This window comes from Sphingopyxis sp. GW821-FHT12F08, assembly GCF_058806755.1.
Genome location: NZ_JBXAQA010000002.1, coordinates 338,931 through 396,601, shown reverse-complemented (window position 1 = coordinate 396,601; position 57,671 = coordinate 338,931). Strand labels below are relative to the sequence as shown.

The following is a 57,671-nucleotide window of genomic DNA, read 5'->3' as shown; positions in this document are numbered from 1 at the left end:
TGACCGCCTCGTCGAGGTCGGCGTCGGCGAGGACGATCAGCGGCGCCTTGCCGCCGAGTTCGAGCAGGCAGGGTTTCAGATGGTCGGCGGCGCGCCGCGCAATGATCTTGCCGACCGCGGTCGATCCGGTGAAGTTGATCCGCTTGACCTCGGGCGCATCGATCAGCGCGCCGACGACCTCGCCGGCATCGGCGGGCGCGTTGGTGACGATATTGACGACCCCGTCGGGAAAGCCCGCCTCGGCAAAGGCTTCGACGATCAGTTCATGCGTGCGCGGGCAGCTTTCGCTGGCCTTCAGGATCACGCTGTTGCCGCAGGCGAGCGGGACGGCGATGGCGCGCACGCCGAGGATGATCGGCGCGTTCCATGGCGCGATGCCGAGGATGACGCCGACCGGCTCCTTGAGCGCCATGGCGAGGCAGCCGGGCTTGTCCGACGGGATCACTTCGCCCGCGATCTGGGTGGTCAGCGCCGCCGCCTCGCGCACCATCGACGCGGCGAGACCAAGGTTGAACAGCGCCCAGCCTTTCGTGGCGCCGATCTCGCCCATCATCGCCTCGACGAATGCGTCGGCGCGTGCCTCGAGCGCGGCCGCGGCCTTCATCAACACGGCGCGGCGGGCGTTGGGGCCCATCGCGGCCCAGGCGGGAAAGGCGGCCGCGGCGCGCGCGGCGATGGCCGGAATATCGGACGGCTGCATCGCCGTCGCGGTCGATGCAATGTTCCCCGTCAGCGGGTTGATTCGCTCGAATTCCATCCGATCCTCTCCTTGATTGCTATACCCTATAACGATGCAGATTGCTATGAGCAATAGCATTTGCTAGGCAGCGATCATGCAGGATCCACTTTCCGCCTTGCCCGGCTATCTATTGCGGCGCGCATCGGCTTCGGCGCTGGCGGATCTGAACCAGCGGCTGGCTGAGATCGACGTCAATCATACCGACGTATCCTTGCTGATCCTGATCGGCGCGAACCCCGGCGTCACGCAGAGCGACGCTGCGCGCATGCTGGGAATCCAGCGCGCCAACATGGTCGGCTTGATCGCCCGGATCGAAGGACGGGGGTGGCTGCTGCGCGAGCGGGTCGACGGGCGGTCGCAGGCGCTGTCGCTGTCGCCTGCCGGGGATCGGATGCTGGAGCGGGCATGGGCGATCGTACGCGCCTTCGAGGCGAAGCTGGTCGAGCGTGTGCCGGTGGAACTCCAGCCTCATCTGGTACCGATCTTGCGCCATCTTTGGGGCGAGCGCGGCTAGGTTGTATCGACATTCAGCCCATGGCGGCCTGCAAATGGCGATTTCCCGTGCTTCCGGTGCTCACGTACAGAAGTACGCTGCGCTCCGGGTCACGAAAAATCACCATTTTCGACTCACCCTGAACTGAATGTCGATACAACCTAGGGTCCGACCTGATCCGTGGCGGCTGGGGTTTTGCGGTACGGCCATCCCGCGATCAATGCGTCGAGGCTTTTCAGCGCAATCGAATCGAGGTCGAACAATTCCGCGAGCAGGCGGGCGTAAGGCACATGGGCGAAGGTCGACCATCCGGTCATCAGCGCCTGGACGGCGGACTGCAACTGCACCGCCTCGTCGGGCGGCAGGTCCAGCCCTTCCAGCCGGGTGCGAATCAGCGCGGCGGTGCGTTCGAACTGGGTCTCGTCGATTTCCGTGGTCGCGATCAGGCGACTGAAATCGCGCACTTCATATTGGGTTTGCCACAGGATCAGGCCAAAGCTTCGCATCCAGCTGCGCCAATCCGGCTCGGCGGGAACCGCGCCGATGACCCGGCCGAACACCGCCTCCATCATGCCGCCGAGCAGCGCATTTTTATCGGGTACGTGCCAGTAAAGCGACGGCGCCTGCACCCCCAGCCGCTTCGCCAGCCGGCGCAGGCTCAGCCCGTCCACCCCCTCTTCCTGCAACAACAGCAGGGCCTCGGCGATGATCAGGTCGCGGCTCAGTTTTCGGTCTTCCATCATACTCCCATTGACCAATTCGCGGCGCTTGTCTAACACTGTAATCTTACAGTGTTAGACTGATGGACAGGGAGAGGGTCGTGGAGATACGCCGGTTGGACGTGCCGCCATGCATGGTAGGCGAGGGGCCGGTGTGGGACGTGGCCTTGCAGGCGCTGTTCTGGATCGACATCCTGGGCCGCAAGGTTCACCGGCTCGACCCGGCGAGCGGTGTGGTGCGCAGCTGGGACGTGCCCGACATCATCGGGTCGATGGCGGTCGCGGCCGACGGGCATGCCATTGTGGCGCTGGCCGGCGGCGTTCATCGACTCGATTTCGACAGCGGCGAATGCACCCCGCTCGCGACCAGCCCCGACCTCGACGACCAGGTCCAGCTTGCCGACGGCAAGGTCGACCGTCGCGGACGCTTCGTCGTCGGATCGAGCGACCGCGGGATGAAGGAAGCGCGCGGCAAGCTGTATGCGCTCGACCCCGGCGCTGCGGCATTGCGCGCGATCGACGACGACATCTTTCTGTCCAACGGACCGTGCTGGTCGCCCGACGACAGGATATTTTACCACGCCGACAGCATCCGCAAGCTGATCTATGCCTATGATTATGACGTTGCGGCGGGCACCGTGTCGAACCGCCGCGCTTTTGCGAGCACCGAGGACCTCGGCGGCATACCCGATGGCGCGACGGTCGATGCCGACGGCCATGTGTGGAGCGCGATCTGCGAAGGCGGCAAGCTCGTCCGGTTTGCCCCTGACGGCCGTATCGACCGGCTGATCGACATGCCGGTAAAGCTGCCGGGAAGCGTGATGTTCGGCGGCCCGAACCTGGACCTTCTGTATGTGCCGTCGCTCAGCCCGGCCTTTCTCGGCCGCCCGGCCGAACCGCTCGACGGCTCGACCTTCGTCATCGAGGGGCTGGGCATCCGCGGCCTTGCGGAACCGCGGTTCGGCGCATGAAGGGGCCGATGCCGCTGCTCTTGGTGATGGTGTTCCTCAACATCGCCGGGTTCAGCCTGATCCTGCCGCTCCTGCCCTTCTACGGCCGGGCGTTCGAGGTCTCGCCCTTCGCTATCGCCTGCCTGTTCGCCGCCTATTCCTTCGGCAGCATGTTCGGCGAGATTTTCTGGGGGCGGCGTTCGGATGCCATTGGCCGCAAGCCGGTGCTGGTGCTGACCACCGCGTGCGCGGCGCTCAGCTATGTCGCTTTCGCCTTTGCACCCAGTCTCGCCGCCGCCCTGCTGATCCGCATCGTCAGCGGTTTTTTCAGCGGCACTTTCGGTGTTGTGCAGGGGGTGATCGCCGACATCACGCCACCGCAGGAACGGGCGCGGAACATGGGCTATTTCGGGGCGGCCTTCAATCTTGGCTTTGCGACCGGCCCGGCGATCGGCGGGTTGCTGGCGGGCGACGGCGGCGGGCTGGGGGCGTTTCACCCACCGATATTCGCCGCGGCGATGCTGGCGGCCTGCGCATCGGCCTGGGCCTTTTTCGCGCTGCCCGAGACGCGGCCCGTCGCGGCGAGCGTCCGTGCCGCGCCCGGCTATGGCGAGGCGATCGCCTTTGTCCGCGGCCAGCCGCTCCTGTGGCGCCTGTTCCTGATCGCTTTCTGCGGCATCGCGGCCTTTGCCTCGATGGAGGCGGTGTTCGGATTGTGGAGCGCGCGGAATTTCGGCTGGACCGCGCATCAGGTCGGGCTGACCTTCCTCGCGGTCGGCGGTGCCGGGCTGACGGTGCAGGCGCTGATGATCGGCCCGCTGGTCGCGCGTTTCGGCGAAGCGCGAGTGATCGCCGGCGGATTGGCCTTGCTGATTGCGGCGATGCTGCTCATCCCGCTGCTGCGGCATCCGGCTGCGTCGGTCGCGCTGATGGCGCTGCTGATGGCCGGCCACAGCCTGGCATTCCCCAACGCCGGTGCGCTGGTGTCGCGCCGGACGCCCGCCGACCGCCAGGGGAGCGTCATGGGCCTGAACATGGCGTCGAACGCGGCATCGCGCATCGTCGCGCCGCCGCTGTTCGGTCTGCTGTACACGCTCGGGTCCGATTGGCCCTATTATCTGGGCGCCCTGATGATCGCGGCGATGCTGCCGGTCGCCTGGGGCGTGGTGCGCATCACACGGCAGGAGGCCAGCATATGACGGGTTTCGATCCCGGCGCCTGGCGCGCCTTTGCCGCTGCGATCGGCAGCCAGTGGGTGATGACGCGCGACGACGACCGCCTCGCCTATAGCGACCATTTCGCGGCCGACGAGGAAGCCCATCGGCCGGCGGGCGCGATCGCCCCGGCCAATGCCGAGGAAGTGCGCGAACTCGTCCGCATCGCCAATCGTTACCGCGTGCCGCTGTGGCCGATCAGCCGCGGCAAGAATTTCGGCTATGGCGGGCCCGCGCCGGTACTGAAGGGCACGGTGGTGCTCGACCTGTCGCGGATGAAGGCGATCGAGTTCGACGCCGAAAACGGCACTGTGCTGGTCGAACCGGGCGTCGGCTTTTTCGACCTCTACGATTATCTGCAGGCGAACAAGCTGCCCTATTGGATGTCGGTTCCCGGTAACAGCTGGGGCTCGGTCGCCGGCAACGCGCTCGACCGCGGCGTCGGCTATACCAGCTATGGCGACCATGCGGCGCGCATCTGCGGGCTGGAGGTGGTGCTGCCCGACGGCGATCTGGTGCGCACCGGGATGGGGGCGCTTGCGGGATCGAAGACCTGGAACCTGTATCGCAACGGCTTCGGTCCGGGCTGGGATACGATGTTCTGCCAGTCGAATTTCGGCATCGTCACCAAATTGGGTCTCTGGCTGATGCCCGAACCCGAAGCGGTGGCGGGCTATGACTATGAATTCGACAAGCCCGACGATCTCGGCTGGGCGATCGACACGATCATGCCGCTGCGGCGCCAAGGGCTGATCCAGCAATCGCCGAGCATCGGTAACTGGCTGCGCTCGGCGGCGGTGATGACGACGCGCGATCAGTGGACCAAGGACAAGGGGCCGCTGGACGAACGCGTCGTCGCGGCGATCCGCGACAAGTTCAGGATCGGCTGGTGGAGCGTGCAGGTTCGCTTCTATGGCCACCTCGACGTCGTCGAGGCTTCGATGAAAATACTCGACCGCGCTTTCGACAAAAAGCCGATCCAGTCGAAAAGGCCGGCGCTGTGGAAGCGCGGCGATCCGTCCGAAGGATCGCCGGTGACCGGCGTCCCGGTGACCTTTCCGCTCGCCAACGCCAACTGGCATGGCGGGCGCGGCGGGCATATCGGCTATTCGCCGGTGCTGCCGCCGCGCGGCGACCTGGCGATGGACCAGTTCAGGCGGACCTACGCGCTCTATCGCAAGTTCGGCATGGATTATCACGCCAGCTTCGCGATGAGCGAGCGCAGCCTCGTCAACGTCAACCAGCTGCTCTACGACAAGGATAATCCCGACATGATGGGCCGCGTCGACGCGATGTTCCGGGCGCTGGTCGCCGATGCGAGCGCGCACCAATATGGCGAATATCGCACCCATATCGACTATATGGACCTTGTCGCCGACAGCTATGACTTCAACGACCATGCGCTGCGCCGGCTGAATATGCGGGTCAAGGACGCGCTCGACCCCAACGGCATCCTTGCGCCGGGCAAGAGCGGCATCTGGCCGAAGGGGGTGCGGCCGTGAGCGGGGCAGGGCGCTTTGCCGGCAAGACCGCCCTCGTCACCGGCGCGGCGAGCGGCATCGGACTCGCGACCGCGCAGGCATTCGGCAGGGAAGGCGCGAACGTCGTTCTCGCCGACCGTAACCTTGCGGGTGTCGAAGCCGCCGCAGCCGCGATGGCGAGCGCGGGCTGGGTGGCGAGCGCGGTCGGCGCCGATGTGGCAAGCTTCGCCGACTGCACCGGCATGGTCGCGCATGCCGTCGACCGCTTCGGCGGGCTCGACATCGCGGTCAACAATGCCGGGATCCCGTCCGCCATCGGCGGCCGCTTCGACGAAGTGGCGATCGACGACTGGCGGCGGATCATCGACGTCAATCTGTCGGGCGTGTTTCTGGCGATGAAAGCCGAGGTTCTGGCGCTGCGCGCGCGCGGCGGCGGCGCGATCGTCAACACGGCGTCGGTCGCGTCGATCGTCGCGGCAAAGGGCATGCCGGCCTATGTCGCCGCGAAACATGGCGTCGCGGGGCTGACGAAGGCCGCCGCGCTCGACCTGATCGACGAGGATATTCGCGTCAACGCCGTTTGCCCCGGCATGGTCGGCACCGCCATGCTGCAACCGTTGCTCGACGATCCGGCCCTGGCCGCGCATCTTGCCGCCTCCGCCCCGATCGGACGCGTCGCGTGTGCCGACGAAATCGCCGCCGCCATTCTGTTCCTCGCATCGGATGCGGGCAGTTATTGCGTCGGCACGCTGCTGACGCTCGACGGGGGAGTGACATTGTCATGAAATGGGCGGTTCCGCTGGCGCTCGCGGCTCTGCTGGCAGCCTGTTCGTCGGACGAAAGGCAATCCCGACAGGGCGGTGACGAGAAGGTGGCCAATCCCTTCCGCGGGATGATTCAGGACCGGACGGCCACGTCGCCCGATGCCGCGCTGTTCGTCGAGAAATGCGGCATGTGCCATCGCCAGTCGGGGATGGGCACTGTCATCCTGGCGCGCCGGATGGATCCGGCGTTGGCGATGCTCGAAACCCGCGACGACTTGACCGCCGATTATGTGACGACCGCCGCGCGCCAGGGGATCGGCAATATGCCGCGGATCGGCCGCGGCGAAGTCAGCGACGAACAGCTTGCGCGCATCGCAGACTATCTGGCCAAGGCCGCTTCGGGCCAGACCATTCCCTGAACATCAGGTTATGAGCGGCAGGCGAACGGTGAAGACCGCACCGCCCGTTGGAGCATTGATGGCTTCGATGACCCCGCCGAGCGACTCGACGTTCGACTGAACGATCGCAAGACCCAGCCCATGGCCGATACCTGCGCGTGGTTCCAGATCGGGATTTGCGCCGCGACGGAGCGGCTCGAACAGTCGCGAAACGATGGCCGGGTCGATACCGGGACCATGATCGCGAACGGCCAGTTCGGCGATGTCGCCCGCGCGGCGCAGCGATATTTCCGCCCCGCCGCCATGGCGCTGCGCATTGACGATCAGATTGTCCACGACGCGCATGAGGTCGACCTGATTGGCCGTCACGACCAGTGGCTCGACCGTAAGAATATGGACGGGCGCCTCATTCCTGTCGAGCGATGCGACCCGCTCGGCAACCAGCATGTCGAGCGCTACGGGCTCGATACTGCGATCGTGCCCCCTCGCAAATTCCAGCGCGGCGGCGATCAGCTTCTGCATCTCCGCAATGTCGGCGTGGGCATCCTCGCGTACCGGCTCGGATAACGCCTCGATACGAAAGGCGAGCCGGGTGAGGGGCGTTCCAAGGTCATGGGCGATACCGACCAGCAGCTCGGCGCGGTTCGTGACGAGCGCGGCATGCCGCCGCCGCATTCCGGCGATCGCTGCGGCAAGCTCGCGCACTTCGATGGGTGAAGCGGGGTCGGCGCGAAAAGCCGGGCCGTCGATGCCCGTCTCCCGGGCGTCGGCCGCGAGCTGCCGCAGCGGGCGCGTGATCGAGCGAACGATGAACAGGCAGACGCCGAACAATATGGCGCCGGCCAGCACCAGCCAGCCGAATGTCGTCACATGCCAGCGCGTTATCAGCGGCGGCGGCGGCAGTAGCGCGATGCGCCAGCCGTCGCCGCTGCGAACCGCGAGCGAGAAACGGTCGCGTAGCTCGCTGGGGATGCCGCCTGCCTCGCGCGGCCCCGGTGCAAAGGCCGAGGTGCAGAACCGGACGTCGCCCTCGGCCAGGCCGAGCCGCAGGGCGAGTGCCGCGGCGGCGGCGGCATCGCAGCGCTCGCCTGCGTCCGGCGACGGCAAGGCTCGGGCGTCCATAAAACGAACATCGCGCATTCCCGGCCCGACGGGCGCGCCCGGATTGTCGAGCACGGCAAGCACATCGGCGGTCTGCACCGGCGGGCGGAAAGGCGGCGGGCTGTAGAAGGTCACCGCGATGGACACGAACCCCATGATCAGGATCGCCGCCAGCACCAGACCCGAAAGGTGGAACAGGATGGTCCGGCGCGCGCGCATTTCTAGTCCGCCGGCTGTGCGGGAACTGCAAGCTGATAGCCTTCGCCGCGCACCGTACGGATAAGGTCGCGGCCGCCGCGATCGCCAAGCTTGCGGCGCAGGCGGCTGATGATCGCGTCGATCGAACGGTCGAACACGTCGGTTTCTTCTCCCGCCGTCGCCGCGATCAGCCGGTCGCGGTCGGCGAGCCGGCCGCGCTGCTCGACGAGCGCGAGCAGGAGCCGGAATTCGCCGGTCGTGAGCGCGACCTCGCCGCCGTCCGGTGCGGTCAAATGCCATTGCGCCGCGTCCAGCCGCCAGTCGCCGAACACCCACACTGCGCCGCGATCCTTCTGCGTGTCGCGAACCTTGCTGCGGCGCACGAGCGCGCGAATGCGCGCGAGCAGCTCGCGCGGGTTGAAGGGCTTGGCGAGATAATCGTCGGCGCCAAGTTCGATGCCGACGATCCGATCGACGTCATTGCCGAGCACCGACACGAGGATGACCGGTGGCCGGTCGGCGACCGGCAGTTTGCCGAGCGCGGTCAGCCCGTCCTCGCCCGCCATCATCACGTCGAGGACGATGGCGTCGAAATGGCCGGACTTGAGCTGGGCGTATAGGTCGGCGGCGCCTGCGCCGGTCGCGACCTCGATTCCGTGCGCGGACAGAAATTCGGCGGTGAGCGAGCGGATCGCCGCATCGTCGTCGACGATCAGGACGCGTGTGGTCTGGTCCAAGCCCTCGTCTCCGCCGCTTTTCGCTTCATTCCCGCCCTGCCTATCAGAAGGGCAGGGAGGAATGAAGCGCTCGCGGGGGACGAGAGCGGACGGCTCAGGTGGCAAGGCCCACTGTCGCCGTTGCGGTGTAGCCGTTGGTGACATCGCCGGCCATCGCCATCGTCATCACCGTCATCTGCGCCGAGCTGTTGTCGCCGAACACATTGTCGCTCGCGATCGAGGTCGACCGATAATTGGCCTGGCTCGTCGTGTAGCCGGTGGCATTCGCGTAGACGACCGTGCAGGCATCGGCCGACAGCGCGAATTGCGAGATCAGCCGCGCAAAGCGGCCCCCCGTCGCGTTGGCGGCGTTGGTAAAGACCTCGAAATGAATGTGCGGATAGCGACCCGCGTAGCAGCCGGGGAAGATGGTGGTGAAAGTGACCTGGCCGTTGGTATCGGTGATTTGTAGCCCCCGCAAATAGCTTTCGCTCGGCAGGTCATAGAGTGAATATTGGCCGGCTCGATCGCAATGCCAAAGATAGATGGCATAGCCCGCCAGTGGCGCGCAGCTGTTGTTCGAATCAAGCAGCGTGATGGTGAAAGTCACCGGAACGCCGGGTGCCGTGGTCGTTGAACCGATAAAGCTCGACCGGATATCGCTGCGCGTAATTCCGGTGACCGTGAGCACGTTCGAACTGACCCCGGGCGACGTATTGGTGCCGTCGGCGGGATAGGGGCCGTTGGTTTCGGTGGCATAGGTGGTGCAGGTCGACGTCGGCGTGGGGGTCGGTGTCGGCGTCGGCGTCGGTGTGGGCGTCGGTGTCGGCGTGACGGTGACGGGCGTCGTCGTCGTGCCGCTGTCGGCGCTGCCGCCGCCGCAGCCCGCGACGAGCGCGGCGCCGCCGGCCGTGAACATCAGCCCCAGGGCGCGGCGCCGGCCGAGGCGAAGCTTCTCGAGCGCCTCCATATCCTCGGCGAAGCCGCCGTCGATGTCATGAGGGTCGGTAGGCGAAAAAGCAGTCGTTTGCGGGCGCATGGGGGAGCCTCTAGCTGTTGAACTCGCCCGCCTGATATTCCGGCGATCTTGCGCGCAAATCTCACAACATTGCCGCAATGTGACGGGCCGCGCGATTTCGAGCGCGCAGAAATTCTCCTTGCGCCGGGGTCGGGACAGCCGAATGCCGAAGGCCGCGTACCGAAGACGGGTCGCCGGATCAGGGTCGTGGCCGCCGATGTCTGGGCCGAGAACAGCTTGGGACAGTGCGGCAGGTCGCCGTCATCCAGGGCACGATGATCCCCGTGTAACGGCACGCCTGACCGCTGCCGGCGTTGCTACCCGTTCCGGATCCGGAACGAATGCATCACGCTTTTGATGCCTTCCATATCTCGACTTTTCCCGCATTGCCGTCCACGCGAACCCAGTCTCCGGTTTCGATGAGGTCAAGCGGATCGCGGTCGAGATCCGTGATGCTCGGCACGCGCATCACGACCGCGCCGAGCGCTACCTTGGTGGTCGTCACGTTGAACAGCATCGCTTTTGGCGCCACCCCGGCAAGCCGGGCCATGTGGAAGATCGACGACCAGCCCGACGAGCCTTTTGCCCCCGGGAATACAAGAATCTTGCCGGCAAAGCTTTGACCCTTCAACTCGTGACGGCTTTCGATGATGGTGCCGGTCATCGCGTGCACGCCGCCCCAGCCCGAGATGGTCTCGCGCGTGACCAGCGCTTCGCCCTCCGCCACGCCGCCGACCACGGCGCGGCCGGTCAGGACGATGTCGGGTTTCGCAAGCGTGTCGACGCTCATTGCAGCCGTCCCTTCCACTTTGCCGTGCAGGCGGCGTCGATGCACTCCTCGGTCGTCCCGTACCAGCCTTCGATTCCCATCATGGCGGGGAGGTAATGGACCTGCTTGGCGCTATCGAGGGCGGCCACTTTCGTGCCGGGCGGGATCGCCTGGCTGATCGCCGAACAGGTGTCGGTCATCAGATAGGCGCCGGCGTCCTGCAATATCTTCGTATAGCCATTGGCGTCGGCGGTCGCTTTGACCGCCCGGCTGGTGAAGACCCAGAGCGCGCTGTTGGCGTGGACGTTGCGTCCCTCGATCAGATGGGCGGCATGGGCGATCTGCTCGATCGAATAATGCGGGCAGCCGAGCATGACATAGTCGACATCCTCGCTCTGTCCCACGCTGTTCAGCGTCTCGTAGATGCGCCTCCGGGCCGCCGCGTCATAGACGAAGGTTTCGCCTTTCGCCGCGCCGCCAAAGGCGCGCTCCACGCTGGAAGCTTCCGGGGTGATGCCGACCATATGGTACATTTCCACCCCGCCCGAGGAGGCGGCGGCGGCCCCGAAATGCTTGTGACGGATCAGGCTCGGCTTTGCGATCGACCCGGCGATCACCGGAATCGTATCCTGGACCACATCCCCGACGAAATAGCCGAGCATGCCCCAATCGAACACATCCTCGATCGGCACCTCGACCTTCACGCTGTGCTGGCCAAGGCGATAGTCGTCGCGATGGAAGCCCCAATCGGGGATGCGCTTGGCCAGCATCGCGGCGCTGGTCGATTCACGGCCTTCGCAGTTCGTGCGCCCGCCGATCACCGAATTGCAGAACACCACGGCCGAGCTTTCCATCCACGCGCAATGCTCGCCCATCACCGGCACATTGCCCGCGATATAGGGCGTGCAGGTCTTGAGAATCTGGATGCCGTGCGCCGCGGTCTCGCGTTCGTCGGACATGAAATTATCATGCGCCTCCTGCGTCATGCCCTGTTCGGCCCAAAGCTCCGGATCCATGCCGCCCTGCAGATGGCAGGAATAGGCGTTCATCCGCGGCACATCGACCACCTCGTCGGCGTCGAGATCGAATCTGGAGAACACCGCACGATAGTCCCCGCCATCGTCCTTATAGTAATTTTTGAGCCACGGAGGCGCCGATCCCGGCACGCCCGCAACATTGTTGGTCTCGACGAAACGCTCGGCGCCCAGCGCGTCGGCGTAGCGGGTCAGCAGTTCCATCGCCTTGGCCACCGCGGCACCCTGTTCGCCGTCAAGCATCGCCTGCTCTTCGCGGGTCAGCGTTACCATGGGGAATGTTCCTTATTTGATAGAAAGCTACATATCATGTTGGAATCCGGTTCTTGCAAGCCGGCGCATCAGCGCATTTCGTCGAGGCGGCGCAATATCTGCGACATGACCCCGATCGTGATTTCCAGCTTGTCGGGATCGATGTCGTGGAGAAGCTCGGTACGCAGGCCGTTGGTCACGCTCATGATTTCGCGGATCACCTTTTTGCCCTTTGACGTAACCTTGTTGACGGTAACACGGCGATCGGCTTCGCTTTGCTGGCGTTCGATGAGGCCGTCCTGCGCCAGCGTATCGAGCATGCGCACCATCGTCGGCCCTTCGACGCTGATCAGGCGCGCGAGTTCGCCCTGCGTCAGCTCGTCGCCGGAAAACGCGACAAGGAACAGCGTTTCCCAGCGCGCCATCGTCTGGCCCAGGCCTTTGACGCGGTCGTTGGCAATCTTTCGCCAGCGCCGCGCCGCGACGACGATTGCCCGCGTGGTGCGGAAATAGATATCGTCGTCGGTGCCTTCTTCGAACTGGCTGTGATAGCTGATCAGGTGACGTTCGGCCTCGTCGAGGGGATAGCCGCCAAATGGCGCGGTCGCGCGGCGCGCCTGTTCGGCCGGCACCTCGCGCTCGGGCGCGGCTTTGGGGCCGCGCTTCTGCTCGGATCGCGGGCCGTTGCGTCCCTTCGCGCTCATGCAGCTATCGCCCGGCGATGACAATTCTTTCCCCGCATATCCAATTCATAGCGCCCATCCCGTTCGGAAGACAAGGCGGAGGCGTGGGGCGCGTCAGGCATCAAGATCGGTCAGCACGGCGCCCGACGCCATCGATTGTACGTCGCGGCGATAGATGCCGAGATAGCCGTCCGCGGGAACGGGGTAGACGTTGCCCGGCGCCGACCGGCGTGCGAGCTCGTCGATCGGTACATCGAGATCCAGCCGGCGCTGTGCCACATCGATCACGATCCTGTCCCCGTCTCGTACCTTGCCGATGGGACCACCCGCCGCACCTTCGGGCGAGACTTCGGCTATCGTCAGCCCCTTGAGGCACAGCCCCGAAAGCTGGCCGTCGGTAACGAACGCGACATCCTTCGCAAGGCCCGCCGCATCGATCGCGAACAGCACGATCGACGCGCCGCCGCCCATCGCCGGCCCGCCCTTCAATCCCTGGCCGTGCAGCACCAGCACGTCGCCCTTTTTCAGCTCGCCGTCGGCGATCGCCTTCATCGCCGACGCGGTGTCGGCGAACACGCGCGCGGTGCCATCGAAGGATTCGGGGCGCGATCCGTCGCGTATGCCGAGCTTGACCACGGAACTTTCCGGGGACAGCGAGCCCTTGAGGATGGCGATGGAGGGACCGTCGGAGATCGGATTGTCGAGCGGACGGATGATGTCCGCGTCCGCCACCGCGACATCGGCCAGGTCTTCACCCAGCGTCTTGCCGGTGCAGGTGATCACTCTGGTATCGATGAGCGGGGCCAATTGCTTCAGCATCGCGCGTGCGCCGCCGGCGTCCTCGAACTTTTCGATGCGGACCGGGCCATTGGGACGAACCGCCGCAAGGGTCGGTATCTTTTGCCCCATTTCTTCCCAGATCGCGAAGATGTCGAAGCCGGTCTTCCCCTCGGTCGCGGTCGCCTGCAGATGCTTGATCGCGTTGATCGATCCCGAGACGCCCAGCACCATGGCCGCGGCGTTCCGGAACGCGCCTTCGGTCATGACCCGTCGCGGCGTCAGCCCTTCGCCGACCATTTCGACGATGCGCGCGCCCGCCGCGCGGGCGGCGGCGAACATCTTGTCGCTATTGGCGCGAACCGGCGCGGACCCCGGCATGCACATGCCCAGCGCCTCGACCACGCAATGCATGGTATTCGCCGTCGCCATGCCCGCGCACACGCCGGGGCCGCGGATCGCCTGTTCGGCCATCGCGTCCATGCTGTGCTTGCCCGGTTTGCCCAGCGCGGCGCCGACGCCGCCCGAAAAGAGATCCTCGATATCGACATGGTCGTCGCCGATCATCCCCGACGCCTGATACCCGCCGATCACTAGCAGGGTCGGGATATCGAGCCGCATGGCCGCCATCAGATGGCCGGGCGGCGTCTTGTCGCACGACGTCAGGCACACCATGCCGTCGAGCATCGCGGCTTCGACCTGCGCCTCGATGTCGTTGGTGACCAGGTCGCGGGCGGCAAGAATATAGCTGCCCGATTTGCCGGCGCCGGTGATGAAATCCGAAGGCGCGGTGGTCCGCACCTCGAACGGAATGCCGCCCGCGGCGCGGATCGCTTCCTTCACCACCTTGGCCACACCGTCGAGATGCGAGAAGCAGATCGCGAGTTCGGAGGATGAATTCACCACGGCGATTTTGGGCTTGAGCATGTCCGCCTCGGTCAGGCCGAGCGCGCGCCAATGGGCGCGGCGAACAGGGGAATTGAAGGCAAGGCTGCGGAGGGTCATGAAAATACTTTCCTGGTTAAGATGCCGGAACCGCGCTCGGGACCGGAAGGTCGGGGACAGCCGATCCGCGGCGGCGGACGATCAGGCCGATCCCGATGGCGCACGCTGCCAGCACCGCCGGGCAGATCGCCAGGATCGCGTAGCTGCGTACGATCGGCAAGCCGCTGGACAGAACGAAGGCGCCAATGATCGGGCCGGAGATGCCGCCGATCTTCGCTATCGATGTCGCCCAGCCGGCGCCGTTCGCGCGGATGGCGCTCGGATAATAGATCCCCGCGATCGAGAGGATGCCGAAATGCGCGCCGCCCACGAAACTGGTCGCGATCAGCGAGATGACGAGGAATATATTCTGCGACATCGGCACCAGCCCGACCAGCAGCAGGACGGGAAACGCCAGCAACGGATAGACCGCCACCGCAAACGGCCCATTCTTGTCCGTGAAGCGCATCAGCAGCAGCCCGAAGACGGCGCCCAGAATGCCGCCGAAGGACGATACATAGGCGGCCGTCGATCGATCGAAATTCAGGTCCTCATAGACGATCGGACCCCAGTTCGCCTTGAAATAGACCGCGAGCGTACTGGCGATATAAGCGAGCCAAAGGAGCGGCGTCAGCCATTTGAGATCGCCCAGGAACAGCTTGTTCACGCTGAACTCGCCCTTCACCTTGATCTCGTCGCTTACGGTAAAATCATCTGCCGCGGTTGCACCCAGCGCGGGATCGACCTTGTTGAGCGTCGATGCAATGAGGTCGGGCTTTATGCCCTTGCTCGCAAGGAAACGCACCGACTCCGGCAAGCCCCAAAGCAATGCGACCGCGCACAGCAGCGTGCCCACGCCGCCGAAAATGAAGACCGCTTCCCAGCCATATTGGGGCGCCAGCCAGACGGTCACCGGGCCCGCCAGCGCCGTGCCAAGGCTGTAGCCGACCATGATGATCGTCACCACGGTCGAGCGCATCCGGTTGGGGACATATTCGATGTTCAAGGCCCAGGCGAGCGGCAACATCCCGCCGATCGCAAAGCCGTCGAGAAAGCGTAGCACGAGCAGCGCTGCATAGCTTTGCGCGAAGGCGGTTGCCGTCGTCAGGACACCGAAGGCGAACGCCGCGGCGATGATCGTCCGCCGCCGCCCGATCCGGTCCCCGATATAGGCGAAGGCGAAGCCCCCCAGCATCATGCCGAACAGCCCGGAGGAAAAGACATTGCCGAGCATGATCTTGTCGAGGCCCAGCTCGTCGCGCATGTAGGGCGCCGTGAAGCTGATCATCATCATGTCGAAGCCGTCGAACACGGTGATGAGCCATGAGAGGATGATCAGCTTATAGTTGAACGGCCCCAGCTTGCGCCCGTCGATGAACGTTGCGATGTCGATGGTGCGCGGGGCGCTCGCCATGATCCTAACCCTCCAGATTGTGCCTCAGGCGGTTCTTGAGTGCCGCCATGTCGATCTGATGCACGCTGCCCGATCCGGCAAGCGTCAAGGCATGCGCGGCGGCCGCGCCCATCGCGATGCACGGTCCCATGACGCGGACCGATGAAAGCGCGGTCGAGTCCGCGTCGATGCAGCGTCCCACCGCAACCAGATTGTCGGCGCCCGCCACCGTGAGCGACCCCAGCGGCACGGTATGGACATGGTCCGGCCCGAACACCTCCCAGACATAGCCCTCCTGGTTGTGATGCTGCTCCAGCGGCCACGAGCATCGCGCGATCGCATCGTCGAATTTCTTCGCCCCACGCACTTCTTCGGTGGTCAGATGGTGCGTGCCGACGATCCAGCGCGTCTGGCGAATGCCGGGCAGACCATAGGCGCGGATCTTTGCCGTGCCGAACGCTTCGGGAAATTCATTCTGGAGGAAGACGAGCGTGCGGTCCGCCTGTTCCTTGCCGTCGATCTGCTTGGCGGCGGCGTCGAACGGATCGAGCGGGGTTTCGATATGCGTCATATTGACCATCGCGACATTGCGGCCAGGGAATGTCGCGGCGAAACCGTCGCGCCGCATCATGCCGTATTTCTCGCCCTTTTCCGCAATGCGGGCGGCCATCGTGTCCCAATCGGGCTTCTTGCTGTCGTCGAAATCCTCGATAATCAGCATCTGCGACCCATAGATCTGCCCGGTCTTCTGGACACGGCAATCGAGCCCCGCCTGCCAGGTGATCGCGGCGTCGCCCGACGCGTCGATAAAGCCGTTGGCGGTGATCCGCACATCGCCATGGCGCGTGGCGATATCGAGCGATGCGACGCGGCGTCCCTCCATATTCACGGCGCGGATGATCGCCCCGGTCAGCGGCCGGACGCCGGCTTTCAGGATTGCATTCTCCATCCACCGGCCGAGCGCGACTTCGTTGTACATGACGGTCTTCATCACCCCGCCCGCGATGACATGCGCGTCGCCGGTGGCGCCGAGATCATGGATGATGTCATCGGCTATGCCGTGCGTAAGCTGGGTTCCATCGGGTCCGGGCGTGAAGAGCCCGCAAAACATGCCGATGATCGAATTGACCGCCTGGCCGCCGAGCGAGGGAAGGCCGTCGACCAGGATCACGCTGTTGCCGGCGCGCGCCGCTTCGATCGCGGCGGACGCCCCCGATGCGCCGGACCCGACGACACAGATATCGCACGAGCGCTCCAGGACCGGCGGCTGGTCCTTGCGCGAAACGATGCGTGTTTCCGGGTCGAAGGGGCGGTCGAGCATGAACTATCCTTATATTAACTGGAAAAATGGGCCGCGCCCGTTCGCGGGCACGGCCCAGGGGAGGCCATCAGAAATTCAGTCGCACGCCGGCCTTGAAGGTCTGGCCGACCGGGTTGAAGATGACGTTGTTGCCGGTGCCGTTCGCACCGGGAACCCGCGGCGGATCGACATCGAAGATATTGTCCGCACCGGCATAGAAGGTGAAGACATCGTTCGCCTTGTACGTCGCGAGCAGATCGACATAGGTCTTGGACGGAACCCGGTTCGTGTTCGAACTGTTGGGCAAGGTGATGGCATAGCCATCCTGCTCCGCGCCGATGAACGCCGCGTTGTAGAAGCCGGAATCGATGTAGCGGACGTGTCCGGTAAGCGAGAAGCTGTCGTTATATTTCCATGTTGCCAGCAGATCGACCGTCCAGTCCGGAATGCCTGGCGGCGTCCCGGCGCGAAGCCCCGTCTGGCCGGCGCGCTGGGTGGGGCCGATCGCGTCCACCGTGATCAGGTCTTTCACATAGGACACCAGAATGCGGGTATCGAGTTCGCCCAGTCCGCCCAATGGCTGGCGGTAGCTCAATTCGGCATCGACGCCCCGGCTGATCAGCTTGTTCACATTCTGGAAGGTATCGACGATGTTGATGATCGGATTGTTGCCGACATTGCCGTCGCCGTCGGTATTGGCCGGATCGCGCGTGATCAGCGAGCAGCTGAGCGTGTCCCCCTGGAAACAGCGGGTGACGATATTCTGCTGTCCCAGCGTGCTGATCGCGTCCTCGATCTTGATGTCATAATAGTCGATCGAGGCGCGGAAGCGGCCGAGAAAGCCGCCGCGCGGCTGCAGCACCACGCCGACGGTGAAAGTATCGGCCTTTTCCGGGACAAGACTGCCGTTGGACCCGAGCGTGATCGGGGCTACGGCCTGGAGACCGCCCCGCGCGGGATCGGTCAGGATTCCCTGCACGCGGAGCGTGGGGCCGAACAGTTCGGATACGTTGGGTGCGCGAATGTCGCGCGAACGCGTGGCGCGAAAGCGGATGAATTCCGCGGGTGCCCAGACGCCGCCGACCTTCCAGGTTGTGACATTGACCGTCGAACTCGGCTGGAAGTCGCTCGATCGCTTATAATGTGTCCGGCGCACCGCGCCGCTCAGACCCAGCTCGTGGAAGAACGGCGTGTCCCTGAGCAACGGGATTTCGGTTTCGGCATATCCCTCGGTCACATCGATCTTGCCGGAGATGAAGGAGCCGTTGCCCGAGAAGAACTGGTTGGCGAGCGAAAGGGGATCGGCCACGCCGTTGACCTTGTCGCTCCGGAATTCGCCGCCGACCGCAACCGCCACGGGGCCGCCGGGCAAATCGAACAGCTCGCCCCGCACGTTGGCGGCCAGCACATGCTCGGTCGTCTTGTTGGTCTGGAAACCATTTTCCGTGACATAATCGCGCGCCGCCGCAAAGGTCGGGCCATTGGCATAGCCGAACGGGTTGAGCGGAACGCAGGCCGCATCGTCGTTGGTGGTGACGGCGTCGGCATTGACACGGCACACGATCTGCCCCGCGCTGTTGCGCACCGCGTCCACGGCTTTCAGCACGCGCGCCGCGATGCTGCCATTGGTCGTATCGCTGCGGAACTTGTTGAGGCCGAACTGATAATAGGCGTCGAAGTCCCAACCACCGCCGATGTCATATTCGACCGACGCGACCGCGCGATAGACATTGTTCCGGATGCGGATGTCCGCCTGGCCGACATCGTCGAAGCCCTTGCCCAGCGTGAAGGATGCCAGGCCGCTCGCGGCAAGCAGCGTCGGAATGTCCAGCGTCGGATCGGCCGACCGGGGCAGGAACGCATTGTCCGCCATGATGGTGATCGCGGTGTTGCGATAGGCGACGCCGCGATGGCGACCGGTGAGATGACCGTAGCTGGCGTTCAGGCCGATCTTGAGGTCGTCGCTCGGCTCCCAGCTGAGGTTCGCCATCGTCGAATAGCGCTCGGTCGGCGAGACGATGTACAAGCCCTTGAAATAGATGTTTTCGCCATCGCCGTTGCTCTCTCCGCCGACCTGGTAGAGATTGTTCGCCATGGTTCCGAACTGGAAGCGGCGGGGCGTGCCGTCATTGTTGAACGTGATACCGTCGATCGGGCGGAGAGCGGGCAATAGTCGACCGGCATAGGCCGCATTCGGCGGCGTGGTGACGCCGTTATAATTGGCCGTCCATGGAATGACGTTCGAGAGGATGTTGTTCGCCGGAAGACTCGTCAGGCCCGGGTTGCGACCCCAGTTCAGCCATTCTTCCCGGCACCAGTCACGCTCCGGACAGCCGCCGACGCCGCGGCTTTTTTCATATTCGCCGCCGATGACGAGGTTGGCGTTGCCGCCAAGCTCGAAGCCCGCGGCCGCACCGAACTGCGTCGTGGAATTGTCGCCATATTTCGAAATTCCTTGCTGGGCGGTCACGCGAAAGCCCTCGAGTTTTTCGTTGAGGATCAGGTTGACCACGCCCGCAACGGCATCGGAGCCATAGACCGCGGACGCGCCGCCGGTGACGACCTCGGCGCGCGACAGCAGGATGGACGGGATCATGTTGGTGTCGACGGTCGATTGGGTGGTCGAAGGCACGAAGCGCTTGCCGTCGACCAACGTGAGCGTGCGAACCGAGCCGAGCCCGCGCAAGTCGAGGATGCGGCCCCCGACATAACCCGCGGCGGCGCTGAGGCCGGACGACGCCGGCGTCTGGGTGGCCCGGAAGGAGGGAAGCTCGTTGAGCGCGTCGCCGATATTGCTCGACCCTCGCGCCTCCAATCGGTCGGCGCCGATCACCGACACCGGCGTCGGCGCGTTGAATCCCGTCGCAAGTCGCGACCCGGTCACCACGATGGCCGCGTCTTCCTCCGCGGTGCCGTCATCCTGCGGCTCCGCCGTTGCGGGTGCAGCCTCCTGCGCCCAGGCTGGAATGGCCCAAAACGACGCGACAAATGCTGCCCCCAAAGCGACCCGACTCGCGCCCTGGCCCATGGCCGATCGACCGAAATTCCCCACTTTCATCCTTCTCTCTCCCATTTGGACGATCTCATGCCGCCAATTAGTAGTAAGGTATCTATATCTGATTTTATATAGAAAGCTACCATTTATTCGGCGCACCGGATAATCTATGGAATTGGCTCACAACATATGGAAAAATAAGTGAATTTCTAACGGCCTCCCCTGATCGCTCGACGCCGATCCGAAAATTCGCTTCTCGCGCAGGCAGTCCGGTGCAGGCGGAACTCTTTCCCCGCTGCTGCGCTATCCCGGGCGATGGAACTCAACGCGCCGATACTGGTCCACTGGATCGACCTCGACCTGCTGTCGCGGCTCGGGGTCGCGGCGGTGCTGGGGCTGCTGCTCGGGCTCGACCGCGAGGTGCGCGGGAATGCGGCGGGGTTTCGCACCCACGGGCTGATCTGCTTCTCGGCCGCGGCGATGACGGTGTCGATCATTTCGCTTTATGGGCAGATCGGCGGCGACCGGTCGGATCCTTTGCGCATCTTCGAGGCGACGGGCGCCTTCATCGGGATCATCGGCGCGGGGCTGATCGTGTTCAGCAAGGGCGAGGTCAAGAACCTCACCACCGCGGCGCATCTGTGGCTCGCCGCGGTGATCGGCATCGCGTGCGGCGCGGCGCAATGGCCGCTGGTCGCGATCGCGAGCGTCATCAGCGTCGTGATGCTGACCGTGCTGGGCTTCGTCGAAAGCTTCTGGGAACGCCGGCGCAAACCCGACGACGAGTGAAGCGGCTCAGGCGTCGTTCGCCGCGGCCAGCTTCGCCGCGCGGATATCTTTCTTCAACACCTTGCCGACCTTCGAGCGCGGCAGGTCGGGCCAGATTTCGAGCTCCTTGGGCGCCTTGACGCTGCCGATCGCGGCCTTGACCGACGCGATGATGTCGGCGGGGTCGGCGTCCTGCCCGGCGCGCAGCTGGACCACCGCGCAGACGCGCTCGCCCCATTTGTCGTCGGGCAGGCCGAACACCGCGCCATCCTGCACCGCGGGATGCGCGAGCAGCGCCGCCTCGACCTCGGCCGAATAGACATTGAAGCCGCCGGTGATGATCATGTCCTTCGCGCGGTCGACGATGAACAGGAAATTGTCGGGGTCGAGATAGCCGATGTCGCCGGTGCGGTGCCAGCCGTTCGCCGTGGCTTCCGCTGTCGCCGCCGGGTTCTTGTAATAGCCGTCCATGACGAGGCTGCCCTTGACGACGATCTCGCCGCGCTCGCCCGGCGGCAGTTCGCGGCCTTCGCCGTCGAGGATTGCGACGCGGACGAGCGGCCCCGGTCTGCCCGCCGAGGACAGGCGATGCCGCGCGACCGACCCGTCGGGGTTCAGATGATCCTTGGGCGCCATCATCGAGATCATCATCGGCGCCTCGGTCTGGCCGAAGAGCTGCGCCATCACCGGGCCGAGCTTGCCGATCGCCTCTTCGAGCCGCGCGGGGGAGATCGGTGCGGCGCCGTACCAGAAGCAGTGCATCGCCGAGAGATCGGTCGCGGGCAGCGCCGGGTGGTCGAGCAGCATGTAGATGAGCGTCGGCGGCAGGAATGTATGCGTCGCGCGGTGGCGCGAGGCGAGCGCGAGGAACTCGCCGATGTCGGGATAGGGCATGATCACCACCTCGCCGCCATGCGCCATGATCGGGAAGGTGAGCACGCCTGCCGCATGGGTCAGCGGGGCCATCGCGAGATAGACGGGGCGGCCCGCGAACGGATAGCCCATCAAGGTCAGCGCGGTCATCGCCTCGAGATTGCGGTTCGTCAGCATCACGCCCTTGGGGTGACCGGTGGTGCCGCCGGTGCCGGGCAGCATTGCGAGATCGCTGACCGAGGCTGCGGCGAAGGGGGAATCGTCGACGTCCGCGAGCCATTTGTCGAGCGACGGCGCGAACGGCTGATCGGCATCAAGGCAGACGAGCAGGGTCAGCTTGGGCAATTGTCCGCGCAACTCGTCGACGAGGTCGGCGAACTTGCTGTGGAAGATCAGCGCCGTGCAGTCGAAATTGTCGAGCACATAGGCGTTCTCCGCCGCCTCGTTGCGCGGGTTGATCGGGCACCAGACCGCGGCGGCGCGCGAGATGGCGAAGACGCAGGCGAAGGCGGTGGGATCATTGCCCGACAGGATTGCGACATGCTGGCCCGGCAGGATGCCCGATGCGTGGAGCCCGCGCGCGACGCGGTGTGTGAGCGCCTGCACCTCGGCGTAGGACAGGCTCTGCCCGTCCATCGTCAGGCAGGGGGCGTGAGCGCCCAGCGACGCCCCCTTGTCGAGCCAATCGACCAGCCGCATCGCGCGCGCCTCCTCAGTCGTTGACCGTGACGATCGGTTTCAGCACCAGCCCGAACTGGCGCAGCGTGCCGAGAATCTCGCGGTGCCCGAAGGCCTGGCATGCCGAGGCGAAGCCGGTGCGGCGCGGCGCTTGTTGCAGCAAATTCGCCGCCGCCCACGCCTGCATCAGCCCCGTCTGCTTGTAGTTGCAATTGCCGTGGATCAGCACATGAACGCGGCCCAGCGGGCCCGAGGCATAGACCGAGTCGATGCTGGTGTTGAGCCGCGGATTTTCGCGCGGCGGCATGTCGCCCTGGACCGATTCCGCCATCTTGGCGAGCGCGGCTTCCTGCTCCTTGAACGGCAGCGGCTTGATGTCGGTGTCGATCATCTTGGTCATCGCGACGACATTGTCCATCACCTCGCGCGCGAACACCCCGCCATAGACCTTGACCGTCGACACGCGCGGATCAGCCTTGAACCAGATCGGGTGCGAGGTGCCGCCCCACGGCAGCGTCAGCGCGGTGGCGTGCTGGCCGGGGACCTGGCATTCGGTCGTCGTCAGCGTCGGCCACTGTACATATTGATTATTCTCGAGATAATACCAGTCGGCCTTCAGGATGGTGAAGATCGTCTGGACCGAAGCATAGGTCGGGAAACCCTTCCACAGCACCAGCATGTCGAGCGTGTCGAGCCCGGGCATCGTCTCGAGCGCAATATTCGCGGCGATCTCGCCGGTCGTGTACATCTGCGCGACGCAGGGGGAGAGCAGCAGGCCCTTCTTCGCGAAGGCGTCGCCCCATTTTTCCTGCGCCAGCAGCATCCAGTCCTGCTCGCCGGTGGTGTCGAGATAATGGCAGCCCGCGGCGAGGCTGGCCTCGACCGTCTCGGGGCCATATTTGATGAAGGGGCCGACCATGTTGCACACCACGCGCGCGCCCTTGAACAGCTCCGTCAGCGCCGCGACGCTATGTTCGACCTCGGCGACCTCATAGTCGGCGGTCTCGATCCCGGGGACCTTGTCCATCACCTCCTGCACGCGCTTCGCATCGCGCCCCGCGGCGACGAACGGAATCCCCAGCTCGCGCAGATATTCGCAGACGAGGCGCCCGGTGTAGCCCGACGCGCCATAGACGATGACCGGTTTCTTGCTCATATCCCTCTTCCCTTATTGCTGGAGTGTCGGTCAGACCGCGGTATAGCCCCCATCGACGATCAACTCGCTGCCGCACATATACGCCGCGTCGTCGCTGGCGAGGAACAGCAGCGGGCGGGCGATTTCGCGCGTCGTCGCCATGCGCCCGAACGGAATCGCGCCGACCGTCGCCGCGGCGAAATCGCCCGCGGCGTCGCCAAGGCTGCCGACCGCATCGGCGACCAGCTTGGTCTCGCAATAGCCCGGATGCAGCGAATTGATCCGCACCGGCCAGCCCTTGCGCGCGCAATCGACCGCAACCGCCTTGGTCAGCATCGCGACCCCGGCCTTGCTGGCGTTGTAGGCGGGGAACAAGGGCTCGGCGACGTTGGCGGCGATCGACGCGACGTTGACGATCACGCCGCCCCTGTCCTTCATCGCGTTGATTCCGGCGCGGGTGCCGAGGAACACGCTCTCCAGATTGACCGCCATCAGCCGTTGCCATTCGGCCAGGCTGGTGTCGACGACCGATTTCAGGAAGCCCATGCCGGCATTGTTGACGAGAATGTCGAGCCAGCCGTCGCGTGCGACGATGTCGGCGATCAGCGCGTCCCACGCGGCTTCGTCGGATACGTCTTGCTGCCGCGCCTCGGCCTTATGCCCTTCGGCGCGGATCGCGGCGGCGGCACCTTCCGCTTCGTCGCTGTCGATATCGGTGATCGTCACCGACGCGCCCTCGCGCGCAAATTCCTGCGCCGCGGCGAGCCCGATGCCGCGCGCAGCGCCGGTGATCAGCACGTTCTTTCCCGTAAAACGCATCATCGCATGTTCCTTGGTAAAATAGGGGTGGGACCGGCGAGCGGGAGGAGGATTGCCCGCCGGCCCCCGGGGGTGACCCATCAGAACTTCGCGGTGAGCTCGACCCCATAGGTCCGCGGCGTGCCGCGGTTCAGATAGTCGAGCCCGAAGATGTCGATGTTGAGGCCGTAGCTGTAGTAGAATTTATTGGTCAGATTCCTGGCCCATAGGCTGGCGGCATAATTGCCATGCTCGAAGGTCAGGCGGCTGTTGACCAGCCAATAGCCCGGGTTGCCGCAGGTGATCGCGGGACCCGCGGGGCGGACATTGCCGGGGGCGCCGGCGCGATCGCAGGGGTTCTGGCCATAGTCGCCGAACGGGTCGAAATAATATTTGCCGGTGTAGGCGGCGTCGCCGCGCAAGGTCAGCTTGCTGTCGTTCTTGTCGAAGATATCCCAGTCGAACCCGGCCGAGAAGGTCGTGCGCGGCGCGTTGGGGAAGGGATTGCCGTTGACGTTGCGCGTCGGGCTCGACGGATCGGTCGGGTCGATCACATTGCCTTTGTATTTGCTGCGCAAGAGGCTCATCGACGCGTCGAAGCGCAGCCAGTCGGCCGCCTGCACCGTCAGCTCGGCCTCGCCGCCATAGAGGCGCCCGTTGGCGCTGCGGGTGAAAGTCGTCGCGCCGATGACCTGCGTCACCTGGTGGTTCTTGTAGTCATAATAGAAGCCCGCGAGGTTGAGCTGCACGCGCCGGTCGAGGAACCGCATCTTGAGCCCGCCTTCATAGGCGTTGATCTGCTCGGGCTGGATATAATAGACCTGATTGGTCCCCTGATAGGCAAGCCCGTTGAAGCTGCCGCTGCGATAACCGCGGCTGTAGTTGAGATAGCCCATGATATCGTCGGCGAAGTCGTAGCTGATGTTGACGCGGCCGGTCAGGCGGTTCGCCTTCTCATTCTGTTCGAGCGCCGGGGCGTTCGGATCATAGGGGAAGGTATAGGGGATGGTGCTCGCGCGGATCGTACCGCCAAGGTCGTAGAGCACGGTGCGGCCGTTCTGATATTTGACCTTGTCCATCGTGTAGCGCAGCCCGATGCTGACGGTCAGCGCATCGGTGAGGTCATAGCTGCCGTCGAAATAGATCGCCGCCGACGGCCGCTTGATCGTGTAACTCTGCTCGCCGCTGATCGGGCCAAAGGGCGGGGCGCCCGCCGCGCGGCACGCCGCCGAGATCGCGCCGCCGAAACCGCCGCCGCCCGAATTATTGACCTGGATATCGGTGAGCAGCGCGATCAGCGAGCGCGCGTCGAGGAAGCCGTTGGGGTTGCCCGTCGGCACCGCGGAGCAATTGGCGGGGTTGGTGGGATCCAATGCGGGATTAACCGCGAAAGCCGGCACTAAGGCGGCGGCCTGCGGCGCCGACACGGGGGCGTTGAAGAAAGAGGTCGGAACGCCCGCGCCGAGCAGGATCGGTTTCAGCACCCCGAAAAAATCGATCTCGTTGCGCGTGTCGATCTTGTCGACGCCATAATAGAGGCCGGCGACGAGGTTGAGCCGGTCGCCCTTGTAATTGAGCCGCAGGTCCTGATTGAAATTCTTGCTCACCGAATTGTAGCGCAGCGCGCAGACGCTGTTCGGCGATCCGTCGCAATCGAAGGGCGAGTTGCGATATTTGCCGCCGTCGTAGCCGGTGATCGAGGTGAGCGAGAGCGTGTCGCTGAGCTCGACCGCGATGTTGAGCGCGACCCCGCGCGACGAGGTGAAATAGCGTCCACCGGTATCGGCGGCGACCTCGTTCTTGCCGAGCGGCGCGCCGCCGTTCTGCGCCGGATCGAAGCGCGAATAGCCCAGCACGTCGCGGTCGCCGGCAAGCTGGCCCAGCGCATAGGGGTTGGGCGCCAGCGGATTGTCGCGCGCGAAATAGCCCTTCAGGTTGATGTCGACCGTGTCCGACGGTTTCCAGCGCAGCGAGACGCGCCCGGCGATGGTGTTGGTGGTGCCAACGTCGCGGTTCTGCACCGGGTTGAACTGCCAGCCGTCGCCCTTGGCGACGGTGCCAGCGACGCGGATACCCAGCTTGTCGGGAACCAGCGTCGCCTCGAGCGCGCCCTCGACGGTCTTGGTGTCGTAATTGGCGTAGCCGACGGTCAGCGTGCCGTTGCTCGCGCCGAGTTCGGGTTTATTGCTGAAGAAGCTGATCGCGCCGCCGGTGGTGTTGCGGCCGTAAAGCGTGCCCTGCGGCCCGCGCAGCACTTCGACGCGTTCGAGGTCATAGAGTTGCTGGCCGTGGCTGGCGCGGAAGCTCTGATAGACTTCGTCGACATAGACCCCGACCGGCGACGCGGTCGAAGCGGAAAACTCGTTCGCCACCGACACGCCGCGCAGCGAGAAGTTCGGCTGGGTGCGGCCATAGGGCGTGGTGATCTGAAGGCTGGGGACAAAGCCCTGCAGGTCGGAGGTTTCGGTGACCCCGCGGGATTCGAGCTCCTCGCCCGCGAGCGCCGAGACCGCGACGGGGACGTCCTGCAGGTTCTGTGCGCGCTTCTGCGCGGTGACGACGATCTCGGCGATGCCGCCGCCGTCGGAAACGCCACCGGCTTCGTCGGCCGGCGCCGATGCGTCCTGCGCAAGTGCGGGGGCGTGCCATCCGATCAGCATGGTGGTGGACAGGCAGGTCGCCAGAAAAGCCTTGTTGGTCATATCGTCTCTCCCACGGCTTGCGGCCCGTACGTTGCGAGGCCGTCGATGAAGGAGAAGCTATGGCGGACCCGGGCAGGGCGACAGGTCGGGCGGCGGGGGGAATGATGGGGGGGATGCTTGCCGCAGGCGGCGCATGGCTATAGCCATGGGGGACAGATGGAGGGCGACGCATGACCATCCAACCGGGATCGAGGACCGAGGCCAAGGCGCATCTTCGCGTCGTGACCGACCGCGGCGCGGCGACGCGCGTGCCGCCCAAATATCGCCCACCGCGTTTCCCCTCCGATCTTGTCGGTCTCGACCACGCCGCCGAATGGCTGGGCCGGCTGGCGCAGCGCGAGCTCGCGCTGGTGCAGGCGCCCGCGGGTTATGGCAAGACCGCCTTCTGCGCCGCGTTGTTCGCCGAAGCGCAGGCCGCGGGCTGGCGCGCGGGCTGGGTCTCGTTCGATGCCGAAGACGATGGCCAAGCGGCCACGGCGCATATCGCGAACGCAATCGGGCTGGCGTGCGGCGAGGCGTCGGATTCCGGCCACTTCGACGTGCCGGTTTCGGAGGAGGCGGCGAAACTCGCCGAAGCGATCGACCGCGACGACCGGCCGCTGCTGCTCGTTCTCGACGATGTCGATCGGCTTGCCGGCCTGGATGCGACGGCGCTGCTCGGCGCCTTGTTGTGTCACCCGCCTGCCCGTCTGCACCTCGTCCTTGTCGGGCATAGCGCGCGCGCCGTTCCCCTCGACGCGGTCGAGCGGCGCGGCATGGCGCTGCGGATCGACCGGACCGACCTCGCACTGGACGATGCGGCGGGGCATGCCTTCCTGTTCGCCGCGGGCGCGGCGCCCGACGCGCACAGTGCCGCTGCACTCCAAACGCTGCTCGAAGGCTGGCCCGCCGGCTTCAGGCTCGCGGCGCAGCGCCCCGGGGTGCTGGCGGCGCCCGACTTCGATGGCCTCGTCGCACGGATCGATGCGCATCTGGCGCCCCTGGTCGACGGACTTCCCGATCCGGTTCGCCTGTTCCTGCAGCGCTGCGCAGTTGCGCCGCGGCTCGATGCCGACCTTGGCCGTCTGCTCAGCGGCGACGAAAAAAGCCGCACCCTGCTCCGCGATCTGGCGGCAGGGGGTTTGTTCGTCGAAGCCGAAGAGAATGGGACCTGGTATCGCGTGCATCCGGCATTTCGTGCCATATTGCGGCGGCGCCTCGATCGCGCGGAGCCCGGGCGGGCGGCGCAACTGCACCGTGCCGCCGCGCGTCATTACGCGGCGGCGGGATTGGCCGTCGAGGCGATCGATCAAGCGCTGGCGGCGGCCGATTTCGAGCAAGCGGGCGCGCTCGTAGCCGACGTGGTCCTGCCGATGATCGAACGCGGCCTCACCGATCAGGCCGGCCACTGGATCGCGGCACTGCCGTCCGGCAATATCGCCGCAGTCCCCGAACTCGGCCGCGCGCAGGCTTGGCTCGCGGTACTCGGCGGGCATGCCGATGCCGATATCCCGGCTGGCGGGAGCGACGCCGCGGCGCTCGACCTGCTCCACCGCGCCTATGCCGCCGACCGGCTCGACGAAGCGATCGAGGCCTGTGACCAGATGCTCGCCTCGCCGGGTGATCTTTCGGACTTCGCCGCCGCGATGCTGCGCGGGACGCTGGCGCATGGCGCGCTCAAACGCGGGCTGTTCGGGCTGGTCCACGACGCGGTGCGGCCGCTGCTGCTGCGCGGGCGGGGACGGCCGCTCGACCTGCCGCTTGCGCTCGCGATCACCTCGAAGGCGGCCGCCGCGCGGGCGCAGGGACAGCTCGGCGAGGCCGAACGCCTGCTGCGCGACGCCGCGCAGACGGCCTCGGAACCCGGGCTCGCCGCGGCGCTGGTCGACGCGGCGCTCGCGCGCTGCTGCTACGAACGCGAGGATTTCGACGCCGCGGCGCTGCTGGCGGCGGGCGCGCTGCCGCTGCTCGAGCGCGCCTGTTTCCAGGATGCGCTGCTCAAAGCCTATCTCGTCGCGATCCGCGTCGCGGCGGGTGCCGGACAGGCCGACCGCGCCGCGGCACTCATCGACCGCGCCGAACTCACGGCCTTCGATCGCGGCTGGGCGCCGCTGAAGGCGCTGTGCGTCGTCGAGCGCACACGGCTGCGATTGCCGCAGACGATCGATCCCGAGGCCGTGCTCGCGACCGCCGACGAGGAAGCGGCGGTGCTCGATCCGCTGTCGGCGCCGGGCCGCGCCTTCGCGCTGCTCGCCGAAATGCGCGCCTATGAAGCGATCGCCGCCGGCGACCGCCCGCGGCTGACGCGCGTCGCGGCGCTGCTGCTCCAGCTCGCGTCGAGCGCCGACGATGCCGAACTGCGCACCGCGGCGACGCTGTTCAACATCCTGCCTCAGCTCAGCGGGCGCTGCGACAAGATGGTCGAGCTCGAGACGGTACGTTTCCTCAACCACGCCGCCAGCGTCGGTTTCCGGCGCACGATCGTCGACGTGCTCGACGTGACAGGGGTGCGCGCGGTGCAGAATTTCTGCAGCGAGGCGTACAGCTCGGACTGTTTCCTCGCGCTGCTGCGGCTCGCCGATCCGGCGCGGCACGACCCCGCGCTCGCGGGCACCAACGTCCCCGCGCCGGGCGAGGCCTTCTCCTTCCTGACCGATCGCGAGATCGAGATACTGAGCGCCCTCAACGCCGGCGAATCGAACAAGGAAATCGCCCGCACGCTGCAACTCGCGCCTGAGACGGTGAAATGGCATCTAAAGAATGTGATGCGCAAATTGCGTGCAAGCACGCGCGAAGAGGCGGTGTTCAACGCCTCGACACTCGGGCTGAAGCTGATCGAAACGGCGCCGCGGCGCTGACCCGCCGGAACATCCCCCTATAATTGGGGGGATCGACGCCCGTTCGCGGTAAAACATGGCGTCAAAACCTTCGCTTAACCACATGAGTTACAGAATTATTTCGCCGATTATTCGCTACGGTGACCGCCGACAAAGATATGGACATGCCGGGGGGCGGTTTATATCAGTCGGACTCCTGTTGAAGTCCGTCGGTGGAGGGAGAGACAAGTGGCAATTTCGCTGAACAAGAATTCGAGTGTCAGCCTGTCGAAGGAAGCCGGCGGCAGCGGGCTCACCCGCATCGCGCTCGGCGTAGGCTGGGACATGGCGGCACCGAAAGGATTCTTCGCGAAACTGTCGGGCGGCAATGAGAGCATCGACCTCGACGCCTCGTGCCTGGTGTTCGACGGCGGCGGCAACATCGTCGACGTCGTATGGTTCCAGAAACTGACCAGCGACGACGGCTCGATCCGCCACAGCGGCGACAACCTCACCGGCGAGGGCGACGGCGACGACGAAACGATCATGATCGACCTGACACGCTTGCCGTCCAACGTCGAAACGCTGGTGCTGACCGTCACCAGCTTCCGCGGCCAGACCTTCGACAAGGTGGCCAACGCCTTCGGCCGCGTCATCGACCTTTCGACCAACCGTGAGCTCGCGCGCTACGACATCAGCGAGAGCGGCAGCTATACTGGGCTGATCCTCGCCTCGCTGAAGCGCAGCGGCGGTGAATGGATCTACAAGGCGCTCGGCGAGCGCGCGCAGGGCGTGCATGTCCAGCAGCTCGCCGACCAGTCGCGCAGCCTGATCTGAACCATTAATCCACGATCCGCGTCGCGTTGAAACCGCGACAGCAAGGGGGCATCGATGCAATTGCAAAAGGGTGAAAAGCGCGGCCTCGCCGATCTCGGCGTCGGCAATCGCTGTGAAGTCGCGGTGTCGTTCGGGCTGGCGGGGGTCGACATCGCCGCCTTCGGGCTCGACGCCGCGCGCAAGATCGGCGACGACCGCTACGTCGTGCTCTTCTCCAACCCGCGGACGCCCGAGGGGGCGGTCAGCCTGTCGCCCTCTTCGGACAAGGCGGTGTTCGCGATCGACCTCGACGCGCTGCCCGCCAGCATCGACCGCATCGTCTTCACCGCGACGCACGACGACCGCTCGATCGCGGATGCCAAGCCGCTGCTGGTGTCGATCGACGGCGGCAAGGCCGAATTCAACGTCGCCGAGCATCTGACCAACGAAAAAGCCGTGATGATGATCGAATTCTATCGCCACAGCTCGGGCTGGAAGTGCGGCACGATCGCCGCGGGCTTCGCCGGCGGTCTCGGGAGCCTGATCGGCCATTTCGGTGGCGAGGTTGCCGATGCGCCGGCACCAGCGCCTGCCCCGGCACCTGCTCCCGCGCCCGCGCCCGCACCAGCCCCGGCTCCGGCGCCCTCCGCGCCTATCAGCCTCAAGAAGATCACGCTCGAGAAATCGAGCCCCAGCGTCAGCCTGAAAAAGACCGGATCGACCTTCGGCGAGATCGTGCTGAACCTCAACTGGAGCCAGCCCGAGCAGAAGCGCGGCTTCTTCGGCGGTGGTCCCAAGAATATCGACCTCGACCTCGGCGTGCTGTTCGAGCTGCAGGACGGCTACAAAGGCGTGATCCAGGCGCTGGGCCGCGCGTTCGGCGACTTTAACCGCGAACCCTTTATCCAGCTGTCGGGCGACGACCGCACCGGCGCAGTGTCGGCGGGCGAGACGATCCGCGTCAATGGCCAATATTTCGACCATATCAAGCGGATCGCGGTGTTCGCGCTGATCTATGACGGGGTTCCGAACTGGAACAAGACCGACGGCATCGTGCGGATGACGATCCCCGGCCAGCCCGAGATCGAGGTGCGCCTCGACGAGGGCCGCGACAATTGCCGCCTGTGCGGTATAGCGATCCTCGACAATGAGGGCGGCAGCCTCAAGATGCAGCGCCACATGCGCTATTACCGCGACCAGAAGGAATATGCCGACGACATCGGCATCTTCCTGCGCTGGGCGGCGGGCTCGAAAGACTGACGATTTTTAGGACCGCTGCGGCGGGAAGGGGACAGGATTAGATGTTCAAACATTTCGGCGGCTCGCTGCTGTTCACCGTGGTGGCGCTCGCATTGGGCGGCTGGTACGGCTGGGAGCTTACCGGCACGATCGACGGTGCGCTCGGCGTCGTGTGGATCTGTATCGTGCTCTCGGTGCTCGAAGTATCGCTCTCGTTCGACAACGCCGCGGTCAACGCCTCGGTGCTGAAAGACATGGACCCCAAGTGGCAGCAGCGCTTCCTGACCTGGGGTATCGCGATCGCGGTGTTCGGGATGCGCATCGTCTTCCCGCTGGTGATCGTGATGATCGCGGCGGGCCTCGGGCCGTTCGAAGCGCTGAAACTGGCGCTCAACGAACCCGCCGAATATCAGCGCATCGTCAGCGACGCGCATATCGGGCTGATGGGCTTCGGCGGCGCTTTCCTGGGCATGGTCGGCCTCAAATATTTCTTCGACTCCGACAAGGAGGTCGACTGGATCGCCGCGATCGAACGGCCGCTGGCCAAGGTTGCGGACATCGACGCGGTAGCGATCGGGCTGGTGTTGCTCGGCACCTGGCTGACCTCGACGATGCTGTCCGATGCCGACGCGCTGACCTTCGTCATTGCGGCGATCGGAGGCCTCCTGACCTTCATCGTCGTCGAGATCGTCAATCATGTGCTCGAACCCCCGACGCCGACGACCGGCCAGGTGGCGAAGGCGGGTTTCGGTGCCTTCCTCTATCTCGAAGTGCTCGACGCCAGCTTCTCGTTCGACGGCGTGATCGGCGCTTTCGCGCTCACCAACAACCTCATCATCATCGCCATCGGCCTCGGCATCGGCGCGATGTTCGTGCGCTCGATGACGATCTTCCTCGTCCGCAAGGGCACGATGTCGGAATATCGCTATCTTGAGCATGGCGCCTTCTATGCCATCCTCGCGCTCGCGGTGATCATGTACGTCAACACCTTCCAGCATATTCCGGAGGTGATCACCGGGCTGATCGGTGCGGTGCTGATCGGCATCGCCTTCTGGTCCTCGGTGCGCTGGAACCGCGCCAACCCCGACGGGGATGGCGAGGGCGAGGCGGAAGCCGTCACGGCATGAGATAAAAGGGCGCAATATTACGGCGTGGCCGGGCGGTCCGGCCACGCCAATCAGAAACGGAAAGGATGAAGTTTCATGGCAATCTCTCTTTCAAAGGGCGGAAACGTCAGCCTGTCGAAGGAATCGCCCGGCCTTGACGAGATCATGGTCGGCCTCGGCTGGGACGTCCGCGCCACCGACGGGCAGGATTTCGACCTCGACGCCTCGGCCTTCCTGCTGAAGGAAGACGGCAAGGTGCGCTCGGACGGCGATTTCTGCTTCTATAACAACAAGGATGTCGGCGGCGCCGTGGTCCACCAGGGCGATAACCGCACCGGTGAGGGCGATGGCGACGACGAGCAGATCAAGATCGTGCTGTCGAAGGTGCCCGCCGACGTCGACAAGGTCGCGGTGACCGTGACGATCCACGACGGCGAATCGCGCGGCCAGAGCTTCGGCCAGGTGTCGAACGCCTTCATCCGCCTCGTCGACAACAAGACCGGGACCGAAATCGTCCGCTACGACCTGTCGGAAGACGCCTCGGTCGAAACCGCGATGATCCTCGGCGAAGTCTATCGCAACGCCGGCGACTGGAAATTCCGCGCGGTCGGTCAAGGCTTCAAGGGCGGCCTCGGCCCGCTCGCCGGTAACTATGGCGTCAACATCGGTTGACGCGGACATGATGGAGGGACCGGCGGGCACGCGGCCGGCCGGTCCTTTTCACAGATTTTGAAAGGACGCGGACATGGCAGTGTCATTGAGCAAGGGCGGCAATGTGTCGCTCAGCAAGGAAGCGCCCGGCCTGTCGGCGGTGACCGTGGGCCTCGGCTGGGACGTGCGCCAGACCGATGGCGCGGCCTTCGACCTCGACGCCTCGGCGTTCGTCGTCGGCGCCAACGACAAGGTGCTGAGCGACGCGCATTTCATCTTCTATAACAACAAAGCGTCGCCCGACGGCTCGGTCGTCTATGGCGGCGACAACCGCACCGGCGAGGGTGCGGGCGACGACGAGACGGTCAAGATCGATTTCGGCCGGCTCGGCGCCGACGTGAAGAAGGTCGTCGTCGCAGTGACGATCCACGAGGGGCAGGAACGGAAGCAGAATTTCGGCTCGGTCTCGAACGCCTATGCACGCGTGATCAACGATGCCGATGGCAAGGAACTGGCGCGCTTCGATCTGTCGGAGGACGGCAGCATGAACACCTCGCTGATCTTCGTCGAACTCTATCGCGGCCCGCAGGGCGACATAAAGGTCAAGGCGATCGGCGAGGGCTGGGAAAGCGGCCTTTCGGGTCTGGCCGGCAGCATGGGCGTCAACCTTGGCTGATCGCGTGCCCGGTCTCTGCGGGACCGCGGTCCCGGCATGCCGGGCGCGATGATGCGCATCTGGTTCAATCGCGGTTTTTCGCTCGCGCCGATCGCGGGGCTGATGCGCGCCGCCGATCCGTCGCTCGAAGTCTTCATCAGCGTGTCGCCGTATGCGGCGCGCTATCCCGGGCCGACGGCGACGTGGATCGACGGCGGTTTTGCCGACACTCCAGCCGACGATCGCGACGCCTATCTGGCGTGGGTGCGCGAGACGATCGCGTGCGAGGCGATCGACCTGTTCATCCCGACACGCCATCGCAAGCTGATCGCGGCGGCGGAGCTGCCGTGCCGCGTGCATCTGCCCGCCGACATGGCGACGCTCGCGCTGCTCGACGACAAATACGGCTTTGCCGAGGCACTGGCGGGCGAAGAGCATCACCTGCCCACCCATCTGGCGCAGAGCAGCGGCGAGCTGGCCGAGCTGCTGGCGCGCTGGCCCGACGATGGCACGAGCCCCTGCGTCAAGCCGCGGCAGGGGGTCAACGGGCTCGGTTTCTGGCGCCTGATGGACGTCGATCCGATGGCACATCTGAAAGACCCCGAGCGCCGCCGCATCCGCGCCGAGCTCTACGTCGCGGCGCTCGCCGAGCAGGAAGCGCGCGGGCCGATCGACGATATCGTCGTCATGCCCTATCTGCCCGGCCCCGAAATCTCGTTCGACATCCTGGCCGACGCCGGGCGCCTGCTCAAATATGCCGCGCGGACCAAGATGGCGAACGGCCACCAGCATATCGTCTCGCGCCACCCGCTCGAAGACGCGGTCGCCGCGATCGTGGCGCGCTTCGGCCTCCACGGCCTCGTCAACGCGCAGTTCCGCCGCGCGAGTGACGACAGCTGGAAATTGCTCGAAATCAACGCGCGGCCCGCGGGCGGGGTCGTCTATGCCGACCAGGTCGGCTGCCGCCTCGTCGCCGACTGGGCGGGGCTGCTCACGGGAAGGCTGACCCCCGCGACGATCGACCGCCGCGCGATCGACAGCGAGGTTTCGTTCACCACCGTGGTCCAGGCGGTCGCGGCATGAGAGCGAAAGGGGAGGGGCGATGAACAAGGCGCAACCCGGGGAGCGGCTTGCAGTCGATGACAGTGCCGCGTGCACGATCCGCGTCAGCGGGCGCGGCGCCGACCGCGTCGGCGTGCTCGCCGTCTCGCGCGAGGGCGCCTTCCAGCCGCTCGAAAAGGGCAGCGGCGCCGGCGAGTGGACCTTGTCGGCGATGTCAGACCTCGGCGACCATGCCGAATTGCTGCTCTATATCGTCGACGACCGCAGCGGCGGCTTCGTCAACGACGCCTATCCGCTCACCGTCGATTTCGGCGGAACCAGCTATGATTTCCCCGTGCCCTTCGACCAGCTCGCCGCGGTGATCATCGCCGAGGTCTATCTGCGCAACGGTGCGCGGCGGGTAAAGGTCGCCAACGAGGGCTATACCTTCGGCATCGAGGCCTTCGCGCGCGCGCGCAATTTCCCGGTCGACGCCATTCCGGGGCGCCAGCGCAGCGGCGGCGGTTCGGGCCAGCCGTGGGGCAGCGACCGCCCCGCGCCGCCGCCGGGCACCTCGCTCGGATCGGGCAGCGGCGTGCTCGTCGCGCCGGGGATCGTCGTCACCAACGCGCACGTCATCGAGGGCGGCAACGACTTCAAGATCGGGCGCGGCGGCCAGTCACTGACGATGCTCGCGGTCGATCCGATGCACGATCTCGCGATCCTGCAGGGCGAGGTGCAGGGCACCCCGCTGCCGCTGCGCCATAATTCGCCGATCTGGCTGGGCGAGGCGGTACTTGCCGCCGGCTATCCGCTGATGGACCTGCTCGGCGCCGACCTCAAGGTCTCGACGGGCAATGTCTCGGGGCTGAAGGGGTGGGAGGGCGACGTCGCGCGCTTCCAGTTCACTGCGCCGATCGGGTCGGGCTCGTCGGGCGGCGCGATCCTCGACGAATATGGCAACCTCATCGGCATCACCTCCTCGTCGCTGGCGCACGGAAACCTCCGCGACCGCGGCGCGATCAGCGAGAATGTCAATTTCGGGATCAAGGTTGCGCTGGTGCACGAGATGCTCGCGGCGTCGGGGGTCGATATCCCGGCCACCGGCCTGTCCGAGGACAATAATCGCCGCAACGTCGTGCAGCGGCTGCGCGGCTCGGTGATCAGTATCATCGTCAGCAGCTGAGCCGGGCGGGCAAGGCCATGGGCTTCCGCTTTTCGAAACATATCACGCTGATGCCCGGCGTGCGCGTCGACGCCGGCATCCCGGGGTCGGGGCTCAGCTATCGCGAACGGCTCGACCGTCCCGCGTCGGCCAATCCGCGGCCCCAGCTTCCCGAACGGATCGAGGCCATCCTCGACGGCGACGAGATCCGCTTCGCCGACGATCGCGGTACGCCGATCGACGCCGCGCTCTATCCCGCCGCGCGCCGCGCAATGAAGGCCGAAATCACCGAGCTGCTGGGACGGCATGTCGCGGCGCGCAACGCCCAGATCGACGCACTGCTGGCGCAGCATCACGACATCCCGCCGGGCGTGCGCACTGCCCGGCCTGGCTCGGCCAAGCCGCAGCGCGAAGCCTATCCCAGCGATCAGGCGCATATCGAGGCGGTGATGCTGTGGCGCGCCGCCACGGCCAATGCCCGGCCTTCGGATGCTGGGATCGAGAATGAGCTGCTCGCGGCGCTCGGCGAACTCCAGTTTCCGCGCGAGACCAATATCGCGGTCGAACTGCGCGGCGACCGGCTGCTGCTCGATGTCGACCTGCCCGAGCTCGAGGAGATGCCGAACCTCCGCTGGGCGGCGAATATCGGCTATGCGTCGCTGATCACGAAGACCATCGCGCAAAAGGATGTCGCCGCGCTCTATCTTGGCCATGTCGCCTCGCTGATCCTGCGCTTGATCGGGCACGGTTTTTCGGTCAGTAGCAGCATCCGCTCGGTTGCGGTCTCCGCCTACACGCAAAGGTACGGATCCACCGGCCAACTCGCCGATGAATATGTCGCGGTCGCCGAAATCGACCGCGACGGCTGGAACCAGGTCGATTGCGCCAATTTGCGGGCGATCGACCCCGAGAATCTCCTGCGCCGCTTCGGGGCGAAGCTGGAGGCCAATTCGCGGGGTATCCTGAAGACCCAGCAGCCCTTCGATTAGGGCGCTTTCGTTGACTGGCTGACCGGGCCGAAGCTTTCGCTGCCATCATGATTTCATTATCCCAAGGAAAAATAGCGTCCATGCTCCAAGAGCTGTCCCAGAAGACATCGATCGACCTTGCGACCGGACGGCTGGAGCTGGTGACCGCGGACGGCGTCGACCTCGACGCCTATTGCGATTTCGCGGCGCGCGCGAACCCGAAGCGCGGCTTCCTGATCGTGTCGAAAGTGCTCGGCCGGCACCTGCCCGCGCGCCCGACGGCGATGCGCGAAACGATGGACGCGATGGCGGCGTTGATCGCCGACGACCTGCTTGGCCCGGTCGCTTTCCTCGGCATGGCCGAAACCGCAACCGCGCTGGGGCAGGGCTGTTTCGCGGCGTGGCAGGCGCGGCATCCGGGGCGCGAGGCCGTCTATCTGCAATCGTCGCGGCAACGGGTGGCAGGCGCCGAGGTCGTCGCGCGCTTCGAGGAAGGGCACAGCCACGCGACCTCGCACCTCGTCCAGATCGCCGACCCCGCGATCCGCAAGCTTGCGGCATCGGCGCGGTCGCTGGTGATCGTCGACGACGAATGTTCGACGGGCAAGACCTTCGTCGCGGCGGCCGAGGCGCTGGCCGCGGCGATGTCGCAGCTCGAGCGGATCGAGACGGTGTGCATCACCGACTGGAGCGACCGCGCCTATCTGGACGCGATGCCGCGCCCCAGCGCTGCGCGCGCGATCGTCGAGGGCCGGATGGGCTGGAGCGCCGCGGCCGAGCGATTGCCGGCCGCCGACCTTGCGGCGGGCAGCAACGCGCCGGGCAACGCCCCAACATCGGGCATGGCGAGCCGCACCGGGCTGCTCGCGCCCGAGGCCGCGGCGCGCACGCCGGTCGGCGCCATGCCCGGCGAGCGCATACTCGTGCTCGGCGAAGGCGAGCATAGTTATGAGGCGCTGCGCGTCGCCGAGGAGGTCGAACGCCACGGCGGCATCGCCGCGGTCCAATGCATCACGCGCAGCCCGGCGCTGCTCGGCGGCGCGATGACCAGCCGCTCGATCTTTGCCGACAACTATGGCAGCGGCGCGCCCTGCTTCCTCTACAATATGCTGGGCCACGCGCCCGACCGCGTGCTGGTCGTCACCGAAGTCGCGGCGGACCAGCAGGCCGAGGCCAAGGCCGCGCTCGCCGCGCTCGGTTCGGCGGTGCCGGTCGAGACCATCCTCTGCCACTATGCGGCGGAGGGCTGATCCGATGCGCCCGCTCGTCCTCACCGACCTCGACGACACCTTGTTCCAGACATTGCCCAAATGCCCGCCGGGCATGGAAGGGTTGCGCCAGATGAGCAGCCTGCTCGACGGCAGCCCCAGCGGCTTCGCGACCCCGATGCAGCAGCATTTTCTGCGCTGGCTCGAGGACGGAACCGTGGTCCCCGTCACCGCGCGCGGCCGCGACGTCCTCGCGCGCGTGGCGATCGGACAGGCGCCGGCGATCTGCTCGAACGGCGGCTGCATCCTGGGCGACGACGGCGAGATCGACCGCGTCTGGCACGACCGGCTGGCGGGCGAAGCGCGCCGCGTCGACCCGGTCGCCGATGTCTATCGCACGATCGGCGACCCGCTCTGCACCACCCGCTTCCGCCACTGGATGGTCGAGGAGAATGGCCTCGACCTCTATGTCGTGATCAAGAGCAACCAGCACGACGACCAGGCGCTCGCCGAGCTCGAGAAGGAACTGGCACCGCGCGTGCCGAAAGACTGGCGCTGCCACCGCAACGGCAACAATCTCGCCTATCTGCCCCCCTGGCTCAGCAAGCGCGTCGCGGTGCGCTACCTGATCGATCGCGCGCGCGCCGAGGCGCCCGACCGGCCGGTGATCGGGATCGGCGACAGCGTCTCCGACGTCGGTTTCATGGACCTCTGCGATTTCGCGGTGGTGCCGACGCGCTCGCAGCTTTGGGCGCAGATCGTCGACGGCAATGGCTGGGTCGACTAGCGCCATGACGCGCAATCCTCTCTATCTCGACGCGGCGGGTCACTGGAGCTTCTCGGGCTCCTACGACCCCGAAGACGTCGTTTTCCTGCTCAATCCTGCACAAATCGAGCCGATCGACATTGCCGAGAAGGAACGGCTGATCCAGTCCGGCGCGCGCCATTATTCCGAAATGCTCTCGGCCGAGGCGGTGCCGGGCGAAGCCTATATGCGCCTCTATCACGCCGCGCTCGCCGCCAATGCCGCGCGCCTCCGTCACGATGTCGAGGCGCTCGCCGCCGCGATAAGCGCGCGCGCGCAAACCGCGGAAACCTGCGTCATCCTGTCGCTCGCGCGCGCGGGCACGCCGATCGGCATCCTGCTCAAGCGCGCGCTCGCCCGGCTGGGCGTCGCGGCGCATCATTATTCGATCAGCATCATCCGCGGGCGGGGCATCGACACCAATGCGCTCGCCTATGTCGCGCACCGCCACGGCACCGCGAATGCGGTCTTCGTCGACGGCTGGACCGGCAAGGGCGCGATTCGCGGCGAACTCGACCGCTCGCTCGGCGATGGCGCCACCGGTTTCGCTCCCTTCCTCGCGGTGGTCGCCGATCCCGCCGGGGTCGCCGACCTCGCTGCGAGTTTCGACGATTATGTCATCCCCGGCGGGCTGCTCAACGGCATCGTCTCGGGGCTGGTCAGCCGCTCGGTCCTCAACGACGAACTGGTCGGCCCGCACGACTTCCACGCCTGCCTCGCGATGCCCGAACATGCGGCGCGCGACGTCAGCCGCGCCTATATCGACGCTATCGAGGCGGCGGGCGAGTGGCGGGAAAGCGCGGAACGGCCCTGGTCCGCCGGTGAGGTGGCCGCGGTCCGCCGCGCCGCCGCCGACACCATCGCCGAACTCGCCGCCGAAGCCGGGGTCACCGACATCAATCGCATCAAGCCCGGCATCGCCGAAGCCACTCGCGCGATCCTGCGCCGTGTGCCAGACCGCATCTATGTCCAGCGGCGCGGCGATCCCGACGTCGCGCATATCGCGCTGCTCGCCGAACAGGCAGGGGTGCCGGTGATCGAAAGAAACTTGCGGACCTATCGGGCCGTCACCATTATCAAAGATCTGGGAGCAGAGCAGCAATGAACGCGGTCGAACTGGGTGCCACCCTCTACGTCCCGGCCATCAACCCGACGGCAAAGGGAATCGTCCATGGGGCGATCGACGACCTGCGCTCGGTCGTCATCTGCCTCGAGGATTCGGTACGCGAGGATCAGGTGCCGGCGGCGATGGCCGCGGTGCAGGATCTGCTTGGCGGCTTTGCCGAGCGCTCGCCGGCGCTGTCGGTCTATATCCGCCCGCGCAATTTCACGATGCTGACCCGGCTGCTCCAGATGGACGGGATCGACCGCATCGACGGCTTCGTCCTGCCCAAGGTGACGACCCAGTCGCTGCCCGTGTGGCTGACCGCGCTGATGCACGAGCATCACCGCATCATGCCGACGATCGAGGGCGAGGAGGCCTTCGACCGCGCGGCGCTCGCGCGCCTCTGCGACCAGCTGCAACCCTATGCCGAGCGTGTGTCGGCGGTGCGCATCGGCGGCAACGACATCCTCGGCCTGCTCGGCATCCGCCGCTCGCGTTTCCGCACCGCCTATGACGGCCCGCTGGGCAGCGTCATACGCGACATCACCGGCACCTTCATCCCCAACGGCTTCGGCGTCGCGGCGCCGGTGTTCGAGCATTTTTCCTCGCCCGACGTGCTGCGCCGCGAGGTCGAGCAGGACATCGAGCATGGCCTGCTGACCAAGACCGCGATCCACCCCGAGCAGATCGCGATCATCCACGCGGTCTATCGTCCCGACGCTTCCGAAATGGCCGAGGCGCGCGCGATATTGAGCCAGGAGGCACCCGCGGTGTTCGGCAGCAACGGCAGCATGTGCGAACCCGCGACGCATGCCCCCTGGGCGGGCATGATCGTGCGCCGCGCGCAGGCGCATGGCGTCGCCGGCCCCGATCAGCAGGCCGACGTACGGGTGGCATGAGCGGCGGCGCGCCTCGATGAGCGGGCTGGAACTCGAACCGCCTTCGCCGTCGACGCCGCCACCCGCGCGGCAGGGCGGGGGTAGCGACGTCGCGCTCGATGGGGCGACGGTCGCGCGGCTGAAGGCGGTCGCGCGCGAATTTGCCGGCGCCTTCGTGTCGATCGACACGCACAGCCCCGAGTTCGACAGCAAGGCGGCGCAGATTTCGGCGCTCGGCGGCCGCGAGGTGAAATTGCTCTCCGACCAGGCGCGCGCGACGATGTCGCGCAGCGGCGGCCGCGGTGGCGCGGTGACGGCGGTGCACACGCATCTCGAGCGGTTGCGCGCGGTGGTCGAGCGGCTCAATCCTGGTACAGGCGACGAACTGCTGCGGCCGCGCCGATTGCTCGGGCTCTTCCCGGCAGGCAACCGGCTGGTGAGCTATTTCGACCGCTACCGCGACGCCGAGGGCGAGATCGAAGCCGCGCTGGCGGCGCTCGCGGCGAGCCGCGACCTGCTGCTCCAGGACAATATTGCGATCGAGCGCTTCCGCGCCGCGACCTGGCCGCTGCTCGCCAGCCTCGCCGAAGCGGTCGAGATGTCGGGCCATCTCGACGCGCGTTTCGAGAAACTGGCGTCGCAGCTCGACCATAGCGATCCCGCAAAGGCGCAGCGGCTCCGCTCGACCGCGCTGTTCCAGGCGCGCCAGCGCCACGGCGACCTGCTGACGCAGATGGCGGTATCGCAGCAGGGCTATGCGATGCTCGGGATCATCCAGGCCAACAATATCGAGCTGATCAAGGGGATCGACCGCGCCTCGGCGACGACGGTCGCCGCGCTGCAGACCGCGATCGTCGCGGCGCAGACGCTCGCCAACCAGCGCATGGTGCTCTCGCGCATCGGCGGGGTGACCGCCGCCGCGGGCTCGCTGCTCGAACGCGCTTCGCAGGCGTCGGCCGACGGCAACGCCAGCTTCGCGCTCGATAGCGCCGAGGCGGCCGGGCAGGTCGCGGCGCTGCGCGCGGCCTTCGCCGACGTCACCGCCTCGGTCGACGCGCTCGACGACCAGCAGCGTTCGGCGCTGAGTGCGCTTTAGTGTCCTTGGAAAGCCCGATGGGCAAGGCTATGGACGGGGGTGACGTGACGGCAAAAGGTGGGAAAAAGACGGGATGAGCATGTTTCGACGGCTCGGCCGCCTGTTCGGCGGGGAGGCGGATGCACCGCGCGGCAACCCCGCGCCGCCGCCGCCCGTACCGCCGCCCGCGCCGCCGCCGCCCGCCTTCGACTATGGCGACGAGCGCATCCCGAAGAGCGCGCAGGCCAAGATCCAGGCGATCCTCGAATCGATCACCGCGGTCGAAAAGGCGATGGAGCGCGAACAGGTGCCGAGCTTCAGCCGCGTCGACACCGGCCAGATGCGCGACATCCACCTGCCCAAGCTGGTACAGAGCTATATCGACGTCCCCGCCAGCCACCGCGGCGAGATTTTCCGCAAGACGGGCAAGTCGGCGAGCTTCCTGCTCGATGCCAGCCTCGACAAATTGCAGGAGCGCGTCGATTCGATGCTGCGCGACCTGGCGCAGCACGACATCGACGCCTTCACCAACAACACGCAGTTCATAAACGAACGCTATTCGGACGACGAAAACCCGTTCCGCTGATCTGAAGGAGCCGCAAGCATGACCGAATTTCGCAGACTGGAAGAAGCGGTCGAGGCCGGCGGAGTCCGGATCGAGAAATATCGCTTCGTCGAGAAGAGGCTGATCACGCGCGGCATGCCGACCGCCGAGGGCGGGGTGCATTATATCGTCGAGAATACCGACGTCTTCCAGCTGTGCATCAAGCTCAGCGGCGGTGCGGTGATGCTCGAACCCGGCGCGCTCCAATATATGCACGGCAAGATCGAATCGACCGTCCAGCAGCACGAGGACAAGGGTTTCTTCGGCCGCGCGCTCGCCTCGGCGGGCACCGGCGAATCGGCCTTCGCCACCAAATTCTCGGGCCATGGCACGATCTGGACCGAGCCCGGCCGCCGCAACTTCATCATCGGCGAGATCGACGGCGATTCACTGCTGCTCGACGACAAGGCCTTCTACGCCTGCGGCGCTGGCATCCAGCTGACGACGCACCGCCACAACACCATCGCGGGCGTGCTCGGCGGCAACGGGCTGGTGCAGCCCAAGATGAGCGGCAAGGGGGTGTTCGCGGTCGAGGCGCCGGTGCCGGTCGAGGAGATCGACATCGTCGAGCTCGACGGCAGCCAGGAACTCACCGTCGACGGCGACTTCATGCTGATGTTCTCGGCCGAGCTCAGCGTCACCATCGGCCCGCTGGTCAAGGGCCTCCGCAACGCGCTGCGCAGCGGCGAGGGCTTCGTCTACAAGCTCAACGGCCGCGGCACCGCCTGGCTGATGCCGACCGCGAAGGTTAGCTAGGTTTCTCGACTGGAGTCCGTATTGGAGGCCTTAGATCGCCCCTCCCCGGCGGGGAGGGGTTGGGGTGGGGGAGCGAGGCCGTCAGGCCGCGCGTCCGCGCTGGCGTCGGAGCACCCCCATCCAACCCTCCCCCTCGAGGGGGAGGGCTATTACGACCCGGACCTGAGCAAGGCAGTTTCTAGAATTTGACGCTCAATCCGGCGGTGATCCGCCGGTCGGTGAGCCCTTGGAAGCACAGCAGCGCCTTGTTGTTCACGCAATATTGGTTCTGGTCGCCGCGCAGCAGGTTGATGCCCTCGACCCCGACATTGATGTTGTCGGTGATGTCGTAATTGATGCTGGCGTTGAGCTGTCCGCGCGCGCCGTTGATCAGCGGCAGGCCGAAGAAGAAGGGATCGTTCGACACATAGCTTGACCGCCATGTGTAGCGCAGCCGCGCGTTCAGCCCGTATTTGTCGTAGAACAAGGTCGCGTTGTAGGCATATTTCGACAGGTTGGTCAGCGTGATCAGGTCGCGCGAACCCGGAAAACCAAGCTGTGTGAACACCGTCCGCGGGCCGTCTGCGGCACGATATTCGCGCGCCGACCCACCGGTCTTCTGATAGGTGAAATTGCCGATGACGCCGAAGCCCGAGGCAAAGCCCAGCGTGTCTTCCCACGCCGACAGGTCGTGCTGGAAGGCGACTTCGATGCCCGTCTGCGTGGTGCTGCCCGGGACGTTGAAGGTCGAGCTGCGCGGCACGCAGATGCCGACGCCCTGGATCGGGTTGTTGATGTTGCGGTTCGCGATCGGGTTATAGATGCCGCCGCCGGGGCAGGCGGGGTCGATCGAGATGTTGAGATTGCCGTTCGCGTCGAGGTTGGGCGCCGGGTCCTCCTGCCGCTGTGCGAACAGGTTCGTGCGGCTCTTGTGGAAGAAGCCTATGCTGATCAGGCTCGATGGCGCGAAATAATATTCGCCCGAGAGGTCGAACGACCACACCGCTTCGGGGACGAGGTCGGGGTTGCCCACCGCGACCGGCGTGTTCGCGCCGGTGCCGAAGGAGAAGGAGGTCGACAGCGTGTCGAAATTCGGCCGCCTTATGTCGCGTGCGATCCCCGCGCGGACCAGCAATTTGTCGGCGGGTTCGAGCACCAGGCTGAAGCGCGGCAGCAGGAAGCTGTAGTCGCTGTTCGCGACCGTCTGCCCGGTGACCGCGCCATTGGCGATATTGTTCCCGATCGACGAGAGTTTGGTGTGCAGCCAGCGGAAACCGGCGTTGCCGCGCACCGGCATGCCCGCGATGTCGCCCTCCATATTCGCCTGGAAATAGGCGGCGTTGGTCACTTCCTTGATGCTGAAGAAGCCCGCGAAGGATTCGGTCGGCGTCGCGAGCGAGGCGACCGCCGGGCCTTGCGTCCGCGCCGCATTGCTCGCCGCGATCGCTTCGTTGAGCGCTGCGAGGACGCTCGCGGGATCGCGGAAGGCGAGGCCGCCGTCGATCAGCAGGAAGTCGGGGAAATAAAGCTCGCGCCCGTCGGCGGCGTTGAAGTTGCTCGGACCGGGGATCAATATGTCGGAGAAAAGGTCGCCCGACGGCCGGTTCCACGCGGTGGTGGTGTTGGTCAGGCTAACATTGTTCGAAAACTCGCTATTCTCGGCCGAGGTCCGGTTCCAGCGCCAGCCGAAGTCGACCGAGGTCACGAAGGGGTTGAGGTCGGTGGTGTCGTAAGTGAAGTCGAGCCGCGCCGCGCGCTCCTCGTTATCCGTCGAATTGGCGCCCTGTGTCACCTGCTGCAGCTGGTAATTGGCGGGGTCGAGCAATTGCGCGGTCGTCGGCGCGAACGAGCTCGCCTGGTCGATGCCGAATTGCAGCGTGCCGCCGCGCAGGTCGAATTCGATCGGCACGCCATTGTCGATGCTGCGCCCGATCACCGGCTGCGGCCCGTTGGGGTTGATAAAGTCGAGCGTGGTCGAGAAATTGGGGAAATCGGATTTGGAGGTCGACAGCGACAGCTCGGCGCGCAAGCTCAGCTTGTCGGTCACCTGCCACTCGGTGCCGAGGTCGAACACGCGGCTCTTGGTCACGCGCGCGCCGGTGTCGCTCGATGTCCTGAGGTTCGGGTCGATCACCGTGCCGGTCGAGCCGCCGATGCCGATGGTGCCCGCCAGTGCCGCCTGCACGGTGCCGAGGTCGATCGGGCCATTGGGGCCGTCGAGCGTGCCGAAGTCGACGGTTTCGAAATCGGTGTTGTTCATCGCATCGACGACCGAGGGCGTCGCGGTGCCCGAAATCTGGACGCGGTGGCTCTGCTGGCCGCGCTGCTGGTTGTTCAGCGTCGCGTCGAAATAGAATTTGAGGTCGTCGCCCGGCTTCCACTCGAGCGCGGCGGTGCCGTTGTAGGTCTCATATTCGTAATTCTCGAGCCCCTGCTGCAGGAACTGGATGCGCAGGAAGGGAAAGGCCTCGGCACTCGGCCCCGAGCCCGGCAGGACGAGCGCGTCGCGGTCGACGCGCGGCTTGAACGAGGCGACGTCCTGCCGCGCATAGCTGCCGCTCACCACGATGCCGATCTCGCCGATGCCGGTGTCCCACCGGTTGCCCAGCGTCGCCGACACGCGCGGCAGCGTCGATTTGGAAAGGTCGCTATTCTCCATCTGCACGCGCGCCGCGATCAGCGGGTCCCTGAGGTCGAGCGGGCGGATCGTGCGCAAATTGATCGTGCCGCCGACCGATCCTTCGATCGTCTGCGCGGTCGGAACCTTGGTGACCTCGACCGAGGCGATCAGCGCGGCGGGCAGATCCTCGAAGCTGATGCCCGAACGGCCGGCGCCCGACCCCACGGTCGAAACGCCATTGATTTCGGTGCGGTTGGCGTCGGTGCCGCGGATCTGGACGGCGTTACCGACCCCGGCTTGGCGGGTGATCTGGACCCCGGTGACATTTTCGAGAACTTCGGCGAGGTTCTGGTCGGGCAGCTTGCCGATATCCTCGGCCTGGATGACCTCGACGATATTGTCCGAGGTGCGTTTCTCGCCCAGCGCGGTGGCAAGGGAGCTGCGGATGCCGGATACGACGATCGTGTCATCGCCCGCCGCGTCGGTCGCGGTGTTGTCCTGTGCGGCGCTGTCCTGCGCGAAGGCGGGGACGCCTAGCAGTGCGGTCGTTCCCAGCAGCGCCGCCGCAAAATTCATCTTGCCGCGCGAAACGCGCACGAGGCTGGCCCGAATCATGTCCCTCTCCCTCCCTGGTCTTGTTTGGAGCGAGGCTCCTCCTGTCAGGCCAATATGTCAACCCATGATTCATACCAAAGTCCGGTTGATATTGTCCTACCTCTTGTATAGACCAGTGAGCGAGAATCAGAAAATGGGTGAGGCACAGTGCAGATAAGGGCGGTTCTAACGGCAGTCTTGCTGGTCTCGGCGGCGCATCCGGCGCTCGCGCGCGACCTGCTCGTCGCCGACCAGGCGCAATATCAAGCCGCGGTCAAAAAGGCGCAGCCGGGCGACAATATCATCCTCGCCGACGGCGAATGGCGCGATTTCCAGATCATCTTTATCGGGACCGGCACTGCAGAAAAGCCGATCGCGCTGACCGCGCAGACCAGGGGCAAGGTGCTGCTCACCGGCCAGTCGAACCTGCGCCTCGGCGGCCGCCACCTGCTCGTTTCGGGCCTTGTTTTCAAGAGCGGGTCGAGCCCGACCGGCGAGGTGATCGCCTTCCGCCGCGATTCGAAGACGCTCGCGAGCGATACGCGCGTCACCGAGGTCGTGATCGACGGTTTCAGCAAGCCCGACCGCCGCGCCGAGGATATCTGGGTCGCGCTCTACGGCACCGGCAACCGCGTCGACCATTCGCATTTCGAGGGCAAGACCAATACGGGCGTCACGCTCGCGGTGATCCGCCGCGCGGGCGACCCGCTCGATAACCGCCACCGCATCGATCACAATTATTTCGGCCCGCGCCCGCCGCTCGGCTCGAATGGCGGCGAGACGATCCGCATCGGCACCAGCGAGGAATCGCTGTCGGCGTCGAACAGTATCGTCGAGCGCAACATCTTCGACCAGACGAGCGGTGAGGTCGAGATCGTCTCGGTCAAGTCGGGCGGTAATATCCTGCGCGAAAATCTGGTGCTCGAAGCGCGGGGCGCCTTCGTGCTCCGCCACGGCAACGGCAATTTCGTCGAGCGCAACATCTTTCTCGGCAAGGGCGTCGCCGACACCGGCGGGGTGCGCGTGATCAACCGCGACCAGGTGGTGCGCGGCAATTATTTCGAGGGACTTGCGGGCACCTCGTTCAAGAGCGCGATCAGCGTGATGAACGGCGTGCCGAACTCGGTGATCAACCGCTATCACCAGGTCGCGAACGCGCGGATCGAGGGCAACAGCATCATCGACAGTGCGCGCATCACGCTCGCCGCCGGCGCCGATGCCGAACGCTCGGCGGCGCCCATCGACAGCCGGTTCGAACGCAATCTGATCGTTGGGACGAAGGGCGAAGACCCGTTCCGCGCCGAGGGCGAGATCACCGGCATCGCGCTTGCGGGCAATGTCGAGGCGAAGGTCGCGAAGCCGCTGCTCGGTGCGGGGGTGGAGCAGCGCGAGGTGGCGCTCGAACGCGCCGCCAACGGCTTGCTCTACCCGACCGACCCGGCGCTGGCCGCGGTCGGCGCGCCGCGCGATCTCAAGCCCGTGACACGCGCCGAGGTCGGCGCGAGTTGGTATCGCGGCGATGCGCCCGAAGCGGCCTTCGGGACCGGCACCACGCACCCGCTCGCCGCCGGCGCCTCGCTCGCCGAGGCGGTGGCTGCGACCAGTGCGGGCGATACGCTCGCGCTCGCGGCGGGCACCTATGAGGTCGCGGCGCCGCTTGCGCTGCGTCACCGGCTGACCATCGCCGGCGCGAAGGACGCCAAGCCCGTGCTGCGCGTCGCGTCGGGGCTCGCGCGGATCGAGGGCGGCGGCGGACTGCGGCTCGAAAATCTGGAAATCGATGCGCGCGCCGCGGCGGGCGAGGGCGCGCTGATCGCGGTCGGTCCCGGCGTCGCCCCCAATTACAGCCTGACGCTCGACGGCGTGTCGGTGACGGGGCCCGGCAAAGGCCGCCTCGACGGCATCGTCATGGCGCCCGGCACCTTCGCCGACGATGTCGTTATCACCAACAGCGACTTCGCCGAGATGGGGGTCGTCGTCGCGGCGACCGGCGAGCAGGAGCCCAAGGGCTGGTATCCGATGGAGCGGCTGACGATCGCGAACAGCAACTTCGCGCGCGTCGCGATGGTCGCCGACCTGCTGCGCAAGGGCAGCGACGAAAGCACCTTCGGCCCGTGGTTTTCGATGACCGGATCGAGTGTCGCAGACAGCGGATCGGACGGTGCGTCGCTGCGTATCTCGGGGGCGCAGCACGCCGATATCGTGCGGAACAATTTCGCCAAGTCGGACGGCATCGTCGTGATCCACTCGGTCGGCGCGCCCGAGACGCGCATTGCGTCGAACGCCTTCGCCGCGACCCCTGCGCCGCGCATCGAGGAACTCGTCTGGAAAGGCCCGCCGCGCGGGCTGATCGAAAATAATGTCGAGGCACGTCCGTGACCCGCACGCTCGCACTCCTGCTCGCCGCGGCGACGCTGTCCCCGGCCGCGGCGCAGGCGCAGGCGCAGACGCCGCCCGCCGCGTCGGCGCAGGCCTATGCGCCGCTCTTCGCGGGCGAGGTCGAGCGCGCGCGGCGCGACGTCGAGGCGTCGATCAAGGCGGGCATCAACGTGCCCGTGCCCAAGGATCCCGGCGGCGGCTTCACCCACGAGCAGCACAAGCGCAATTATCGCGTCATTTTCGAGGGCGGCCAGCTGTTCCGCCTGACCGGCGAGGCGCGCTACCGCGACCATGTCCGCGACATGCTGTCCGCTTATGCCGACCTCTATCCGGGGCTCGGGCCGCATCCGGCCAAGGCCAACCAGAGTGCGGGGCGCCTCTTCTGGCAGAGCCTCAACGACAGCGTCTTCCTCGTCAACGCGGTGCAGGGCTATGCCGAGATCCGCGCGTCGCTGTCCGTGGCCGACCGCCAGCGCATCGACGACAAGGTGATCCGCCCGATGGCGCATTTCCTGTCGGACGGCTCGCCCGAGGTGATCGACCGCATCCACAATCACGCGACCTGGGCCGCGGCGGGCGTCGGGCTGTCGGGCTATCTGCTCGGCGACCGCGACCTCGTCGACAAGGCGCTGCTCGGACTCGACAAGAGCGGCAAGGCGGGCTTCCTGCGCCAGCTCGACCTGCTCTTCTCGCCCGACGGCTATTATGCCGAAGGGCCTTATTATCAGCGCTATGCGCTGCAGCCCTTCGTCGTCTTCGCAGCCGCCATCGCGGCGAACGACCCCGACCGCCGGATTTTCGAGTATCGGGGCGGCATCGTGCTGAAGGCGATCCGCACCGCGATCGACGTCACGCACGACGGCTTTTTCCTGCCGATCAACGACGCGATGCCCGACAAGAGCCTGCGCACCGAGGAACTCTATCACGCCGTCGCGATCGCCTATGGCGCCACGAAAGATCCGGCCTTCCTGTCGATCGCCGACTGGCAGGGGCGCACCGTGCTGACCCCTGCGGGGCAGGCGATGGCGGCGGACCTCGCGGCGGGGAAGGCCAAGCCCTGGCCGTTCGGCTCGCGGCGGCTCTCCGACGGGCCCGACGGCCAGCAGGGCGCGCTTGTCCTGCTGCGCACCAGGGCTGATCCCTCGGGCCCGTTGCTCGTCGCCAAGAACACCGTGCAGGGCATGGGCCACGGCCATTTCGACCGGCTCGGCTGGCTCTATTATGACGAGACCGGCGCAGTGGTGACCGACTATGGCGCCGCGCGCTTCCTCAACGTCGAAGCGAAGCAGGGTGGGCGTTACCTGCCCGAGAACGACAGCTGGGCGAGCGCGACGATCGCGCACAACACGCTGGTCGTCGACGAGCAAAGCCATTTCGGTGGCGACTGGAAGGCCGGCGAGAAGGCCGGCACGCGCCAGCTCGCGGCGTCGCTCGACGGGCCGACGCGCTATGCGATCGGCGAAATCGACAGCGCGTATAAGGATGTCGCGTTCCGCCGCGCCTTGCTGCTGGTCGAGGTCGACGGTCTCGCCAATCCGCTGGTGCTCGATATCCTCCACCCGACTGGCAGCGGCAGGCATCGTTATGACCTGCCGCTGCATTTTTCGGGGCATATCATCGACAGCGACATCCTATTCGACCGCAAGCTCGCCGAGCGGCCGGTGCTGGGCAAGGCCAATGGCTACCAGCATCTGTGGGTCGACGGCGAGGGGAGCAAGGCGGGCAAGGCGCGGCTGACGTGGATGCAGGGCAGCCGCTTCTACTCCTATCATATGCTGCCCCCCGCGGGCGCGCGCTTCATCGTCGCCGAGAGCGGCGCGAACGATCCCGGGTTCAACCTCCGCCGCGAGCCGGTGGTCATCCAGCGCCTCGACGGCGCGGGCGATGCGACCTTCGTCAGCCTGCTCGAACCGCATGGCGCCTATGACGCGTCGGCCGAGACCGTCGTCGCGAGCAGCGCGCGCGTCGCGGGGCTCGAGCATCGCCGCGAAGGGCGCGCCGACCTGGTGCTGATCAGCCTCGTCGACGGGCGCCGCATCGCGCTCGCGGTCGCCGACGATGTCGCCGCCGATGCCAAGCACAGCGTCAGCATCGACGGCCAGACCCTCGCCTGGACCGGCCCCGTCGGCCGCATCGACCTCGCCAAGACCGGAGCGAAGAAATGAGCAATATCAAGGGCCGCTTCCGCTGGTGCGTGATCGGACTGATCGCGCTCGCGACCGTGATCAACTATATCGACCGCAACGCGCTCGCGGTGATGTGGCCCGAGGTGTCGAAGGAAATCGGCGCCTCGAAGGAAGATTATGCGCTGCTGGTGACGATCTTCATGATCTTCTACGCCTTCGGCCAGTCGCTTTTCGGGCGCATCTTCGACGCGATCGGCACAAGGATGGGCTTCACCATCTCGATCGTCATCTGGTCGCTGTCGATCGCGGCGCACGCGCTGGTGCGCTCGATGCCGCTGCTGATGGTGCTGCGCGCGACGCTCGGGATCAGCGAGGCGGGCAACTGGCCCGGCGCCGCCAAGGCGAATGCGCTGTGGTTCCCCTCGCGCGAACGCGCGCTGGCGCAGGGTATCTTCAACGCGGGGGCATCGCTCGGCGGGATCATTTCGGCACCGCTGATCGCGCTGCTGTTCGTCCAGTTCGGCTGGCACGGCACTTTCCTGCTGATCGGTGTACTCGGCTTCGTCTGGCTGGTGCCCTGGCTCTGGTTCTACAAGGCTGATCCCGAAAAACATCCCGGCCTGAGCGAGGAAGAGCGCGAGTATATTCTGACCGGCCGCACCGAGGCGGGCCGCGACGACGATCGCCGCGTGCCGCTCGGTGAGCTGCTCCGCTACCGCCAGAGCTGGGGCGTGATCCTGTCGCGCTTCTTTCTCGACCCCGTGTGGTGGCTCTTCGTCTCGTGGCTGCCCATCTACCTCGCCGAAACCTTCGGCTTCGACGTCAAGCAGATCGGGCTTTTTGCCTGGGTACCCTTCGTCGGCGCGATGCTCGGCAGCCTGTTCGGCGGCTGGTTCGCGGGGCGGATCATCGGCAAGGGCGGCGGAGTCCATAAGGCGCGGATGACGACCATAGCGATCGGCTGCGCAATCATGCTGCCCGCGCTGCTGCTGACGATCGGTGCGAGCGATCCGCTCACCGCGGTGCTGCTGATCGCGTTTATCCTCTTCGGGTTCCAGATGGCGATCGGCAATATCCAGACGCTGCCCAGCGACTATTTCGGCGGCGGCGCGGTCGGCAGCCTAGCGGGGATCAGTGGCACCGCCGCGGTCGCCGGCACGCTGATCACCACCTGGCTCGTCCCCGTGCTCACCAAGACGAGCTACGCACCGATCTTTGCGCTCAGCGCGGCGGTCGTGCCCATCTCTTTCCTGTGCTTCTGGCTGGTCGGCGGCCGCGTCGCACCGGTCACCGTCAAACCCGCCAACAATCAAGAATAAGGAACTGCATCCAATGAATCTCCAGGGGAAAACCGCGCTCGTCACCGGCGGCGGCCGCGACATCGGGCGATCGGTCTCGATCGCGCTCGCGCGCGCCGGCGTCCGCGTCGCGATCAACTACAACAGCGGGCGCGAAGCCGCCGAGGATACGTTGAAGGCGATCAAGGACGCGGGCGGCGACGCCTTCCTGATCCAGGCCGACGTCACCGACAGCGGCGCGGTCAGGGCGATGCTCGAAGAGGTCGGCGTCGCATTCAGTGGCCGGCTCGACATCCTCGTCAACCTCGCGGGCGGCATGGTCGCGCGCAAGACTTTGAGCGAGATGGACGAGACCTTCTTCGACCATGTCATGACGCTGAACCTCAAATCGGCCTTCCTCGTGCTCCAGGCGTCGTTGCCCTTCCTCGGCGAAGGTTCGGCGGTGGTGAACATATCGTCGCTCGCGGGGCGCGACGGCGGCGGCCCCGGCGCGTCGGTCTATGCGACCGCGAAGGGCGCGCTGATGACCTACACGCGCGCGATGGCGAAGGAACTGGGGCCGCAGGGCATTCGCGTCAACGCGGTGTGCCCCGGGCTGATCGGGACGAGCTTCCACGATATCTTCTCGAAGCCCGAAGGGCGCGCCGCGACCGCGGGCAACACGCCGCTGCGCCGCGAGGGTCATCCCGACGAGGTCGCCGACACGATCGTCTATCTCGCCTCGCCCGCGGCAAGCTTCCTCGCGGGCGTGTGCCTCGACATCAACGGTGGGCTGGGCTTCTCGTGATGCGGCTGCTCGCAACGGTCGGTGCGGCGGCGCTGCTCGCCACCGGGGCGCAGGCGCAGACCCGCGAGCGCAGCGATGCGCCGCCGCTCGAGCCGTACAAGATTATCCTGGTGGGCGATTCGACGATGGCGCCACACAGCGGCTGGGGCGGGGCGTTCTGCGCGCATCATATCAAATCGTCGGTCGCGTGCCTCAACGCCGGGCGCGGCGGGCGCAGCACGCGCAGCTACCGCCAGGAGGGCGGCTGGGACATCGCGCTCGCCGAGGCGAAGGTGCCCGGCTATCGCGGCACCTGGGTGCTGATCCAGTTCGCGCACAACGACCAGTCGTCGCGCTCCGAGCGCTGGACCGACGAGACGACCGAATTCCCCGCGAACCTCCGCCGCTTCGTCGAGGAGGTGAAGGCCGCGGGCGCGACGCCCGTGCTCGTCACGCCGCTGACGCGCCGCGAGTTCAAGGACGGCAAGCTCAAGAACACGCTCGCCAGCTGGTCCGACCAGGTGCGTAGCGTCGCCAAGGCGATGGACGTTCCGCTCGTCGACCTCAACGCGCTCAGCGCCGCGCAGGCGCAGGAGATGGGCGCCGAGATGGCGACCAAGCTGGCGCAGGAGCCGCCGACCGACGAGGAACTCGCTGCGGCCAAGGCCGGCACGACGCTGACCGCGCGCCCGGCACCCCCCGAACCCGCGCCGATCGCCGGCGACGGCGCGCGCGGGCAGGTGACGCGCAAGTTTGACTATACCCACCTCGGCGATGTCGGGGCGGAGGTGACCGCCAAGTTGGTAACGCAGGCGCTGGCGCGCGCGGTTCCCGGCCTCCGGAGCCAGCTCGTGCGCTGACGAAACCTGTATGGCAATATGGACTAACCAATTTGCCATACACTATTGTTGACAAATTGGCCGCCATCCTCGACAGCATCGGCCAGAACAGAATCGATTTTCAGGGAGAGACGACGTGACTTCTCGCAATCCGATCCGCGCGCGCAGCCTGCGCGCCGCGTTGCTGGCCGGTGCCGGTCCGACGCTGCTGATCGCCGCCACGCCCGCGACGGCGCAGGAAACTCCCGCGCTGCAGGACGAGATTCAGGAGGAGGATGCGATCGTCGTCACCGGCATCCGCGAGACGATCCAGAATTCGATCAACACCAAGCGCGAGGAAACCGCGATCGTTGACGCGCTGTCGTCGGACGATATCGGCGACATCCCCGCGATCTCGGTTGGGCAGGCGATCCAGACGATCACCGGTGCGACCACCCACCGTGAAAAGGGCGATGCGTCCGAAATCGCGCTGCGCGGGCTTGGCCCCTTCCTGTCGAACGCGACCTTCAACGGCCGCGACGCGACCAACGGCAGCGGCGACCGCTCGGTCAACTTCAACCAGTTCCCCTCCGAACTGGTCAACAGCATCAAGATCTACAAGACGCAGCAGGCGAGCCTTGTCGAGGGCGGCGTTGCGGGGACGATCGAGATCGGAACCTTGCGCCCGCTCGACTTCGGCAAGACGCGCCTGCAGGGCGAATTGAAAGCGCAATACAACCCCTATGGCGACCGCATCACCGGCGGGACGGGCGGGGTCGGCTGGCGCGGGACCTTGAGCTATGTCGACCAGTTCGCGAACGACACGATCGGCGTCGCGATCGGCGTCCAGCGTAACGACACGAACAATCCCGAAGAAACCTTCGCCGCGTCGACGACATGGACCGCGTGCCAGGCCGCGCCCGTCGTCGCGAACAACAATTGCAACGAATTTACCCGCGCCGAATATGGGCAGGATCTGCCCTTCTACCTCGTCCCCAACGCCTATACCTTCCGCCAGATCAGCGAGACCGACAAGCGCGACGCGATCTTCGGCGCGATCCAGTGGCAGCCCTCGGACACGATCGATATCAACCTCGACGTCCAATATTCGAAGCGCACCTATGTCGAGAGCCGCCGCGACCTCAACCTGTCCGAAGGCCGCTTTGGCCTGACCAACGTCGTCTTCGACGAGGATGGCATCGTCCAGAGCCTGAACGGCCTGTCGGCGATCGAATCGAACGGCTCCGAACTGTCGCGCGCCGAGCAATATCTGGGTGGTGGCCTGTCGGTCGAATGGCAGCCGACCGACCGGCTGACGCTCACCCTCGACGGCAGCTATTCGCGCACGATCCGCACCGAGATCGAGCGCAATGTCCGCCTGCGCACCGACCCGATGGACGTCAACGGTGTGCGCACCGTCTTCAACAACATGCGCATTCCCTATACCTATTCGATCACCCCGGGCAGCTTCGTGCCGACGATCACGATCGACCCGCGCTTCGACTTGGGCAACCACGATCTCTTCTGGGATGACGCGCGTTTCCGCCGCGACGAGAGCAAGCGCCGCAACGAGATCTACGCCGGCCGGTTCGACGCCGCTTACGAGATGGACGGCTTCCTCAAGACGCTGTCGGCGGGCGCGCGCTGGTCGCAGCTGACCTATCGCGACTACGACGTGCGCAACGGCGACTTCAATCTGAACCCGCCGATCGCCGAGGATCGCCGCATCAACAACCTATGCCGCACCGCCTTTCCGCAGACCGACTATCTGTCGGCGGCCGAGGGTAACAGCATCCACAGCTGGGCCACCTTCGACGTAGATTGCCTGTTCCGCGAATATATGGGCGCCGAGGATCCCGGCAATCTTGCCGATACGCGCTCGGTCGCCAACCGCGACGTCACCGAACGCACGCTCGCGGGCTATGTCATGGCCGAATATGGCGGCGACCTCGGCAGCATGCCGGTGCGCGGCAATGTCGGCGTGCGCGTCGTCAACACGCGCGTCACGTCGGACGGGCTGCGCAGCGACCTCAGCATCGTGAACAATCCCGACGGCACGATTCGCCTCGTCACCTCGGGCGATTTCGACACGGTGACGATCAAGAGCAGCAACACGCGCATCCTGCCCAGCATCAACGCGATCTTCGAGGTTGCGCCGAACACGCTGGTCCGCGCCGCGGGTTATCGCGCGATGTCGCGCCCGAACCCCAGCGCGCTCGGCGCGGGGCGGACGATCCTGCTCGAGGATGGCTCCAGCTTCACCTCGGTCGAGGATGCGATCCGCAACATCACCGCCAACGGCAGCCCGCGGCTCAAACCGCTGATGTCGTGGAACGCCGACCTCGCCTTCGAATGGTATCCGAACAAGGACAGCCTCCTCTCGGCGACCGTCTATTATAAGCAGTTCACCGGCGGCTTCCAGCCGGTGGTGTTCGACGAGGATTTCGCCATCGACGGCCAGACCGTCGCGATCCCGGTGACGCAGACGCGCAACAGCCCCGACAAGTCGCGCATCTACGGCCTCGAACTGACCGCCGCGACGCGCTTCTCCTTCCTGCCCAAGCCGCTCGACGGGCTGGGCGCGAAGGTCAGCTATAACTATGCCGACTCCAATTTCGAGACGCAGGACATCCGCCTCGGCGACCAATATGATCCCGAGACCGACACCGTCAGCCCGGGCATCATCCCGCCGGCGAACCTGTCGGGCTATTCGAAACATGTGCTGTCGGCGCAGGCCTATTACGAACTCGGCCCCGTATCGCTGCAGGCGATCTACAATTATCGCGCCAAATATTTCCAGGACTTCGTCGGCGGCAACAGCCAGCTGCGTTACGTCGGCCCCAGCGAGACCGTCGATTTCCGCGCCTCGCTCGACCTGATGAAGGGCGTGTCGCTGCGCTTCGAGGCGCTCAACATCTTCAACGAGCCCAAGGCGACCTACATGCCGGTCTATGGCAGCAGCCGCCAATATCATCATTATGGCGCCAAATATTTCATCGGCATCCGCGCGCGGATCTAGAAAACGATTTCGGTCATGGGCTTCAAACTTGTCATACCGGATTGTATGGACATGATGATGTCTATGCGGGGAGATGACTGACCATGGCCGAACGCCGCCTTTTCGAAGATGTCGCCGACACGATCCGGCGCCTGATTCTCGACGGGACCTTCCCGCCGGGGACGCGGCTGCCCGGCGAGCGCGAGCTGTCCGAGCGCTTCGAGGTGAGCCGCGTGACGATCCGCGAGGCCGAGATCGCGCTGCAGGCGACGGGGTGGATCCATATCCGCACCG

General features: G+C 66.0%; 46 protein-coding genes and 1 pseudogene (2 of these 47 cut by a window edge). 30 read left to right on the top strand and 17 right to left on the bottom strand.

The window, feature by feature from the left end:
- Nucleotides 1–757, bottom strand: the 5' portion of a protein-coding gene (locus AC1RNQ_RS06720; protein WP_493169908.1) for an aldehyde dehydrogenase. It extends 641 nt beyond the left edge of the window; only the first 757 of its 1,398 coding nucleotides appear in the window; it begins with the start codon at nucleotides 755–757; the stop codon falls past the left edge of the window.
- Nucleotides 758–833: 76 nt separating this feature from the next.
- Here AC1RNQ_RS06720 and AC1RNQ_RS06715 point away from each other — a divergent pair, with 76 nt between their 5' ends.
- Nucleotides 834–1,253 (top strand): MarR family winged helix-turn-helix transcriptional regulator, encoded by a 420-nt coding sequence (locus tag AC1RNQ_RS06715; RefSeq protein WP_493169906.1) that lies wholly within the window; start codon nucleotides 834–836, stop codon nucleotides 1,251–1,253.
- Nucleotides 1,254–1,393: 140 nt separating this feature from the next.
- Here the strand turns inward: AC1RNQ_RS06715 and AC1RNQ_RS06710 are convergent, their stop codons facing one another.
- Nucleotides 1,394–1,972: a TetR family transcriptional regulator gene (locus AC1RNQ_RS06710; protein WP_493169904.1), complete on the bottom strand. Its 579-nt coding sequence runs from the start codon at nucleotides 1,970–1,972 to the stop codon at nucleotides 1,394–1,396.
- Nucleotides 1,973–2,052: 80 nt separating this feature from the next.
- Here AC1RNQ_RS06710 and AC1RNQ_RS06705 point away from each other — a divergent pair, with 80 nt between their 5' ends.
- From AC1RNQ_RS06705 to AC1RNQ_RS06685, 5 genes are read left to right on the top strand one after another with little or no spacing between them, the layout of a single operon-like run.
- Entirely contained in the window at nucleotides 2,053–2,922 is an 870-nt protein-coding gene (locus AC1RNQ_RS06705; protein ID WP_493169902.1) for an SMP-30/gluconolactonase/LRE family protein, read from the top strand.
- Nucleotides 2,923–2,930: 8 nt separating this feature from the next.
- Entirely contained in the window at nucleotides 2,931–4,100 is a 1,170-nt protein-coding gene (locus tag AC1RNQ_RS06700) for an MFS transporter (protein ID WP_493169901.1), read from the top strand.
- Nucleotides 4,097–5,617 (top strand): FAD-binding oxidoreductase, encoded by a 1,521-nt coding sequence (locus AC1RNQ_RS06695; RefSeq protein ID WP_493169899.1) that lies wholly within the window; start codon nucleotides 4,097–4,099, stop codon nucleotides 5,615–5,617. Before AC1RNQ_RS06700 ends, AC1RNQ_RS06695 begins: the two co-directional genes overlap by 4 nt.
- Nucleotides 5,614–6,381 (top strand): SDR family NAD(P)-dependent oxidoreductase, encoded by a 768-nt coding sequence (locus AC1RNQ_RS06690; protein WP_493169898.1) that lies wholly within the window; start codon nucleotides 5,614–5,616, stop codon nucleotides 6,379–6,381. Before AC1RNQ_RS06695 ends, AC1RNQ_RS06690 begins: the two co-directional genes overlap by 4 nt.
- Nucleotides 6,378–6,779: a c-type cytochrome gene (locus AC1RNQ_RS06685; RefSeq protein ID WP_493169897.1), complete on the top strand. Its 402-nt coding sequence runs from the start codon at nucleotides 6,378–6,380 to the stop codon at nucleotides 6,777–6,779. Before AC1RNQ_RS06690 ends, AC1RNQ_RS06685 begins: the two co-directional genes overlap by 4 nt.
- A gap of 3 nt (nucleotides 6,780–6,782) precedes the next feature.
- Here the strand turns inward: AC1RNQ_RS06685 and AC1RNQ_RS06680 are convergent, their stop codons facing one another.
- The 10 genes from AC1RNQ_RS06680 to AC1RNQ_RS06635 all read right to left on the bottom strand — a co-directional run bounded on the left by AC1RNQ_RS06680 (nucleotide 6,783) and on the right by AC1RNQ_RS06635 (nucleotide 19,867).
- Nucleotides 6,783–8,078: a sensor histidine kinase gene (locus tag AC1RNQ_RS06680; protein WP_493169895.1), complete on the bottom strand. Its 1,296-nt coding sequence runs from the start codon at nucleotides 8,076–8,078 to the stop codon at nucleotides 6,783–6,785.
- Between the two features lie 2 nt (nucleotides 8,079–8,080).
- Nucleotides 8,081–8,794, bottom strand: coding sequence for a response regulator (locus AC1RNQ_RS06675; protein WP_493169894.1), 714 nt, complete (start codon nucleotides 8,792–8,794; stop codon nucleotides 8,081–8,083).
- A gap of 94 nt (nucleotides 8,795–8,888) precedes the next feature.
- Nucleotides 8,889–9,812, bottom strand: coding sequence for a dioxygenase family protein (locus tag AC1RNQ_RS06670; RefSeq protein ID WP_493169892.1), 924 nt, complete (start codon nucleotides 9,810–9,812; stop codon nucleotides 8,889–8,891).
- 325 nt (nucleotides 9,813–10,137) lie between these two features.
- Nucleotides 10,138–10,581: an aconitase X swivel domain-containing protein gene (locus AC1RNQ_RS06665; RefSeq protein ID WP_493169891.1), complete on the bottom strand. Its 444-nt coding sequence runs from the start codon at nucleotides 10,579–10,581 to the stop codon at nucleotides 10,138–10,140.
- Nucleotides 10,578–11,867 carry an aconitase X gene (locus tag AC1RNQ_RS06660; RefSeq protein ID WP_493169889.1) on the bottom strand — a complete coding sequence of 430 codons (1,290 nt, stop codon included), beginning with the start codon at nucleotides 11,865–11,867 and terminating at the stop codon, nucleotides 10,578–10,580. Before AC1RNQ_RS06660 ends, AC1RNQ_RS06665 begins: the two co-directional genes overlap by 4 nt.
- Before the next feature lie 68 nt (nucleotides 11,868–11,935).
- Nucleotides 11,936–12,550, bottom strand: coding sequence for a MarR family winged helix-turn-helix transcriptional regulator (locus AC1RNQ_RS06655; RefSeq protein WP_493169888.1), 615 nt, complete (start codon nucleotides 12,548–12,550; stop codon nucleotides 11,936–11,938).
- A 93-nt stretch (nucleotides 12,551–12,643) separates the two neighbouring features.
- Complete coding sequence (locus AC1RNQ_RS06650; RefSeq protein ID WP_493169887.1) at nucleotides 12,644–14,311, bottom strand: dihydroxy-acid dehydratase domain-containing protein; 1,668 nt, start codon at nucleotides 14,309–14,311, stop codon at nucleotides 12,644–12,646.
- Nucleotides 14,312–14,327: 16 nt separating this feature from the next.
- Nucleotides 14,328–15,704 carry an MFS transporter gene (locus AC1RNQ_RS06645; RefSeq protein WP_493169885.1) on the bottom strand — a complete coding sequence of 459 codons (1,377 nt, stop codon included), beginning with the start codon at nucleotides 15,702–15,704 and terminating at the stop codon, nucleotides 14,328–14,330.
- Nucleotides 15,705–15,708: 4 nt separating this feature from the next.
- Complete coding sequence (locus AC1RNQ_RS06640; protein WP_493169884.1) at nucleotides 15,709–17,004, bottom strand: FAD-dependent oxidoreductase; 1,296 nt, start codon at nucleotides 17,002–17,004, stop codon at nucleotides 15,709–15,711.
- Nucleotides 17,005–17,071: 67 nt separating this feature from the next.
- Nucleotides 17,072–19,867, bottom strand: coding sequence for a TonB-dependent receptor domain-containing protein (locus AC1RNQ_RS06635; protein ID WP_493169883.1), 2,796 nt, complete (start codon nucleotides 19,865–19,867; stop codon nucleotides 17,072–17,074).
- 426 nt (nucleotides 19,868–20,293) lie between these two features.
- Here AC1RNQ_RS06635 and AC1RNQ_RS06630 point away from each other — a divergent pair, with 426 nt between their 5' ends.
- Nucleotides 20,294–20,767, top strand: a complete 474-nt coding sequence (locus AC1RNQ_RS06630) for an MgtC/SapB family protein (protein WP_493169882.1) — start codon at nucleotides 20,294–20,296, stop codon at nucleotides 20,765–20,767.
- A gap of 6 nt (nucleotides 20,768–20,773) precedes the next feature.
- Here the strand turns inward: AC1RNQ_RS06630 and AC1RNQ_RS06625 are convergent, their stop codons facing one another.
- From AC1RNQ_RS06625 to AC1RNQ_RS06610, 4 genes are all read right to left on the bottom strand, one after another.
- A complete protein-coding gene (locus AC1RNQ_RS06625; protein ID WP_493169880.1) occupies nucleotides 20,774–22,318 on the bottom strand; it encodes an AMP-binding protein in 1,545 nt (514 codons plus the stop codon).
- A gap of 13 nt (nucleotides 22,319–22,331) precedes the next feature.
- The gene (locus tag AC1RNQ_RS06620; RefSeq protein ID WP_493169878.1) at nucleotides 22,332–23,453 is read right to left on the bottom strand and encodes a DUF5938 domain-containing protein; all 1,122 of its coding nucleotides are present in this window, start codon (nucleotides 23,451–23,453) and stop codon (nucleotides 22,332–22,334) included.
- A gap of 30 nt (nucleotides 23,454–23,483) precedes the next feature.
- The gene (locus AC1RNQ_RS06615; RefSeq protein WP_493169877.1) at nucleotides 23,484–24,254 is read right to left on the bottom strand and encodes an SDR family NAD(P)-dependent oxidoreductase; all 771 of its coding nucleotides are present in this window, start codon (nucleotides 24,252–24,254) and stop codon (nucleotides 23,484–23,486) included.
- Nucleotides 24,255–24,331: 77 nt separating this feature from the next.
- Nucleotides 24,332–26,932 (bottom strand): TonB-dependent receptor, encoded by a 2,601-nt coding sequence (locus AC1RNQ_RS06610; RefSeq protein ID WP_493169875.1) that lies wholly within the window; start codon nucleotides 26,930–26,932, stop codon nucleotides 24,332–24,334.
- 170 nt (nucleotides 26,933–27,102) lie between these two features.
- Here AC1RNQ_RS06610 and AC1RNQ_RS06605 point away from each other — a divergent pair, with 170 nt between their 5' ends.
- The 16 genes and pseudogenes from AC1RNQ_RS06605 (at nucleotide 27,103) to AC1RNQ_RS06530 (ending at nucleotide 43,799) form a co-directional block, all read left to right on the top strand.
- Complete coding sequence (locus AC1RNQ_RS06605) at nucleotides 27,103–29,769, top strand: winged helix-turn-helix domain-containing protein (protein WP_493169873.1); 2,667 nt, start codon at nucleotides 27,103–27,105, stop codon at nucleotides 29,767–29,769.
- A gap of 207 nt (nucleotides 29,770–29,976) precedes the next feature.
- Nucleotides 29,977–30,564 (top strand): TerD family protein, encoded by a 588-nt coding sequence (locus AC1RNQ_RS06600; protein ID WP_493169872.1) that lies wholly within the window; start codon nucleotides 29,977–29,979, stop codon nucleotides 30,562–30,564.
- Between the two features lie 51 nt (nucleotides 30,565–30,615).
- Nucleotides 30,616–31,803 (top strand): annotated as a pseudogene (locus AC1RNQ_RS06595) (TerD family protein); the annotation flags it as partial.
- Nucleotides 31,804–31,844: 41 nt separating this feature from the next.
- Nucleotides 31,845–32,909 carry a DUF475 domain-containing protein gene (locus tag AC1RNQ_RS06590; protein WP_493169870.1) on the top strand — a complete coding sequence of 355 codons (1,065 nt, stop codon included), beginning with the start codon at nucleotides 31,845–31,847 and terminating at the stop codon, nucleotides 32,907–32,909.
- A 75-nt stretch (nucleotides 32,910–32,984) separates the two neighbouring features.
- Nucleotides 32,985–33,560 carry a TerD family protein gene (locus AC1RNQ_RS06585; RefSeq protein WP_493169868.1) on the top strand — a complete coding sequence of 192 codons (576 nt, stop codon included), beginning with the start codon at nucleotides 32,985–32,987 and terminating at the stop codon, nucleotides 33,558–33,560.
- 73 nt (nucleotides 33,561–33,633) lie between these two features.
- On the top strand, nucleotides 33,634–34,215 hold the full coding sequence (locus AC1RNQ_RS06580) for a TerD family protein (RefSeq protein ID WP_493169866.1): 582 nt from the start codon (nucleotides 33,634–33,636) through the stop codon (nucleotides 34,213–34,215).
- A 36-nt stretch (nucleotides 34,216–34,251) separates the two neighbouring features.
- Nucleotides 34,252–35,277, top strand: a complete 1,026-nt coding sequence (locus tag AC1RNQ_RS06575) for an ATP-grasp domain-containing protein (RefSeq protein WP_493169865.1) — start codon at nucleotides 34,252–34,254, stop codon at nucleotides 35,275–35,277.
- Nucleotides 35,278–35,296: 19 nt separating this feature from the next.
- The gene (locus AC1RNQ_RS06570) at nucleotides 35,297–36,421 is read left to right on the top strand and encodes a S1C family serine protease (protein WP_493169863.1); all 1,125 of its coding nucleotides are present in this window, start codon (nucleotides 35,297–35,299) and stop codon (nucleotides 36,419–36,421) included.
- A 17-nt stretch (nucleotides 36,422–36,438) separates the two neighbouring features.
- Nucleotides 36,439–37,389, top strand: a complete 951-nt coding sequence (locus AC1RNQ_RS06565; RefSeq protein WP_493169861.1) for a hypothetical protein — start codon at nucleotides 36,439–36,441, stop codon at nucleotides 37,387–37,389.
- 80 nt (nucleotides 37,390–37,469) lie between these two features.
- A complete protein-coding gene (locus AC1RNQ_RS06560) occupies nucleotides 37,470–38,618 on the top strand; it encodes a phosphoribosyltransferase domain-containing protein (protein WP_493169859.1) in 1,149 nt (382 codons plus the stop codon).
- Nucleotides 38,619–38,622: 4 nt separating this feature from the next.
- Nucleotides 38,623–39,363: an HAD family hydrolase gene (locus AC1RNQ_RS06555; RefSeq protein ID WP_493169858.1), complete on the top strand. Its 741-nt coding sequence runs from the start codon at nucleotides 38,623–38,625 to the stop codon at nucleotides 39,361–39,363.
- Nucleotides 39,364–39,367: 4 nt separating this feature from the next.
- A complete protein-coding gene (locus tag AC1RNQ_RS06550) occupies nucleotides 39,368–40,486 on the top strand; it encodes a cysteine protease StiP family protein (protein WP_493169856.1) in 1,119 nt (372 codons plus the stop codon).
- On the top strand, nucleotides 40,483–41,385 hold the full coding sequence (locus tag AC1RNQ_RS06545; RefSeq protein WP_493169855.1) for an HpcH/HpaI aldolase/citrate lyase family protein: 903 nt from the start codon (nucleotides 40,483–40,485) through the stop codon (nucleotides 41,383–41,385). Before AC1RNQ_RS06550 ends, AC1RNQ_RS06545 begins: the two co-directional genes overlap by 4 nt.
- A 16-nt stretch (nucleotides 41,386–41,401) precedes the next feature.
- A complete protein-coding gene (locus tag AC1RNQ_RS06540) occupies nucleotides 41,402–42,460 on the top strand; it encodes a toxic anion resistance protein (RefSeq protein WP_493169853.1) in 1,059 nt (352 codons plus the stop codon).
- Nucleotides 42,461–42,533: 73 nt separating this feature from the next.
- The gene (locus AC1RNQ_RS06535; RefSeq protein WP_493169852.1) at nucleotides 42,534–43,025 is read left to right on the top strand and encodes a hypothetical protein; all 492 of its coding nucleotides are present in this window, start codon (nucleotides 42,534–42,536) and stop codon (nucleotides 43,023–43,025) included.
- An 18-nt stretch (nucleotides 43,026–43,043) separates the two neighbouring features.
- A complete protein-coding gene (locus AC1RNQ_RS06530; protein ID WP_493169850.1) occupies nucleotides 43,044–43,799 on the top strand; it encodes an AIM24 family protein in 756 nt (251 codons plus the stop codon).
- Nucleotides 43,800–43,977: 178 nt separating this feature from the next.
- Here AC1RNQ_RS06530 and AC1RNQ_RS06525 read toward each other — a convergent pair whose 3' ends face one another.
- On the bottom strand, nucleotides 43,978–47,013 hold the full coding sequence (locus AC1RNQ_RS06525) for a TonB-dependent receptor (RefSeq protein WP_493169848.1): 3,036 nt from the start codon (nucleotides 47,011–47,013) through the stop codon (nucleotides 43,978–43,980).
- Nucleotides 47,014–47,190: 177 nt separating this feature from the next.
- On the opposite strand from AC1RNQ_RS06525, the gene AC1RNQ_RS06520 reads away from it, so the two are divergent.
- The 7 genes from AC1RNQ_RS06520 to AC1RNQ_RS06490 form a co-directional block, all read left to right on the top strand.
- Nucleotides 47,191–49,371, top strand: coding sequence for a polysaccharide lyase 6 family protein (locus AC1RNQ_RS06520; RefSeq protein ID WP_493169847.1), 2,181 nt, complete (start codon nucleotides 47,191–47,193; stop codon nucleotides 49,369–49,371).
- Nucleotides 49,368–51,536 carry a heparinase II/III domain-containing protein gene (locus AC1RNQ_RS06515; protein ID WP_493169846.1) on the top strand — a complete coding sequence of 723 codons (2,169 nt, stop codon included), beginning with the start codon at nucleotides 49,368–49,370 and terminating at the stop codon, nucleotides 51,534–51,536. The genes AC1RNQ_RS06520 and AC1RNQ_RS06515 overlap by 4 nt, the downstream gene beginning before the upstream one ends.
- Nucleotides 51,533–52,816: an MFS transporter gene (locus AC1RNQ_RS06510; protein WP_493169844.1), complete on the top strand. Its 1,284-nt coding sequence runs from the start codon at nucleotides 51,533–51,535 to the stop codon at nucleotides 52,814–52,816. The genes AC1RNQ_RS06515 and AC1RNQ_RS06510 overlap by 4 nt, the downstream gene beginning before the upstream one ends.
- Before the next feature lie 13 nt (nucleotides 52,817–52,829).
- Nucleotides 52,830–53,582 carry an SDR family NAD(P)-dependent oxidoreductase gene (locus AC1RNQ_RS06505; RefSeq protein ID WP_493169842.1) on the top strand — a complete coding sequence of 251 codons (753 nt, stop codon included), beginning with the start codon at nucleotides 52,830–52,832 and terminating at the stop codon, nucleotides 53,580–53,582.
- Nucleotides 53,582–54,421: a rhamnogalacturonan acetylesterase gene (locus tag AC1RNQ_RS06500; protein WP_493169841.1), complete on the top strand. Its 840-nt coding sequence runs from the start codon at nucleotides 53,582–53,584 to the stop codon at nucleotides 54,419–54,421. The genes AC1RNQ_RS06505 and AC1RNQ_RS06500 overlap by 1 nt, the downstream gene beginning before the upstream one ends.
- Nucleotides 54,422–54,536: 115 nt before the next feature.
- Nucleotides 54,537–57,398, top strand: a complete 2,862-nt coding sequence (locus AC1RNQ_RS06495; RefSeq protein WP_493169839.1) for a TonB-dependent receptor — start codon at nucleotides 54,537–54,539, stop codon at nucleotides 57,396–57,398.
- Between the two features lie 83 nt (nucleotides 57,399–57,481).
- Nucleotides 57,482–57,671, top strand: the 5' end (the start) of a protein-coding gene (locus tag AC1RNQ_RS06490; RefSeq protein ID WP_493169837.1) for a FadR/GntR family transcriptional regulator. It continues 557 nt past the right edge of the window; only the first 190 of its 747 coding nucleotides appear in the window; it begins with the start codon at nucleotides 57,482–57,484; its stop codon lies beyond the right edge, outside the window.

Excerpts from the sequence above, each read along its gene's own strand:
- AC1RNQ_RS06710 (WP_493169904.1), bottom strand. The coding sequence starts at position 1,972 with ATGGAAGACCGAAAACTGAGCCGCGACCTGATCATCGCCGAGGCCCTG.
- AC1RNQ_RS06505 (WP_493169842.1), top strand. The coding sequence starts at position 52,830 with ATGAATCTCCAGGGGAAAACCGCGCTCGTCACCGGCGGCGGCCGCGAC.
- AC1RNQ_RS06640 (WP_493169884.1), bottom strand. The coding sequence starts at position 17,004 with ATGCTCGACCGCCCCTTCGACCCGGAAACACGCATCGTTTCGCGCAAG.
- AC1RNQ_RS06535 (WP_493169852.1), top strand. The coding sequence starts at position 42,534 with ATGAGCATGTTTCGACGGCTCGGCCGCCTGTTCGGCGGGGAGGCGGAT.
- AC1RNQ_RS06615 (WP_493169877.1), bottom strand. The coding sequence starts at position 24,254 with ATGATGCGTTTTACGGGAAAGAACGTGCTGATCACCGGCGCTGCGCGC.
- AC1RNQ_RS06620 (WP_493169878.1), bottom strand. The coding sequence starts at position 23,453 with ATGAGCAAGAAACCGGTCATCGTCTATGGCGCGTCGGGCTACACCGGG.
- AC1RNQ_RS06650 (WP_493169887.1), bottom strand. The coding sequence starts at position 14,311 with ATGACCCTCCGCAGCCTTGCCTTCAATTCCCCTGTTCGCCGCGCCCAT.
- AC1RNQ_RS06665 (WP_493169891.1), bottom strand. The coding sequence starts at position 10,581 with ATGAGCGTCGACACGCTTGCGAAACCCGACATCGTCCTGACCGGCCGC.
- AC1RNQ_RS06530 (WP_493169850.1), top strand. The coding sequence starts at position 43,044 with ATGACCGAATTTCGCAGACTGGAAGAAGCGGTCGAGGCCGGCGGAGTC.
- AC1RNQ_RS06560 (WP_493169859.1), top strand. The coding sequence starts at position 37,470 with ATGCTCCAAGAGCTGTCCCAGAAGACATCGATCGACCTTGCGACCGGA.
- AC1RNQ_RS06575 (WP_493169865.1), top strand. The coding sequence starts at position 34,252 with ATGCCGGGCGCGATGATGCGCATCTGGTTCAATCGCGGTTTTTCGCTC.
- AC1RNQ_RS06510 (WP_493169844.1), top strand. The coding sequence starts at position 51,533 with ATGAGCAATATCAAGGGCCGCTTCCGCTGGTGCGTGATCGGACTGATC.
- AC1RNQ_RS06670 (WP_493169892.1), bottom strand. The coding sequence starts at position 9,812 with ATGCGCCCGCAAACGACTGCTTTTTCGCCTACCGACCCTCATGACATC.
- AC1RNQ_RS06645 (WP_493169885.1), bottom strand. The coding sequence starts at position 15,704 with ATGGCGAGCGCCCCGCGCACCATCGACATCGCAACGTTCATCGACGGG.
- AC1RNQ_RS06680 (WP_493169895.1), bottom strand. The coding sequence starts at position 8,078 with ATGCGCGCGCGCCGGACCATCCTGTTCCACCTTTCGGGTCTGGTGCTG.
- AC1RNQ_RS06550 (WP_493169856.1), top strand. The coding sequence starts at position 39,368 with ATGACGCGCAATCCTCTCTATCTCGACGCGGCGGGTCACTGGAGCTTC.
- AC1RNQ_RS06630 (WP_493169882.1), top strand. The coding sequence starts at position 20,294 with ATGGAACTCAACGCGCCGATACTGGTCCACTGGATCGACCTCGACCTG.
- AC1RNQ_RS06590 (WP_493169870.1), top strand. The coding sequence starts at position 31,845 with ATGTTCAAACATTTCGGCGGCTCGCTGCTGTTCACCGTGGTGGCGCTC.
- AC1RNQ_RS06610 (WP_493169875.1), bottom strand. The coding sequence starts at position 26,932 with ATGACCAACAAGGCTTTTCTGGCGACCTGCCTGTCCACCACCATGCTG.
- AC1RNQ_RS06540 (WP_493169853.1), top strand. The coding sequence starts at position 41,402 with ATGAGCGGGCTGGAACTCGAACCGCCTTCGCCGTCGACGCCGCCACCC.
- AC1RNQ_RS06545 (WP_493169855.1), top strand. The coding sequence starts at position 40,483 with ATGAACGCGGTCGAACTGGGTGCCACCCTCTACGTCCCGGCCATCAAC.
- AC1RNQ_RS06565 (WP_493169861.1), top strand. The coding sequence starts at position 36,439 with ATGGGCTTCCGCTTTTCGAAACATATCACGCTGATGCCCGGCGTGCGC.
- AC1RNQ_RS06585 (WP_493169868.1), top strand. The coding sequence starts at position 32,985 with ATGGCAATCTCTCTTTCAAAGGGCGGAAACGTCAGCCTGTCGAAGGAA.
- AC1RNQ_RS06700 (WP_493169901.1), top strand. The coding sequence starts at position 2,931 with ATGCCGCTGCTCTTGGTGATGGTGTTCCTCAACATCGCCGGGTTCAGC.
- AC1RNQ_RS06685 (WP_493169897.1), top strand. The coding sequence starts at position 6,378 with ATGAAATGGGCGGTTCCGCTGGCGCTCGCGGCTCTGCTGGCAGCCTGT.
- AC1RNQ_RS06500 (WP_493169841.1), top strand. The coding sequence starts at position 53,582 with ATGCGGCTGCTCGCAACGGTCGGTGCGGCGGCGCTGCTCGCCACCGGG.
- AC1RNQ_RS06660 (WP_493169889.1), bottom strand. The coding sequence starts at position 11,867 with ATGGTAACGCTGACCCGCGAAGAGCAGGCGATGCTTGACGGCGAACAG.
- AC1RNQ_RS06580 (WP_493169866.1), top strand. The coding sequence starts at position 33,634 with ATGGCAGTGTCATTGAGCAAGGGCGGCAATGTGTCGCTCAGCAAGGAA.
- AC1RNQ_RS06605 (WP_493169873.1), top strand. The coding sequence starts at position 27,103 with ATGACCATCCAACCGGGATCGAGGACCGAGGCCAAGGCGCATCTTCGC.
- AC1RNQ_RS06525 (WP_493169848.1), bottom strand. The coding sequence starts at position 47,013 with ATGATTCGGGCCAGCCTCGTGCGCGTTTCGCGCGGCAAGATGAATTTT.
- AC1RNQ_RS06625 (WP_493169880.1), bottom strand. The coding sequence starts at position 22,318 with ATGCGGCTGGTCGATTGGCTCGACAAGGGGGCGTCGCTGGGCGCTCAC.
- AC1RNQ_RS06570 (WP_493169863.1), top strand. The coding sequence starts at position 35,297 with ATGAACAAGGCGCAACCCGGGGAGCGGCTTGCAGTCGATGACAGTGCC.
- AC1RNQ_RS06715 (WP_493169906.1), top strand. The coding sequence starts at position 834 with ATGCAGGATCCACTTTCCGCCTTGCCCGGCTATCTATTGCGGCGCGCA.
- AC1RNQ_RS06555 (WP_493169858.1), top strand. The coding sequence starts at position 38,623 with ATGCGCCCGCTCGTCCTCACCGACCTCGACGACACCTTGTTCCAGACA.
- AC1RNQ_RS06655 (WP_493169888.1), bottom strand. The coding sequence starts at position 12,550 with ATGAGCGCGAAGGGACGCAACGGCCCGCGATCCGAGCAGAAGCGCGGC.
- AC1RNQ_RS06695 (WP_493169899.1), top strand. The coding sequence starts at position 4,097 with ATGACGGGTTTCGATCCCGGCGCCTGGCGCGCCTTTGCCGCTGCGATC.